The organism is Nocardia jejuensis NBRC 103114, from assembly GCF_001613145.1.
Taxonomy (GTDB): Bacteria; Actinomycetota; Actinomycetes; order Mycobacteriales; family Mycobacteriaceae; genus Nocardia; species Nocardia jejuensis.
The window spans coordinates 1-57,671 of sequence record NZ_BDBU01000034.1; the positions used below are offsets into that span (position 1 = coordinate 1).

Annotated in this window: 44 protein-coding genes (1 of these 44 running past the window's edge); 22 read left to right on the forward strand and 22 right to left on the reverse strand. The window is 68.3% G+C overall.

Annotated elements, in window-relative coordinates:
• Both NJ1_RS25835 and mqo read right to left on the reverse strand, forming a co-directional pair.
• A partial coding sequence (locus NJ1_RS25835; RefSeq protein WP_067699068.1) for a GNAT family N-acetyltransferase occupies nucleotides 1-449 on the reverse strand: 449 nt, incomplete at its 3' end.
• Nucleotides 450-467: 18 nt separating this feature from the next.
• A complete protein-coding gene (gene mqo / locus NJ1_RS25840; protein WP_245717584.1) occupies nucleotides 468-1,991 on the reverse strand; it encodes a malate dehydrogenase (quinone) in 1,524 nt (507 codons plus the stop codon).
• A 174-nt stretch (nucleotides 1,992-2,165) separates the two neighbouring features.
• Here mqo and NJ1_RS25845 point away from each other — a divergent pair, with 174 nt between their 5' ends.
• Nucleotides 2,166-3,212, forward strand: a complete 1,047-nt coding sequence (locus tag NJ1_RS25845) for an alpha/beta hydrolase (RefSeq protein WP_067698917.1) — start codon at nucleotides 2,166-2,168, stop codon at nucleotides 3,210-3,212.
• Here the strand turns inward: NJ1_RS25845 and NJ1_RS25850 are convergent.
• The 3 genes from NJ1_RS25850 to map form a co-directional block, all read right to left on the reverse strand.
• Nucleotides 3,192-3,755, reverse strand: a complete 564-nt coding sequence (locus tag NJ1_RS25850; RefSeq protein ID WP_067698919.1) for a hypothetical protein — start codon at nucleotides 3,753-3,755, stop codon at nucleotides 3,192-3,194. The genes NJ1_RS25845 and NJ1_RS25850 overlap by 21 nt on opposite strands.
• Nucleotides 3,756-3,819: 64 nt before the next feature.
• Nucleotides 3,820-5,379, reverse strand: coding sequence for a cobyric acid synthase (locus tag NJ1_RS25855; protein ID WP_067698921.1), 1,560 nt, complete (start codon nucleotides 5,377-5,379; stop codon nucleotides 3,820-3,822).
• Nucleotides 5,380-5,476: 97 nt separating this feature from the next.
• Nucleotides 5,477-6,340: a type I methionyl aminopeptidase gene (gene map / locus NJ1_RS25860; RefSeq protein WP_067698922.1), complete on the reverse strand. Its 864-nt coding sequence runs from the start codon at nucleotides 6,338-6,340 to the stop codon at nucleotides 5,477-5,479.
• A 143-nt stretch (nucleotides 6,341-6,483) separates the two neighbouring features.
• Between map and NJ1_RS25865 the strand changes: the two genes are divergently transcribed.
• The 3 genes from NJ1_RS25865 to NJ1_RS25875 all read left to right on the forward strand — a co-directional run bounded on the left by NJ1_RS25865 (nucleotide 6,484) and on the right by NJ1_RS25875 (nucleotide 10,637).
• The gene (locus tag NJ1_RS25865) at nucleotides 6,484-7,497 is read left to right on the forward strand and encodes an LLM class flavin-dependent oxidoreductase (RefSeq protein WP_067698924.1); all 1,014 of its coding nucleotides are present in this window, start codon (nucleotides 6,484-6,486) and stop codon (nucleotides 7,495-7,497) included.
• A 292-nt stretch (nucleotides 7,498-7,789) separates the two neighbouring features.
• Complete coding sequence (locus NJ1_RS25870; RefSeq protein WP_067698926.1) at nucleotides 7,790-8,722, forward strand: family 2A encapsulin nanocompartment shell protein; 933 nt, start codon at nucleotides 7,790-7,792, stop codon at nucleotides 8,720-8,722.
• The gene (locus NJ1_RS25875; RefSeq protein WP_084478826.1) at nucleotides 8,694-10,637 is read left to right on the forward strand and encodes a family 2A encapsulin nanocompartment cargo protein cysteine desulfurase; all 1,944 of its coding nucleotides are present in this window, start codon (nucleotides 8,694-8,696) and stop codon (nucleotides 10,635-10,637) included. Before NJ1_RS25870 ends, NJ1_RS25875 begins: the two co-directional genes overlap by 29 nt.
• Nucleotides 10,638-10,802: 165 nt before the next feature.
• Here NJ1_RS25875 and NJ1_RS25880 read toward each other — a convergent pair whose 3' ends face one another.
• Nucleotides 10,803-11,510, reverse strand: coding sequence for a GntR family transcriptional regulator (locus NJ1_RS25880; RefSeq protein ID WP_067699074.1), 708 nt, complete (start codon nucleotides 11,508-11,510; stop codon nucleotides 10,803-10,805).
• A 172-nt stretch (nucleotides 11,511-11,682) separates the two neighbouring features.
• Between NJ1_RS25880 and NJ1_RS25885 the strand changes: the two genes are divergently transcribed.
• From NJ1_RS25885 to mraY, 7 genes are all read left to right on the forward strand, one after another.
• On the forward strand, nucleotides 11,683-12,798 hold the full coding sequence (locus tag NJ1_RS25885) for a TIGR03364 family FAD-dependent oxidoreductase (protein ID WP_067698928.1): 1,116 nt from the start codon (nucleotides 11,683-11,685) through the stop codon (nucleotides 12,796-12,798).
• A 69-nt stretch (nucleotides 12,799-12,867) separates the two neighbouring features.
• Complete coding sequence (locus NJ1_RS25890; protein WP_084478827.1) at nucleotides 12,868-13,554, forward strand: phosphonatase-like hydrolase; 687 nt, start codon at nucleotides 12,868-12,870, stop codon at nucleotides 13,552-13,554.
• Between the two features lie 89 nt (nucleotides 13,555-13,643).
• Nucleotides 13,644-14,711 (forward strand): 2-aminoethylphosphonate ABC transporter substrate-binding protein, encoded by a 1,068-nt coding sequence (locus NJ1_RS25895; RefSeq protein WP_084478829.1) that lies wholly within the window; start codon nucleotides 13,644-13,646, stop codon nucleotides 14,709-14,711.
• A 26-nt stretch (nucleotides 14,712-14,737) separates the two neighbouring features.
• Nucleotides 14,738-15,922 carry an ABC transporter ATP-binding protein gene (locus NJ1_RS25900; RefSeq protein ID WP_067698930.1) on the forward strand — a complete coding sequence of 395 codons (1,185 nt, stop codon included), beginning with the start codon at nucleotides 14,738-14,740 and terminating at the stop codon, nucleotides 15,920-15,922.
• Between the two features lie 163 nt (nucleotides 15,923-16,085).
• A complete protein-coding gene (locus tag NJ1_RS25905) occupies nucleotides 16,086-16,982 on the forward strand; it encodes a 2-aminoethylphosphonate ABC transporter permease subunit (RefSeq protein WP_067698932.1) in 897 nt (298 codons plus the stop codon).
• Between the two features lie 3 nt (nucleotides 16,983-16,985).
• Nucleotides 16,986-17,783 carry an ABC transporter permease gene (locus NJ1_RS25910; RefSeq protein WP_067698934.1) on the forward strand — a complete coding sequence of 266 codons (798 nt, stop codon included), beginning with the start codon at nucleotides 16,986-16,988 and terminating at the stop codon, nucleotides 17,781-17,783.
• A 275-nt stretch (nucleotides 17,784-18,058) separates the two neighbouring features.
• The gene (gene mraY / locus NJ1_RS25915; RefSeq protein WP_067698936.1) at nucleotides 18,059-19,132 is read left to right on the forward strand and encodes a phospho-N-acetylmuramoyl-pentapeptide-transferase; all 1,074 of its coding nucleotides are present in this window, start codon (nucleotides 18,059-18,061) and stop codon (nucleotides 19,130-19,132) included.
• Nucleotides 19,133-19,191: 59 nt separating this feature from the next.
• Here the strand turns inward: mraY and NJ1_RS25920 are convergent, their stop codons facing one another.
• Both NJ1_RS25920 and NJ1_RS25925 read right to left on the reverse strand, forming a co-directional pair.
• Complete coding sequence (locus NJ1_RS25920) at nucleotides 19,192-19,521, reverse strand: hypothetical protein (RefSeq protein WP_067698938.1); 330 nt, start codon at nucleotides 19,519-19,521, stop codon at nucleotides 19,192-19,194.
• Between the two features lie 324 nt (nucleotides 19,522-19,845).
• On the reverse strand, nucleotides 19,846-20,205 hold the full coding sequence (locus NJ1_RS25925) for a DUF4254 domain-containing protein (RefSeq protein WP_067699081.1): 360 nt from the start codon (nucleotides 20,203-20,205) through the stop codon (nucleotides 19,846-19,848).
• A gap of 274 nt (nucleotides 20,206-20,479) precedes the next feature.
• On the opposite strand from NJ1_RS25925, the gene NJ1_RS25930 reads away from it, so the two are divergent.
• The 8 genes from NJ1_RS25930 to NJ1_RS25965 all read left to right on the forward strand — a co-directional run bounded on the left by NJ1_RS25930 (nucleotide 20,480) and on the right by NJ1_RS25965 (nucleotide 39,822).
• The gene (locus NJ1_RS25930; protein WP_067698940.1) at nucleotides 20,480-21,352 is read left to right on the forward strand and encodes a helix-turn-helix domain-containing protein; all 873 of its coding nucleotides are present in this window, start codon (nucleotides 20,480-20,482) and stop codon (nucleotides 21,350-21,352) included.
• 146 nt (nucleotides 21,353-21,498) lie between these two features.
• Nucleotides 21,499-21,984: an AMP-binding protein gene (locus tag NJ1_RS25935; protein ID WP_067698942.1), complete on the forward strand. Its 486-nt coding sequence runs from the start codon at nucleotides 21,499-21,501 to the stop codon at nucleotides 21,982-21,984.
• Nucleotides 21,985-22,019: 35 nt separating this feature from the next.
• The gene (locus tag NJ1_RS40670; RefSeq protein ID WP_067698944.1) at nucleotides 22,020-36,029 is read left to right on the forward strand and encodes a non-ribosomal peptide synthetase; all 14,010 of its coding nucleotides are present in this window, start codon (nucleotides 22,020-22,022) and stop codon (nucleotides 36,027-36,029) included.
• Nucleotides 36,026-37,108, forward strand: a complete 1,083-nt coding sequence (locus tag NJ1_RS25945) for an ATP-binding cassette domain-containing protein (protein WP_281202160.1) — start codon at nucleotides 36,026-36,028, stop codon at nucleotides 37,106-37,108. The genes NJ1_RS40670 and NJ1_RS25945 overlap by 4 nt, the downstream gene beginning before the upstream one ends.
• Nucleotides 37,105-37,938, forward strand: a complete 834-nt coding sequence (locus NJ1_RS25950; RefSeq protein WP_067698946.1) for an ABC-2 transporter permease — start codon at nucleotides 37,105-37,107, stop codon at nucleotides 37,936-37,938. Before NJ1_RS25945 ends, NJ1_RS25950 begins: the two co-directional genes overlap by 4 nt.
• A 1-nt stretch (nucleotide 37,939) precedes the next feature.
• On the forward strand, nucleotides 37,940-38,761 hold the full coding sequence (locus NJ1_RS25955; protein ID WP_067698948.1) for an ABC transporter permease: 822 nt from the start codon (nucleotides 37,940-37,942) through the stop codon (nucleotides 38,759-38,761).
• A 79-nt stretch (nucleotides 38,762-38,840) separates the two neighbouring features.
• The gene (locus tag NJ1_RS25960) at nucleotides 38,841-39,353 is read left to right on the forward strand and encodes a peroxynitrite isomerase (protein ID WP_067698950.1); all 513 of its coding nucleotides are present in this window, start codon (nucleotides 38,841-38,843) and stop codon (nucleotides 39,351-39,353) included.
• Nucleotides 39,354-39,624: 271 nt separating this feature from the next.
• Entirely contained in the window at nucleotides 39,625-39,822 is a 198-nt protein-coding gene (locus tag NJ1_RS25965) for a hypothetical protein (RefSeq protein ID WP_067698952.1), read from the forward strand.
• A 15-nt stretch (nucleotides 39,823-39,837) separates the two neighbouring features.
• On the opposite strand, the gene NJ1_RS25970 is transcribed toward NJ1_RS25965, so the two are convergent.
• The 3 genes from NJ1_RS25970 to ispG all read right to left on the reverse strand — a co-directional run bounded on the left by NJ1_RS25970 (nucleotide 39,838) and on the right by ispG (nucleotide 43,838).
• Nucleotides 39,838-41,625 (reverse strand): penicillin-binding transpeptidase domain-containing protein, encoded by a 1,788-nt coding sequence (locus NJ1_RS25970; protein WP_067698955.1) that lies wholly within the window; start codon nucleotides 41,623-41,625, stop codon nucleotides 39,838-39,840.
• A 126-nt stretch (nucleotides 41,626-41,751) separates the two neighbouring features.
• Complete coding sequence (locus NJ1_RS25975) at nucleotides 41,752-42,615, reverse strand: GNAT family N-acetyltransferase (protein WP_245717585.1); 864 nt, start codon at nucleotides 42,613-42,615, stop codon at nucleotides 41,752-41,754.
• Nucleotides 42,616-42,704: 89 nt separating this feature from the next.
• Complete coding sequence (gene ispG, locus NJ1_RS25980; protein ID WP_422615781.1) at nucleotides 42,705-43,838, reverse strand: flavodoxin-dependent (E)-4-hydroxy-3-methylbut-2-enyl-diphosphate synthase; 1,134 nt, start codon at nucleotides 43,836-43,838, stop codon at nucleotides 42,705-42,707.
• A 206-nt stretch (nucleotides 43,839-44,044) separates the two neighbouring features.
• Here ispG and NJ1_RS25985 point away from each other — a divergent pair, with 206 nt between their 5' ends.
• The gene (locus NJ1_RS25985; protein WP_245717586.1) at nucleotides 44,045-44,731 is read left to right on the forward strand and encodes an endonuclease V; all 687 of its coding nucleotides are present in this window, start codon (nucleotides 44,045-44,047) and stop codon (nucleotides 44,729-44,731) included.
• Here NJ1_RS25985 and NJ1_RS25990 read toward each other — a convergent pair.
• The 3 genes from NJ1_RS25990 to dxr form a co-directional block, all read right to left on the reverse strand.
• Nucleotides 44,728-46,398, reverse strand: a complete 1,671-nt coding sequence (locus NJ1_RS25990; protein WP_245717587.1) for a TerD family protein — start codon at nucleotides 46,396-46,398, stop codon at nucleotides 44,728-44,730. The two genes, NJ1_RS25985 and NJ1_RS25990, sit on opposite strands and share 4 nt — an antisense overlap.
• Before the next feature lie 226 nt (nucleotides 46,399-46,624).
• A complete protein-coding gene (locus tag NJ1_RS25995; protein WP_067698961.1) occupies nucleotides 46,625-47,827 on the reverse strand; it encodes a M50 family metallopeptidase in 1,203 nt (400 codons plus the stop codon).
• 22 nt (nucleotides 47,828-47,849) lie between these two features.
• Nucleotides 47,850-48,998 carry a 1-deoxy-D-xylulose-5-phosphate reductoisomerase gene (gene dxr, locus NJ1_RS26000; RefSeq protein ID WP_067698963.1) on the reverse strand — a complete coding sequence of 383 codons (1,149 nt, stop codon included), beginning with the start codon at nucleotides 48,996-48,998 and terminating at the stop codon, nucleotides 47,850-47,852.
• 119 nt (nucleotides 48,999-49,117) lie between these two features.
• Between dxr and NJ1_RS26005 the strand changes: the two genes are divergently transcribed.
• Nucleotides 49,118-49,381, forward strand: coding sequence for a DUF2631 domain-containing protein (locus NJ1_RS26005; protein WP_067698965.1), 264 nt, complete (start codon nucleotides 49,118-49,120; stop codon nucleotides 49,379-49,381).
• 133 nt (nucleotides 49,382-49,514) lie between these two features.
• On the opposite strand, the gene NJ1_RS26010 is transcribed toward NJ1_RS26005, so the two are convergent.
• From NJ1_RS26010 to NJ1_RS26025, 5 genes are all read right to left on the reverse strand, one after another.
• A complete protein-coding gene (locus NJ1_RS26010; RefSeq protein ID WP_067698967.1) occupies nucleotides 49,515-50,171 on the reverse strand; it encodes a DUF8020 domain-containing protein in 657 nt (218 codons plus the stop codon).
• Between the two features lie 267 nt (nucleotides 50,172-50,438).
• Nucleotides 50,439-51,179 (reverse strand): DUF8020 domain-containing protein, encoded by a 741-nt coding sequence (locus NJ1_RS26015; RefSeq protein ID WP_067698969.1) that lies wholly within the window; start codon nucleotides 51,177-51,179, stop codon nucleotides 50,439-50,441.
• A gap of 294 nt (nucleotides 51,180-51,473) precedes the next feature.
• Nucleotides 51,474-52,445, reverse strand: a complete 972-nt coding sequence (locus NJ1_RS26020) for a cytochrome c oxidase assembly protein (RefSeq protein ID WP_067698970.1) — start codon at nucleotides 52,443-52,445, stop codon at nucleotides 51,474-51,476.
• 69 nt (nucleotides 52,446-52,514) lie between these two features.
• Nucleotides 52,515-52,688, reverse strand: coding sequence for a hypothetical protein (locus NJ1_RS39800; RefSeq protein WP_169813207.1), 174 nt, complete (start codon nucleotides 52,686-52,688; stop codon nucleotides 52,515-52,517).
• 63 nt (nucleotides 52,689-52,751) lie between these two features.
• The gene (locus NJ1_RS26025) at nucleotides 52,752-53,921 is read right to left on the reverse strand and encodes a PucR family transcriptional regulator (protein ID WP_084478840.1); all 1,170 of its coding nucleotides are present in this window, start codon (nucleotides 53,919-53,921) and stop codon (nucleotides 52,752-52,754) included.
• A 142-nt stretch (nucleotides 53,922-54,063) separates the two neighbouring features.
• On the opposite strand from NJ1_RS26025, the gene NJ1_RS26030 reads away from it, so the two are divergent.
• Complete coding sequence (locus tag NJ1_RS26030) at nucleotides 54,064-55,608, forward strand: acyl-CoA synthetase (protein WP_067698974.1); 1,545 nt, start codon at nucleotides 54,064-54,066, stop codon at nucleotides 55,606-55,608.
• A gap of 214 nt (nucleotides 55,609-55,822) precedes the next feature.
• Here NJ1_RS26030 and NJ1_RS26035 read toward each other — a convergent pair whose 3' ends face one another.
• The 3 genes from NJ1_RS26035 to NJ1_RS26045 form a co-directional block, all read right to left on the reverse strand.
• Nucleotides 55,823-56,401, reverse strand: coding sequence for a TetR/AcrR family transcriptional regulator (locus NJ1_RS26035; RefSeq protein WP_067698977.1), 579 nt, complete (start codon nucleotides 56,399-56,401; stop codon nucleotides 55,823-55,825).
• Between the two features lie 22 nt (nucleotides 56,402-56,423).
• Nucleotides 56,424-57,542: an agmatine deiminase family protein gene (locus NJ1_RS26040; RefSeq protein WP_067698979.1), complete on the reverse strand. Its 1,119-nt coding sequence runs from the start codon at nucleotides 57,540-57,542 to the stop codon at nucleotides 56,424-56,426.
• Nucleotides 57,543-57,654: 112 nt separating this feature from the next.
• On the reverse strand, nucleotides 57,655-57,671 hold the end of the coding sequence (locus NJ1_RS26045) for a low temperature requirement protein A (RefSeq protein ID WP_169813209.1). It continues 1,129 nt past the right edge of the window; only the last 17 of its 1,146 coding nucleotides appear in the window; its start codon lies beyond the right edge, outside the window — the gene reads right to left on this strand; the stop codon is at nucleotides 57,655-57,657.

A 57,671-nucleotide genomic window follows, 5' to 3' on the forward strand; every position in this document is an offset into this window, starting at 1 on the left:
TAGCCCCGGCGCATGGGCAGGTGCGGGATGCCGTCCTCGACGTACTCTTCGCCGTCGATCTTGAAGCCGTGCTTGGTGTACATGTCGACCAGGTAGGTCTGGGCATTGAGCCGGACGGTGGCCGAACCGGCCTCGGCCAGGGCCGCCTGCAGTACACGGGTGGTGTAGCCGTGGCCCCGCGCGGGCGGGGAGGTGCACAGCCGGCCGATCCGGAAGGACTTGACGCCGTCGTCGTGCTCCTCGAGCAGACGCAGGGTGCAGATGACCTCGCCCTCGTCATCGAGCCAGAAATGCCGGGTCTCCGGTCCGAGATCCAGTCCGTCGAGTTCCGGGTAGGCGCACTTCTGCTCGACGACGAACACTTCGACTCGAAGCTTCAACAGCCTGTAAAGCGTCGCGGTGTCCAGATCTTGGGCCCACGACCGTTTGAGAGCAACCGTTGACATCATCGAGTCTTGCTATCACACCTAGGCGTGAGAAGCGACCCCGGAGTGCTTGGGCGTGTTCGCGTTCTCCAGGTGAAGGGCCTTGTTCGACCAGTCCCACACCTCTTTGAACAGGGCCTGATTCTCGGAGAGCTTGACGCCCAGGGACGGCACCATCTCCTTGAATTTCGGCTCCCACGAAGCGTATTCGCGCGGGAAGCACTTCTTCAGCAGGTCGAGCATGGCGCTCACACCGGTGGACGCGCCCGGAGACGCGCCGAGCAGACCGGCGATGGTGCCGTCCTCGGCCGCGACGACCGCGGTGCCCAGTTCCAGTACGCCGCCCGCGCCCTTGCGCCGGATGATCTGCACGCGCTGACCGGCGATGATCAGCTCCCAGTCCTTGCCCTCGGCACGGGGGATGAACTCCTCCATGGAGTCCACGCGACCGGCCTGGGACTTGGCGAGCTCCGAGACCAGGTACTTGACCAGGCCCATCTCGGTGACGCCGACGCCCAGCATGGAGAACAGGTTGTTCGGCTTGACCGACTTGAACAGATCGGTGTTCTTGCCGTCCTTGAGGAACTTCGGCGTCCAGCCGGCGTACGGGCCGAACAGCAGGCCCTTGTTGCCGTTGATGACGCGAGTGTCCAAGTGCGGCACCGACATCGGCGGCGCGCCGACCGACGCCTGGCCGTACACCTTGGCGTCGTGCTGGTCGATCAGGTCCTGGTTGGTGGAGCGCAGGAACAGGCCCGACACCGGGAACCCGCCGAATCCGGCGATCTCCTTGATGCCCGCCTTCTGCAGCAGCGGCAGTGCGCCGCCGCCCGCGCCGACGAACACGAACTTGGCATTGAGCACGCGGGTCTTGCCCGAGCGCAGGTTGCGCACCTTGACCAGCCAGGAGCCGTCCGACTGCTTGGACAGGTTCTTGACCTCGTGGCCGAACGCGATGTTCGCGCCCGACTTGCCGAGGTAGGCCAGCAGCTCCTTGGTGAGCTCGCCGAAGTCGACGTCGGTGCCGATGTCGCTCCAGTTCAGGGCGACCGGATCGGAGAAGTCACGGCCCTTGGCCATCAGCGGTAGTCGCCGGGTGAACTCGTCCTCGTCGGCGATGAACTCCATGCCCTCGAACAGCGGATGCCGCGACAGCGCCTCGTGGCGCTTGCGCAGGTATTCGACGCCGTCCGCGCCGTGGGTGAAGCTCACGTGCGGAATCGGGTTGATGAAGTTGGACGGGTCGGCCAGCACGCCGTTCTCGACCGCGTAGGACCAGAACTGGCGCGAGACCTGGAAGCGCTCGTTGATGTCGATGGCCTTGGCGATCTCCACCGAGCCGTCGGCGTTCTGCGGCGTGTAGTTCAGCTCGCAGAGCGCCGAGTGCCCGGTACCCGCGTTGTTCCACGGGTCGGAGCTTTCGGCGGCGGCCGCTTCGAGTCGCTCGAAGAGCGTGATCGACCAGTCCGGCTGCACCTGTCGGAGCAGAGCGCCCAGGGTGGCACTCATGATGCCGGCACCGATGAGGACTACATCGGTCTTTTCAATCGTGGCAGCGTTCGGCACGGTGTTGATCGACTTCCTTGTCTTATCTACGGCAACCCAGCAGCGGTCAGGTTACCCGTCGTTCACCTAAGACCGATTGTGCCCCTGGACACGCGGAATTCCCGCAACGAAAGGCCCGAATGTGAGAGATACCTCCAAGCTGTGTTCTGAGACCAGGAGGTTTATCTTTGGCTGGTGACCTCTGATACGTCATCCGCAGCCGGTACGCCCGCATCGACCTCCGTCACCGAGGAGTGGCAGCCCGATGTACTGGGCTCCGACTACCGGCAACTGACCATCCCGCTCGGTCCGGACCCCGACGGCGAGGGTGAGGTGGTCGCCACCGTGGTCCGCTACACACCCGCGGACGCGCCGGTCGCCACCCGGGCCGTGCTGTTCGTGCACGGGTTCACCGACTACTTCTTCCAGGAGCACCTGGCCCAGCACCTGGCCGCGCAGGGGTACGCCTTCTACGCGCTGGACCTGCGCAAGTGCGGCCGTTCCACCCGGCCGGGGCAGACTCCGCACTTCGTGAGCGATCTGGCGCTCTACGACGCGGAGTTGAACCGGGCGCTGCGCGTCATGCGCGAGGAGACCGGCCTGCCGGTGGTGGTGATGGGGCATTCGACCGGCGGGCTGGTGACCTCGCTGTGGTTGCACCGGCTCAATGCCGCGGGAGGCGCTGCGGCACAGGGCATTACCGGCCTGGTGCTGAACAGCCCGTGGTTCGATCTGCAGGGGCCGTCGTACTACCGGACCGTCGGCACGCCGGTGCTCGAGGGACTGGGCCGGCTGCGCGCCTTCGCGTCGCTGCCGCTGGGCAAGATCACCACGTACGGAGACAGCCTGCACCGCACCGCATCCGGCGAATGGGATTACAACCTGGATTGGAAACCGCTGTCGGGCTTCCCCGTTCACGCCGGTTGGCTGCGCGCCATCCGACGCGGGCACCGGCGGTTGCATCAGGGCCTGGACATCGGGGTGCCCGCGCTGATCCTGCGCTCCAAGGTGACCAAGTTCATGGGCAAGTACGGCCCGGCCGCCGACGTGGCCGACGTGGTGCTGGACGTGCGGCAGATTCAGCGCTGGGCGGGCTGCCTGGGCGAGCGGACCAATATCGTGCCGATCGAGGGCGCGCGGCACGATGTGTTCTTGTCCTCGGAAAAGCCGCGCAGCCAGGCCTTCAGCGAGCTGGACTCCTGGCTGCGGTGGCTGGCGAACTCACCAGAAGCTGGTGCGTAGCACGATCTCGGTGGCGAGTTCGTGGCCGGCTTCCCCGGCCACGTTCCCGACATCCACCGGCACCAGCCGGAACTCGCCGTAGACGAAGCGGCTCGAGGGTTCCGCGACCGCGCGCGGGAAACGCTTGGTGGCCAGCAGGGTGGTGGGAATCTCCACCGGCGGGCAGGTCGCGTCCGCGACCGCACCGTCCGGACCTGCGGCGGCCGGGTGTCCGCCACCGGCGACGACCAGGCTCATGAAGCGGCCGAAACCGCGCGCGGCGAGCTGCCAGGCGAGGTCGGCGCCGACACCGCAGCCGACCAGATTGGCCCACGGCACCTTCAACTCGTCGAGGATGGCGAACACGGTCGCCGTGTCGAGACCATCCGCCCATTCGATGGCGATGGTGTGCAGGTCCGAGGTCTGCAAACGGGTGCAGACCTCGTCGTATACGTCGGCCGGGTCGCCCGCATCGGGGAGCAGGAGGACGTGGTGCCGGGACTCGGGTCCTCCGGTTCGCACGGTCCAGATGCGGTCACCGACCGTGATCCGCCGAGATTCCATACGATCACGCTACATGGCACGACCGAGTCCCGAACGCGTCTCGGGTGAACTTATGTGACGGTCGTCACTTGCCGACGGTGAGAGTGGGCCGGCCGGCCGGGGCCCCCTCGGTGATGAGGCGTTCGAGCGCGGGGATATCCAGGTGCTCCGCCATCAGATCCGCGAGCAGATCCAGCTGGGCGTCGCGCACCCGCGCCACCGAAACATCCTCGGCGACAACGAAGCCGGGGTGGCCCGCGGCGGCGGCCACCTCGCGCAGCCAGGCGCGGCGGAATTCGTCCGATTCCAGCGCTCCGTGCAGGTGCGTGCCCCAGATCGCGCCGCGCACACTGCCTTCGGGCGCGCCGTCGAGTTCGAGCCAGGGGCGGTCGCCGGCGGCGCGCACCCGGCCGTGATGAATCTCGTAGCCGTGCACCGGGATACCGCTCGACGGCGCGTCGGGTGCGTAGGTGTGCCCCGCGGCGCGGCGCAGGATCTTCGGATCGTCGAATTCGATCTCCAGGTCGAGCAGGCCCAGGCCCGCGACCGTGCCCGCGCCGGATTCGACGCGGTCCTCGATGGTGCGGGCGAGCATCTGGTAGCCGCCGCAGATGCCCAGAATCGGGCCGCCCGCCGCGGCGCGGGCGATCAGGGCGTCCGCGATACCGGTGCGGCGCAGCCACTCCAGATCGCCGACGGTGGACTTGCTGCCCGGCAGCACCACCAGGTCGGCTCCGGCCAGGCGGGAGGGTTCCTCGACCCAGCGCACCGAGAGGCCGGGCTCGCACGCGAGCGCCTCGACATCGGTGGAGTTGGAGATGCGCGGCAGGCGCACGGCCGCGACGCTGAGCCACTGTCCGCCCAGCGGCGGGCGCGGTCGGCCGACGGGAGCGTCCGCGACGGTGCCGAGGGAGTCCTCGGCGTCGATCCACAGATCCGGCGCGAACGGGATGACGCCGAGGGTGGGGCGGCCGGTGAGGTCATACAGCTGATCCAGGCCCGGCTTCAGCAGATCGACATCGCCCCGGAACTTGTTGACGAGGAAGCCCGAGATGAGTTGCTGGTCTTCGGGTTCCAGGATCGCGACGGTGCCGAACAGGTGCGCCAGCACGCCGCCGCGGTCGATGTCCCCGACGATCAGCACCGGCAGGTCCGCCGCGCGGGCCAGGCCCATGTTCGCCAGATCCGTTGCCCGCAGGTTGATTTCGGCGGGCGATCCGGCGCCCTCACAGATCACCACGTCGAACTCGGCGCGCAGCGAGGCCAATTCCTCGGCGACGACCCCGCGCAGCTGCTGCCGATGCTTGAAGTAATCCTTGGCGCCGACGGTGTCGACGGCCTTGCCGCGCACCACCAGTTGCGAGCGCCGATCGCTGCCGGGTTTGAGCAGGATCGGGTTGAACCGCACGCTCGGCTCCAGACCGCAGGCCCGCGCCTGCAGCGCCTGCGCGCGGCCGATCTCGCCGCCGTCGAGGGTGACGACGGAGTTGTTCGACATGTTCTGAGCCTTGAACGGGGCGACTTTCACGCCTCGGCGCGCGAGCATGCGGCACAACCCCGCGACCACGACGCTCTTACCCGCGTCGGAGGTCGTGCCCGCGATCAGCAGGGCGCCCTTCACCGCGGCTCCGTCCGGGACGCGCATCGGGGCGCACGTGTCGTCGTCCCTTGGGCGCCACCCTGCGGCGCGCCCTGCCCCGGACCGGGAGCAGGGCACGAAATCAGCTGCCGGCGAGCGATTCTCACGGGAGGGTGAGGATTTCCGACCCGGTCTCGTTGACCACGAGGGTGTGCTCGAACTGCGCGGTCCACTTGCGGTCCTTGGTGACCACGGTCCAGCCGTCCGGCCAGATCTCGTAGTCGATGCCACCGAGGTTGATCATCGGCTCGATGGTGAAGGTCATGCCGGTCTCGATGACCGACTCCACGGCCGGCTGGTCGTAGTGCAGGATCACCAGGCCGCTGTGGAAGGTGGGTCCGACGCCGTGGCCGGTGAAGTCGCGGACCACGCCGTAGCCGAAGCGGTTGGCGTAGGACTCGATGACGCGGCCGATCACATTGAGGGCGCGCCCCGGCTTCACGGCCTTGATGGCGCGGGCGGTGGCCTCCTCGGTGCGCTCGACCAGCAGGCGCACCTCCTCGTCGGGGGTACCGGAGAAGTAGGTCTTGTTGGTGTCGCCGTGCACGCCGTTGATGTAGGCGGTGACGTCGATATTGACGATGTCACCGTCCTCGATCACGGTCGAGTCCGGGATGCCGTGGCAGATGACCTCGTTCAGCGAGGTGCAGCAGGACTTGGGAAAGCCCTTGTAGCCCAGCGTGGACGGGTACGCGCCGTTGTCGACGAGGTACTCGTGCACGATGCGGTCGAGCTCGTCGGTGGTGACGCCGGGGGCGACGGCCTTGCCCGCCTCCTCGAGGGCCTGGGCGGCGAGCGTGCTGGCCAGTCGCATCTTCTCGATGGTCTCGGGCGTCTGCACCCAGGGCTCATGCCCCTCGTTGGCGGTCTTCTTCCACACGTACTCCGGGCGCTCGATCGATTTCGGCACCTCGCGAATGGGCGATTGCGTGCCGGGAACGAGAGGTTTACGGGTGCGCACTGACATGGGACCAAGACTATCCGCCCGAGCCGGACTGCTCGCGGCCAGCGTGTGAGCGACCGGCGTGTAGCCGTGGAATGTTTCCGGACCACGGTCCGTTTAAGCGATAGGTTGACTTGGAAACAAATTTTTCGGGAGAGGAATACACCGTGGAGCTGGGACTCACGACATTCGCCGAGGTGCACCCGGTCGGCGGTACCGGGCCGACTCCCACGGCGGCCGAGCGGTTGCGTCAGGTCGTGCGGGAGGCCGAGGTCACCGAGCAGGCCGGCCTGGACGTGTACGGCGTCGGCGAGCACCATCGCAAGGATTTCGCCGCCTCCTCCCCCGCCGTGGTCCTCGCGGCCATCGCCGCGCGCACCGAACGGATTCAGCTCACCAGTGCGGTCACCGTGTTGAGCTCCGATGATCCGGTCCGCGTCTTCCAGGACTTCGCCACGCTCGACGGACTGTCCGACGGACGCGCCGAGCTGATGGCGGGCCGGGGCTCCTTCACCGAGTCGTTCCCCCTGTTCGGTTACGACCTCGCCGATTACGACGCGCTGTTCGAGGAGAAGCTGGCGCTGCTGTTGAAGATTCGCGACGAGGGGCCGGTCACCTGGAACGGCAGGTTCCGCGCGCCGTTGAAGGACGCGATCGTCTATCCCCGCACCGAGGGCAGGCCGCTGCCGGTCTGGATCGCGGTGGGCGGCAGCCCTGAATCCGTGGTCCGCGCGGGACTTCTGGGGCTCCCCCTGGCCATCGCGATCATCGGCGGACAGCCCGCGCGATTCAAGCCGCTGGTGGAGCTGTATCACCGGGCGCTGGCCGAGGGCGGCAACGAGCCGCAGCCGGTCGCGGTGCACGCGCACGGCTACGTCGCGGACACCGACGAGGACGCCGTCGCGGATTTCTACGCTCCGTACGCGGCCGCCATGAGCGGGATCGGCCGCGAGCGCGGCTGGGGCGCGATGACCCGAGAGCAGTTCAACGCCCTTCGCTCCCAGAGTGGTTCGCTGTTCGTCGGCACCCCGGACTACGTGGCGAGCAAGATCGCCGACGTCCGTGACACCCTCGGGCTGGACCGCTTCATGCTGCACACCAGCGTCGGCACGCTGCCGCACGAGAAGGTTCTGGACAATATCCGGCTGCTCGGGGAGAAAGTCGCCCCGCAGGTTCGCTGACATGAATCCATCGGTACCGCCGCGCATTTCGCGGCGGTACCGATGACTTTTACGGAATCTCCCCGTAACGCGTGAGCCCCCGCCGAGACCGCGAATTAACCTCGCGGCGCATCGGCGCGTAACCGTGCTGCCTGACGATGACCTTGTTCCAACGATCGAGAGGAATGGTGCCGCTTCGGAATTTCCGCGGCGCGCAATATCATTCGCGACGGTCGCGCGGACAATCCGAACGGCGCTTGTTAGCATGGCGCCGCACAGGTAACGGTCGATTTGCCAATCCCAAGGTGGTTCGATGACAAGTACTGTTCCACAACCGGTTGCGCTGGGTGATGAAGCCGCGAGGACACTCGCGAACGCGACCAAGTCCGTTCCGCAGATGGAGTCGATCACTCCTCGCTGGCTCGTCCATCTCATGAACTGGATCCCCGTCGAGGCGGGCATCTACCGTCGTAACCAGGTAACCCACGAGAACACCGTGGATATCAAGTGCGACAACTACGATGAGTCTCCGCTGCCCGAGACGTTCATCGACTACCAGAAGAAGCCGCGCGAGTACCGGCTCAAGGCCGTGCACACGATCCTCGACGTGCACACCCGGGTGTCGGATCTGTACTCGAGCCCGCACGATCAGATAGCCCAGCAGTTGCGGCTCACCATCGAGGCGATCAAGGAACACCAAGAGGGCGAGCTGATCAACAGCCCCGACTATGGCCTGATCGCGAATGTCGCACCCAAGCAGAAGATTTCCACGATCGCCGGGCCGCCCACCCCCGATGATCTGGACAATATGATCGCGAAGGTCTGGAAGGAACCCGGATTCTTTCTGACTCATCCGGAGGGGATCGCGGCCTTCGGCCGGGAATGCACGCGGCGCGGTGTGCCGCCGCCGACGGTCAGCCTGTTCGGCTCGCAATTTTTGACCTGGCGCGGAATTCCGATCATTCCGTCGGACAAGGTGCCGGTCGAGAAGGGCAAGACCAAGTTCCTGTTGATCCGGACCGGAGAGTCGCGCCAGGGCGTGATCGGCCTGTACCAACCCGGGCTCGCCGGGGAACAGGGCCCGGGGCTGTCGGTGAAGTTCATGGGTATCGACCGCAGCGCGATCGCCTCGTACCTGGTGTCGCTGTATTGCTCGCTGGCGATCCTGACCGACGACGCGGTGGCACTGCTCGAGGGAGCCGAGGTGGACAAGTTCCATGACTACACACCGACCTACCGGAAGTGAGCCGCCGGCCTCCCCGATCCCGGCCGAGACGACCGTGCTGAACCTGCCCGACGAGGCGACGATCAATCGCCTCGCGGGCGCGTTCTTCGCGGCGCTGCCGTCGGGGATGCCCGGGGTCGCGGCGCTCGGGGTCGCGGCACCGAGTTCACCTGCGGGGCTGCCCGATACGTTCCCGTCTGCACTGGGTTCGGTGCCGACGGGTTCGGTGCCGGTGGGTTCGGTGCCGACCAGCTCCGTGCCGACAAGTTCCGTGCCGACAAGGTCTGTGCCGACCAGCTCCGTGCCGACAAGGTCTGTGCCGACAAGTTCGGTGCCGACCGGGTCCGCCCCGCAGAGTTCGTCGGCACCGGGTGCGGTGTCGGCGCCGCGGAGTTCCGCGCCCCAGGGTGCGGTACCGCCGGGCGGCCCGACACCGGACGTGACGGTACCGGCCTGGGGTGCGGACGTGCCCATGTCGACCCCGTCGGGTCCGCCGCCGACCTCCACGGTGCGCAACGCGGACATCCACACCGACCCCTTCCTGGTCGGGCTGCCCTCGTTGGAACAGGTGCTCTCGCCGCCACGAGACGCCGGACCGCCCGCGGTCGGCGCGCCCGAGTTCTACTTCCTCGAGCGCCCGCAAGCCCCTGCGGCACCGGTGAATTCGCAGTTCTACTTCCTGGACGCGGTGCGCCATCGAGCGCCGGACCGGCATCCGCCCTTCGACGTGCACGCCGTGCGCAACGACTTCCCGATTCTGAGCGAACGGGTGAACGGGCATCCGCTGGTCTGGTTCGACAACGCCGCGACCACGCAGAAGCCGCGATCGGTCATCGAGCGGATCGCGTACTTCTACGAGCACGAGAACTCCAATATCCACCGGGCCGCACACGAATTGGCCGCGCGCTCCACCGATGCGTACGAACGTGCGCGCGATGCGGTGACGCGGTTCATCGGCGCGTCCTCGGCGCAGGAGATCGTCTTCGTACGCGGGGCCACCGAGGGGATCAACCTGATCGCACAGACCTGGGGGCGCAAGCACATTCGCGAGGGTGACGAGATCCTGATCTCGCACCTGGAGCATCACGCGAACATCGTGCCCTGGCAGATGCTGTGCGCCGAGACCGGCGCGCTGCTGAAGGTCATCCCGGTGGACGATCGCGGGCAGTTGCTGATGGACGAGTACACCCGGCTGCTCTCCGATCGCACGAAACTCGTGTCGGTGACTCAGGTCTCGAACGCCCTGGGCACCATCACCCCCGTGCACGAGATCGTGGCGCAGGCACATCGCGCCGGGGCGATCGCCCTGATCGACGGGGCTCAGTCGGTTCCGCACACCGCCGTCGACGTGCGGTCCATCGGGGCCGACTTCTTCGTGTTCTCGGGCCACAAGCTGTTCGGCCCCACCGGAATCGGCGTGGTGTACGGCAACGCCGAGGTGCTGCGTGACATGCCGCCGTGGCAGGGCGGCGGGAACATGATCAGCGACGTCACGCTGGAGCGCTCGCTGTTCCAACCGCCCCCGGGTCGTTTCGAAGCGGGCACCGGGAATATCGCGGACGCGGTCGGCCTGGGCGCTGCGATCGACTACGTCGAGCGGCTGGGTATGGACAACATCTCGCGGTACGAACACGGCCTGCTCGAATACGCCACCCCCCGGCTGGCCGCGATACCCGGGGTCAGACTGGTCGGAACGGCGGCCGACAAGGCCAGTGTGCTGTCCTTCGTCATGGACGGCTACGAACCCCTCGAGGTCGGAAAAGCGTTGAACGAGAAGGGCATCGCGGTCCGCGCCGGTCATCACTGCGCACAGCCGATCCTGCGCCGCCTCGGTCTCGAGGCGACGGTCCGCCCCTCCTTCGCGTTCTACAACACCTGTGAGGAGATCGACCGCATGATCAGTGAACTGGAACGGCTGGCTCGCGCGGTGCGCTAGGTTCCGGCGGTGCGCCGTGCCCGCACCGGTCCGTCCAGGAATTCAGCTCTCCCGCAGCATTTCTCGCGCCCGCCACGACCCGTGGCGGGCGCGTTCCGGGTCAGGGCCATCGATATCATCGCCACGGCCCTCGGCAGTCACCGATCAGCCCGGCCGGCGGCCGGATCAGTCGCGCAGGGTGGCCTGGAAGGCGATGCGATCGCCCCGGTAGAGGGAGCGGACGCGTTCGATGGGGGTGCCGTCGGCGTCGACGCTGCGGCGGTGCAGCAGGAGCATGGGCAGGGCCGTGGTGCATTCCAGGAGGGCGGCTTCGCGCGGGGAGGCCAGGACGGTTTCCACGCGTTCGGTGGCGGAGGCGTACCAGACGCCTCGGGCTCGGGTGGCGGCGTAGAGGGAGGTGCGGGGGTCGTAGGTCTCGCGCAGGAAGGCGAAGCGGTCGATGGGCATGAAGGTGCTCTCGAGCCCGATGCGCTCGCCGTCCGCGAGCAGGATGCGTTCGAGGTGCATGACCAGGGTGCCGGGTTCCAGGGACAGGTCCTGGGCGGTGTCGGGATCGGCGGGGATGTCGGACCAGTCGACCAGGAGACGGCCGGGGATACGGCCGTATTTCAGAGCGCCCTCGGTATAGGAGCGCAGGGACATGGGCTGGACCATTTTCGGGCGTGAGACCACGGTGCCCCGGCCCTGCCGGCGAATGCGGCCCTCCACCAGCAGTTCCCGGACCGCTTGACGCACGGTCTCGCGGGCCACGCCGCAGCGCAGGGCCAGATCGCGTTCCGAGGGCAGCGGATCGCCCTCGGAGAGTTCGCTCAGCAGCGATTCGAGTTCCGTGCGCACCCGGTACGACTTGGGAATTCTGGCGGAATCCGTTATCGCGCTGGACATTTCCTCTGTCGTTCGGCCGTCCGCCTGCTGCTCGCCCACCCCGGCAACCTCCGTAGCGTCCATGCCCCCAGCGTACACAGAATTGGTCTATACCAATTGTTAACCTGGCGTTTGCACACGAAACACTCCTAGGTCTAGACCATTGGTCACGATGAGTCCCATGCGATTGGTCATCATCGGCGGAGGACTCCTCGGCACAGCCCACGCCCTAGCCGCCATCGGACGCGGCCACGAAGTCGTTCAGCTCGAGCGCGAGGTCGAGGCGCGCGGCGCGACCGTGCGCAACTTCGGTCTGGTGTGGGTGTCGGGGCGCAGCGCGAGCGAAATGGCGATCACGCTGCGCTCGCGGCAACTGTGGGAGGAGATCGGCGGCAAGGTTCCGGGCGTCGGCTTCCGCGCCGCGGGATCGATCACGCTGGTGCGCAGCGAGGCCGAACTGGCCGTCGCCGAGGCCGCCGCCGCGAGCGATTCGGCCGCCGAACGGGGATTCGAACTGCTCGACGTCGAGCAGGTCCGTGCGATCAATCCCGCGGTGCGCGGTAAATTCCTCGCCGGACTGCACTGTTCGACCGATGCCGCCGTGGAATCGCGCCAGGCGCTGCCCGCGCTGCGCCGGTACATGGAGGCCAGCGAGCGCTACACCTTCTTCGGCGGCACCGAGGCGCGCACCGTCACCGGTGGCACCGTGGTGGACGATCGCGGCCGCCGCCACGAGGGCGATCTCGTCCTGGTCTGCCCGGGCGCCGCGCACACCGGACTGACCCGTGAACTCGTCGGCGACATCCCGGTGCGCCGGGTGCGCCTGCAGATGATGCAGACCGCGCCGCTGGGCGAATCGCTCACCACCGCGATCGCCGACGGCGACAGCTTCCGCTACTACCCGGCCTTCGCGGGTGAGGAACTGGATCGCCTCAATCGTGAAGAGGCACAACCCTTCACCGCCGCACGGCACAAGATGCAGTTGCTGTGCGTGCAACGCCTGCACGGCGGGCTCACCATCGGCGACACCCACGAATACGACGAGCCGTTCAACTTCGACGTGGACGAGGCGCCGTACGAGCACCTCACCTCCGTCGCGGAGGAACTGCTCGGCCGCAAGCTGCCGCAGGTGGTGCGGCGCTGGGCGGGGGTCTACAGCCAGTCCATCGATCCGGGCGCGATCGTGACCCGCGCCCGGGCGTCGGACACCGTCTGGGTCGTCACCGGTCCCGGTGGGCGCGGCATGACGCTGGGGCCCGCGCTCGGGGAGGAAACCGCCGATCTGCTCGGCCTCTGAGTTTCCGCGGATCCGGCTTCCGCAGCCCTGACCTCCACGTTTCCCAGTCTTCGACCAAAAGGAATCCCTGTGTCCGACAAGCAGATCGATCTCGCGGTACTCGATATGGCCGGCACCACCGTCGTGGACGACGGCCTGGTGGTCCAGGCCTTCGAGCGGGCCGCCACGGCCGCCGGAATCCCTGTCGAGGGACCCGAGCGCGAGGCCGCCCGGCAGTACGTGATCGACACCATGGGCCAGTCCAAGATCGTCGTGTTCCGGGCGTTGCTGGGCGACGAGAGCAAGGCGCAGCAGGCCAACGACGCCTTCGAGGCCGCCTACGCCGAGCTCGCCGATGCCGGGGTGTCGCCGATTCCCGGTGCCGCCGAGGCGATCACGGCGCTGCGCGCGGCCGGGATCAAGGTGGCGCTGACCACCGGATTCAGCCGCGCCACCCAGGACAAGCTGCTGACCGCGCTGGGCTGGAACGAGATCGCCGACCTGACCCTCGCACCGTCCGACGCCGGCCGCGGCCGTCCCTACCCGGACATGGTGCTCACCGCGCTGCTGCGCCTGGGCATCGACGCCGTGGATCGCGTTGCGGTGCTCGGTGACACGGCCAGCGATATCGCCACCGGACTGGCCGCGGGCGCACGCATCGCCGCGGGCACGCTGACCGGCGCACACGACGAGGACCAGCTGCGGGCCGCCGGGGCGACCCACGTGGTGCCGTCGGTGACCGAGTTCGCACAGCTGCTGCTGGCCGAACGCGGCTAGAGAATTCCGGAGCCTCGCCGCCGGGGTTCCGGATACACCCCCCACCCCTTCGATCGACCCTCTCCCACGAACTGAAAGTTGTAGTCACCGTGCGTAATACGAAAAACCGCCTCGCACGCAATATCGCCCGCACCGCACTCGTTCTCACCTCGGCCACCGCGGTCGTCCTCAGCCTGACCGCCTGCGGCGGCACCGGCAGCGACTCGAGCGACGGCAAGACGGTCACCGTCTACTCCGCCGACGGTGTCGGTGACTGGTACAAGACCCAGTTCGCGAAGTTCAAGGATCAGACCGGCATCTCGGTCAACCTGGTCGAGGCCGGCTCCGGCGAGGTCGTCAACCGGGTCGACAAGGAGCAGGCCAACCCGCAGGCCGACGTGATCGTCACGCTCCCGCCGTTCATGCAGAAGGCCGACAAGACGGGGCTGCTGCAGGCCAGCGGCGTCGACACCGCCGCGTTCCCGGCCTCGGAGAAGGACGCGGGCGGCAAGTGGGTCACGCTGGCGGGCAACTACCTCTGCTTCATCGCCAACCCGAGCGTCGAGGCCCCCAAGCTGACCTGGGACGATCTGCTGAAGCCGGAGTACAAGGGCAAGATCCAGTACTCCACCCCCGGTCAGGCCGGTGACGGCACCGCGGTGCTGATCCTGCTGCAGCAGCTCTACGGCAAGCAGGGCGCGCTGGACTACCTGACCAAGCTGCAGTCCAACAATGTCGGCCCGTCCTCCTCCACCGGCAAGCTGCAGGCCAAGGTCGACAAGGGCGAGATCCTCGTCGCCAACGGCGATATCCAGATGAACCTGGCCACCATCAAGGAGAAGGGGTCCAAGTTCAGCGTCTTCTTCCCCGCCGCCGCCGATGGCAAGCAGAGCACCGTCGCACTGCCGTACCTGATGGGCCTGGCCAAGGGCGCTCCGCATTCGGACGCCGGCAAGAAGCTGATGGACTACCTGCTCTCGGCTGACGCGCAGAAGACCCTGACCGATGCCAATGCCGTCTCCGCGCGCACCGATCTGAAGGACAGCCCGGCCGCCGCCGGCGCGGTCTCCCCGGCCTCGCTGGTCAAGAACGTCGATGTGCTGCACCCGGATTGGAACAAGGTGCTCGAGGACCTCGACGCCGATGTCGCGGCCTACACGAAGGCCACCGGCAGCTAATTTCACCGCCTCAGGGAGCAGCAACCATGTCCTCCGCGTTGACGACATCCTCGGTGGCGACCACCTCCGCCATCGAACCGGCCATCGTGTTCGATCGGGTCGGTGTCACCTACGGCCACGGCCGTAAAACCACTGTCGCACTGGCCGATTTCAACCTGCGCGTCGCCGCGGGGGAAACGGTTGCCCTGCTCGGACCCAGCGGTTCCGGCAAGTCCACCGCACTCAAGGCCCTGGCCGGATTCGTCCGGCCGACCTCGGGTGCGGTGCGACTGGCCGGCCGCGACGTCACCGACCTCTCCCCCGCCAAGCGCGGGATCGGCGTCGTCGTGCAGTCGTACGCGCTGTTCCCGCACATGCGGGTGCACGACAACGTGGCCTTCGGGCTCAAGGCACATCGTGTGCCGCGCAACGAGATCGGGAATCGGGTGACCGAGGCCCTGGAGATGGTCGGGATGGGCGCGTACGCCCAGCGCCTCCCGCGCGAGCTGTCCGGTGGACAGCAGCAGCGGGTCGCGATCGCGCGGGCGCTGGCGATCCGGCCGAACGTCCTGCTGCTGGACGAACCACTCGCCGCGCTGGACGCGCAATTGCGCCAGACCATGCTCGGGGAGCTACAGCAGCTTCGAAAAGCACTGCCGGACACGGCAATGCTGTATGTGACGCACGATCAGGCCGAGGCGCTGGCGCTCGCCGACCGGATCGCGGTCATGCGGGACGCGCGGCTGGTCGATATCGATACCGCCCGGAAGCTGTGGCAGCAACCGTCCTCGGATTTCACCGCCGCGTTCATCGGCGGCGCGAATCTGTTGCCCGCCACCGTGAAACACGTATCGGGCACGGCGGCACTGGTGACCGTCGGCGAGCACACGTTGCGGGCCGAGGCCCCGCGTCCGGGCGTGGGACGCCCGGACTGGGTGCCCGATGCCGACGCGCAGCTGTGTGTACGACCGCACACCGTACAGATCGCGGCTCTGACCGAGCGGGACGTGCTGCGCGGCACCGTGGTTTCCACTGTGTGGAAGGGTGCGACCACCCGCGTGCAACTGACGGTGCAGGGCCTGCCCGTCGAGGTCACCGCCGATGTCCCCGGGCACAGCGAGCTGACGGTCGACGATACGGTCGGCGTGCGGTTCCCGGACCCGGCCGGTGTGCTCATCCCGCCCGCCGCCGGAACACCTTCCGCCGCAGACGAATCCGAGGTGCGGGCATGAGGGGCGCAGCGCTGCCACACCGCCGCACCGGCGACCGTGAGCCCGACCGGACCGCCGCCGCCCGGATCGAACCCGCACCACGACCCGCCACGCGCCCGGTCCCGCGGACCACATGGTCCGAACTCTTCACCCGCGTGAACGCGGCACGAGATCGGAGTCGCTCGTGACCGCGCTGCTGCAAACCCCCTCCGCGCCCGCGACTCCGGAGCCCGGCTCACCACGACAGTCCTGGAAGCCGATGCTGTGGACGCTGCCGCCGGTGCTGGTGGTGCTGACCATCGCCGTCTACCCGATCGTGCGGGTGCTCGCCGAATCCACCCGCACCAAGCAGGGTGGGCGCGGCACGAGCACCTGGGCCGGTGTGCTCGGCGAGGAATCCTTCCGGAACGCGCTGTGGCGCACCGTATCCATCGCGGTGTTCTCCACGGCGGGATGTCTGGTGCTGGGCACCTTCCTGGCGATCGTGCTCGCGTTCGTGCCGTTTCCCGGCTCGCAGCTGGTCGGCCGCCTCATCGACACCGTGCTGACGCTGCCGTCGTTCCTGGTGACGCTGGCGTTCACGTTTCTGTACGGCACCGCGGGCGCGGTGAACGCGCTGATCACACAGATCACCGGATCCACGGAACCGGCGCTGAACTTCCTGTCCACACCGTGGGGCGTGATCCTGGCCGAGATCACCTTCTTCACCCCGTTCGTGGTGCGGCCGCTGCTGGCGGCGTTCGCCCAGCTGCCGCGCGAGCAACTCGACGTGGCCTCCAGTCTCGGCGCGTCCCCGTGGCGGGTGCTGCGCTCGGTGCTGTTGCCCGAGGCGTGGCCCGCCCTGGCCGCCGGCGGGAGTCTCGTACTCCTGTTGACGCTCAACGAGTTCGGCATCGTCCTGTTCACCGGGGCCAAGGGCGTGATCACCCTGCCCGCGCTCATCTACACCCGCGGCATCGTCACCTTCGATCTGCCCGGTGCGGCGGTGCTGGCCAGCATTCAGATCCTGCTGTCGCTGAGCTTGTACGTCGTCTATCGCCTGGTCTTCGCCCGTCTGATCAGTGCCCGGAAGGAGGGCTGAGCCATGCTGGTGTGGACACGCAACGGCCGCATCGCGGTCATCGCCGTCTTCGCCCTGGTGGTCGCGATCGTCTTCGTGGCCCCGATCGCCACCGTCGTGGCCGCCGCCCTCGCGGGCAGCTGGACCGGCCCGCTCCCTTCGGATCTCGGCTTCGCCAACTTCAGCGACGCGCTCTCCGGGCAGGAGGCCGCGAGCCTGTCGGTGAGCCTGCAAACCGCGCTCATGGCCGGCGGTATCGCGCTGGTCCTGGGCACCTGGGCGGCGCTGGCCTCGCGCGAGGCGCCGCAATGGCTGCGCCGGGTCACCGACGCGGTGTTCCATGTGCCCGTCGCGGTCCCGTCCGTCGCCATCGGGCTGGGCGTGCTCATCGCCTTCAACGAGCGCCCACTGCTGCTGGGCGGCACCAAGTGGATAGTCGTCGTCGCGCACACCGTCCTGGTCCTGGCCTACGCCTTCAGCGGTGTCTGCGCAGCCTTGGACCGCCTGGATCCGGGCTATCAGCAGGCCGCCGAATCCCTGGGCGCGGGCCCCTTCCGAGTCCTCACCCGCATCACCCTCCCGCTGCTGCTGCCCGCCCTCGGCTCGGCGGCGGGCCTGGCCGTGGCCCTGTCCATGGGCGAACTCGGCGCCACGGTCATGGTCTACCCCGCCACCTGGAAAACCCTGCCCGTCAGCATTTTCGCCGCCACCGACCGCGGCGAGGTCTTCGACGCCGCGGCCAGCACCACCCTCCTGGTGCTGGTAACCCTGCTGGCCCTGATCCTGCTGGGCCGCCTCCGAGGCCGCGCCGCCCTCCGCTGACCCCCGGCCCCGCTGACCGCGGATGAGGGGCGCGGGCAACGGAAACCGACCCGCCACCGACCCTTCGGTGGCGGGTCGTCCGCGTTCGGGCGGAGTGTTCGAGGTGCGGCACACGGTGCGGGGCGTTACGGTTCGGCGGGGCGGAGAGGGATGTCTCACGGCGGGGGTTGTGGGAGGTGCTCTGGGAGTGGGGTTTTGGTTAGCATCTGAGCGGCACCGTGGATGGCGCGTGTGAGACTGTGGCCGGATCGGGCGCGGCGGGACTTGGGGGAACCATGAGACAGATCATGTTTTCGGCGATGATCGGGCTGGCGGTGTCGATCGTGCTGACGCCGGTGCTGATCAGGATCTTCAGCGCCCGCAAAGTGGGCCAGGAGATTCGCAGTGACGGACCTGCCAGTCATTTCGCCAAGCGGGGAACGCCCACCATGGGCGGCATCGCGATCATCGTGGGAATGTGGGCGGGCTACCTGGGTTCGCATCTGCTGGGGATCCGGTACGACGCCGAGGGGGTGACCGTATCGGGGCTGCTGGTGCTGGGACTGGCCACCGCGCTGGGCGGGGTGGGGTTCGTCGACGACTTCATCAAGCTGCGCAATCGGCGCAGTCTGGGCTTGAAGGCATCGGGAAAGTACGTGGGGCAGCTGGGGGCGGCGGTGATCTTCGGGGTGCTCGCCATGCGGTTCCCGGACGCCACCGGCCTGACACCCGGCAGCCGGCAGCTGTCGTTCGTGCGGGACAACGCGATCATGGCGATGTGGACCGGATTCTTCCTGCTGCTGGTGTGTTTCCTGGTGGTGGCCTGGTCCAATGCCGTGAACATCACCGACGGGCTGGACGGACTGGCCGCCGGATCGATGAGCATGGCGCTGGGCGCGTACGTGCTGATCACGTTCTGGCAGTTCATGCACGCGTGCTCGGTGCGGCCCAGCGCGGGCTGCTACAGCGTGCGCGATCCGCTCGATCTGGCCGTGGTCTGCGCGGCGGGCGTGGGGGCCTGCCTCGGATTCCTGTGGTGGAACGCGGCTCCCGCGAAGATCTACATGGGCGACACCGGCTCGCTGGCACTGGGCGGTCTGCTGGCGGGGCTGTCCGTCACCAGCCGGACCGAGATTCTGATGGCGGTCGTCGGCGCGCTGTACTGCGCGGAGATCCTGTCGGTGGTGCTGCAGATCGCGGTGTACCGGACCACCCACAACCGCCTGTTCAAGATGGCGCCGTTCCACCATCACTTCGAGCTCGGCGGCTGGGCGGAAACCACCGTGGTGATTCGCTTCTGGCTGCTGGCGGGTCTGTCGGCGGCGGCGGGGCTGATGCTGTTCTACGGCGAGCACCTCTCGGCCCGCTGAACGAGAGGTGGGCCGGTACCGAAATCGGCACCGGCCCAACTCTTTTCCCCGGGGAGGGATCAGCCCGGGGAATCCAGGCCCGCGGTCGCCGCCAGCAGCGCGCGGGAGCAGGATTGGTCGGACTCGGCGATCACGCCCGCCGCGAGCAGGTACGCCGCGGCCATCCGCACCGCGAGATCACCGAGACCGCCGAGCGTTTCGGTGAGTTCCCGCGCCTTCGACTCGAAGCCACGTCGTAGCTGCAGCGCCGAATCGAAGCCGCCGAAGCCGCTCAGCGTCTGGATGCTCGCCGAACGCTGGAGCTGTGGATCGAGCGTGTCCGCGAACCGCAGGAAAGTGGCCGCACATGCTCGTGCCGCGTCCGTTTCCATCCGAAAGCTGTCCCCCATGGCCGAACTCCGTCCATCGAATGCGCACTATCGGCTACACATCATCTACACCGCAATATCGCAAATGATGTATCAAGCATCAAGGAAAGAGATTGTCTCGCACGGGGAAATACGACAATCGCGTCGGGAAACCGTGACGGGCGTGCCGCGCCAGTCGACCACGCGGCACGCCGGGCGGGGCGCCCCGTTGCGCCCGCCGTCTCGAGGCGGGCGACGTCGCACGGCGCGAGTGGAGCTATTGGTCCGATAGCACTTCTCGGGTGACGTCACCGCGGGCGACAATGGTTCTGCGGCAATGCATCAATTGTGTCAATGCATTCAGAATCATTGTTCTGGCAAACGACGCCGGCCACCGGCCACGTCGATTACGAGATCAGTGTAGCCGTCCACGAGTTCGGCCAGGTGGTACCAGTGTTTATGGGTGTTGTCACTGGCAGCCCCCTCATGATCGATGACCTGGTTCGCCTCCACCCAACTCCGTGCCATGCGGTCGACCACCGCACCCAGACTTTCGGTGTGCAGGGCCGCACCGTTACGGTGTTGTGGCAGTTCCTGCTCCACCCAATCATTGATATCGTCAACGATTTCGCCTCGGCGACAATCGAGTTCGGATATGAACATGGGATCGCGTACTTGCGCGCGCCGTTCGTGCAGCTCGGCCAGAGCGTGCGCCGAGCGCAGCAGAACTCGATCTTGGAATCGTCGCCCCTGGAAGGCACAGAGCAATTGGGGAGCCGTCGGCAGTACGCCGGCTATCGACATGGTCATCGCAACTCTCCGCACGCGCCCGACAACATCACTAATCGCACCAACATGATTGGTCTCCGGATTCAGCTATACCGCTCATCGGATCGGTTGTTCACGAATAGGCTAGCTGGATCATGCTCTTACAAATGCAAGAACGCAATACTGCGTTCTGGCAAGTGCGCCAAGGGATGCGCCAGGGGAAAGGGTTGACATGGCAGGCAAGCGCACCGTGCTTACCGTCCGTTTGCGGCGCCTCGCGGCGATGCTCCACGAGATGCGCGAGACGGCCAACCTCAGCAAAGAAGTGGTCAGCGCCAAGACGGGCATCAACGTCACCACGCTGTATCGCATCGAGACCGCTCAGGCCAGACCGCAACGCCGCACGCTGACCGCGATGCTGGACCTCTACAACATCACCGAACCCGCACGTTCAGATGCCTTGCAGCTCCTGGTGGATGCGCTCCGACCAGGCATGGCGCGCTCGTACGAGGACGCGGTGTCGGAGGTCTACGGCGCCTACATCAACTTCGAGGCCGAGGCGCTCTCGGCGCGGTTCTTCCAGGCCACCTTCATCCCCGGCCTGCTGCAGACCGAGGCGTACGCCAACGCGGTGTACGAAACCTCGATGCCGAAGATCTCCGAACAGGTTCGCGAGCAACGCATTCGGGCGCGCACCGAACGCGCGGGCGTGCTCACCAAGGACGATCCGCTGGAGCTGTGGGTGGTGCTGGACGAAGCGGTCATCAAGAGACTCGTCGGCGGGCCGGACGTCATGCGCGATCAGTTCAGCCGCCTGCTCGACGACACCAACAAGCGGAACGTGATCCTGCAGATCCTGCCCTTCGACGCCGGCGCGCATCCGGGCATGCTCGGCTCGTTCACACTGCTGGACTTCCCGGACCCGGCGGATCCGGAGCTCGTGTACGTGGAGGGCATCGCCACCGACGAGCTCATCGAGGGACATCCGGAGGTCCGGCGCTACGGGGTGATGTTCGATCAGTTGCGGGCCATGGCCCTGAGCCCCCGCGACTCGATCAACATGATCCAGCAGACCATGGAGGAGCTCGGCAACCGGCCGATTTGATCTCGAACCCACCCTAGGTGGGCATTACCTCACCCTCGGATCGGTGATCGACAGCACTGAGGTCGCTGTCGGATCGAACCTCGGGCGGCGACAGTGGATACATACCAACAACACCACGAAGTCGCAGTTCCGAGAGGATGATATCGATGTGCAAGCCGGTCGAAACGCCCGTCGCCACACTCGTTCAGTTCCGAGCGAGCTCGCTGTCCGCCGCCTCTCGGACCACACAGCCCGTCGCGGCCGCTCCGGTGCGCACCCCTGCCGCCACCTCCGCCGACTGCGAGCTCACCCACGAGGAGCTCGAGCGCTGGTCCAACCGTATGGCCCGGATGCTGCTGCGGCTCGGAGCCCGCCCCGGCGTCCGCATCGCGATCGAGGCGACCCCCCAGCTCGAGACCGTCGTGGCTCGGCTCGCCATCAGCAAGACCGGCGCCACCCTGGTGCCGTTCACTACCGAATCCAGCGCTGCCCGTGTGGATTTCGGTATCACCACCAAGGAAGGCCGGGATCGGTTCTCCGATCGGGGCCACTGGCTCGTACTGGACGACCGATCGACTCTGGTCCAGTACCTGACCGGCTCCGACGCCCCGCTCACCGAGGCTGAACTCCACACGACGCGGAAGGCTTCCTGACCCCCGTCGTCCCACCAGTCGCAGGATGTTTCAGTATGGTTTCCCGCTCCACCCTGCCCGAATCCGCTCCCGCCCTGCCCGCCGCGGCGTTCGCCCTCTCCGCCGCTCAGCGAGGCATCTGGTTCGCCCAGCACCTCGCGGGTGACACTCCGATCTCGATCGCCCAGTACGTCGAGCTGACCGGTGCGATCGACGCCGTGATGCTGGCCGACGCGGCACGGCAGGCCGGGCGGGAGTTCGGCACCGGATATCTCCGCCTGGTCGAAATCGACGAGCTGCCTTGGCAACTCGTCGACACCACCCTCGACGATCCGATCGCGACGGTCGATCTGCGCGCCTCTCCCGATCCGGACGCCGCCGCACAGGCCTGGATGCGGGCGGAGTACACCGCGCCCCTGGACATGACCCGCGACCGGCTCTGCACGATGACCATGCTGCGCCTGGGCGAGGACCGGTGGCTGTGGTACTCGCGGTTCCATCACATCCTGCTCGACGGAGTCGGCGCGCTCACCATGCTGCAGCGCACCGGAGAGATCTACAACGCGGTCCTCAACGGCCGCGAGATTCCGCCCGGCAAGGCCGAGCCGCTCGCCCGCATCGTGGAAGCCGATGCGACATACCGGGATTCGGACCGACTGGCGGCCGATCGGGAGTACTGGCGCACCCATCTGGAGGGTATGCCGGAACCGGTCTGCCTCGGCCGGCGCACCGGCGCGGTGGACGCGCATCCCCGCCTGCTCAGCGGCGCCCTCCCCGACGCGACCGCGACCCTGCTGGATGCTGTCACCGCCGAACTCTCGACCAGCGCCGCACCCGTGGTGGTCGCCGCGTTCGCCGCCTACCTCGGCGCCATGACCGGCAGCGGGGAGATCGTGCTGAGCCTGCCGGTGTCCAGCCGCACCACCGCCACGCTGCGACGTTCGGGCGGCATGGTGGCCAATGTGGTGCCGCTGCGCCTGCGACCCGAGCCCACCGCCTCGGTGAGCGACCTGATCCGCGCCGCGCAGGGCGAGCTGACCGCGGCGCTGCGCCGGCAGCGCTACCGGCAGGAGGACATCGTCCGCGACCTCGGCTGGGCCATGGACGAGGTCGCCGGATTCGGTCCGACGGTCAACCTCATGCTCGCCGACACCCGCATCCGGCTCGGCGGGGTGACCGGGCGGCTCAACGTGCTCACCTCCGGGCTCATCGACGATCTGTTCGTCAACGTGTACCCCGGCGTGGGCGGCGAGCAGACCCACATCGATTTCCAGGCGAACCCGAATCGCTACGGAGACAGCGAACTCCAGACCCTGCACGCCAGGTTCCTGGATTTCCTGCACCGGTTCCTGGCGGGCGGCGCGCATGCCACGCTGTCCTCGGTGGCGGCGTTGACTCCCGCCGAACGCGCGGAGCTGGTGCCCGCGCGCGGACGCGACGGAACCCGGCCTCGCACCCTGCCCGACATCCTTTCCGCCGGAGCCGAACTCGCGCCCGGCGCCATCGCCATGCGCGCGGACGGGACCGCGTTCACCTACCGCGAGCTCACCGAATACTGCAATCGCCTCGCCCGGGTGCTGATCGGTGCGGGAGCGGGACCCGAACGGACCGTGGCGATTTCGATCCCGCGCTCGGCGGAGTCGGTGCTCGCCATGTGGGCGGTCGCGCAGACCGGTGCGGCGTTCGTGCCCATCGATCCGGGCTATCCGACCGACCGCATCGAACACATGATGAGCGACAGCGGCGTGGTCGCCGGCATCACCGTGGCGCAGGCGCGGGGAGCGCTGCCCGATCGGGTGCGATGGCTGGTCCTGGACGACCCGGGCACCGAGAGCGCGCTCGCGGGGGCCGATCCGGCCCCGGTGACCGATGCCGATCGCACGGCTCCCGTGCTGATCGACCAGCTCGCCTACCTGATCTACACCTCCGGGTCCACCGGTCTGCCCAAGGGCGTGGCCGTGACCCATCGCGGCCTGGCCAACCTGGTCAGCGGCTCGGGTGCGGCGTTCGGCGTCGGCTCCGATGCCGTCATGGCCCACGCCGTGTCGCCGAGTTTCGACATCTCGGTGGAGGAACTGCTGGTGGCGTTCGCGGTCGGGGCCACGGTCGCGGTGGTCCCGCCCGCCGCCTACGCGGGTGAGGATCTCGCGCGCGTGCTGCGTGCGCTGGAGGTCACGCACCTGAACGTGACCCCGGTGGTGGCCGGATCGCTGGATCCGGACTCACTGCCGCGGCTGCGCACGGTCGTGGTCGGCGGCGACTCCTGTCCACCGGAACTGCCGGTGCGCTGGGCCGGGCGCTCGGTACTCAACGGCTACGGGCCCACCGAGACCACGGTGACCGCGACCCTGAGCGCGCCGCTGGCGCCGGGTGAGCCGATCACCATCGGCGGGCCCGCGCGCGGGGTCAGCGCCGTCGTGCTCGATCCCTGGCTGCGGCCGGTCCCCCCGGGTGTGACGGGTGAGCTCTATCTGGGCGGCGCGGGCGTCGCACGCGGGTATCACCAGCGGATCGGGTTGACCGCGCAGCGCTTCATCGCCAGCCCGTTCGCGGCGGGCGAGCGCATGTACCGCACAGGCGATCTGGTGCGGTGGCGGCGGCACGGCCGCAGGCTGGAACTGGAGTTCGCCGGGCGCGGGGACACCCAGGTGAAGGTGCGCGGGTTCCGGATCGAACTCGGCGAGGTGGATGCGGCCGTGGCGCGGCATCCCGGCGTCGAGATGGCGGTCACGGTGGGCGCGAGCACTCCGGCCGGAGCGACGGCCCTGGTGGCGTACGTGCTCGCGACCGACGGCTCGGTCGATCCGGAGGCGGTGAAAGCGACTGTCGCTCAGCATCTTCCGGGTCATATGGTGCCCTCGGTCGTGATGGTGCTCGATACGCTGCCGCTCACGCCCGCGGGCAAGGTGGATCGCCGGGCGCTGCCCGAACCGGAGTTCCAGGTGCGGACCGGCGCCGGGCGCGCACCGGCCACCGAGCACGAGGTGGTGCTCGCCGGAATCTTCCGGCAGGTGCTCGGCGTCGAATCGGTGGGAGCCGACGACAATTTCTTCGCCCTGGGCGGTGACAGCATCGTCGCCATTCAGCTCGTGGCGCGCGCCAAGACCGCGGGACTGGGCCTGCGAGCACGGGACGTGTTCGAACACAAGACGGTCGCGGGCCTGGCCGCCGTGGCCACCGAGGTCACCGCCCTCGAGGTGCGGGAGCTCCCCGGCGGCGCGATCGGCCCGATCGCGCTGACCCCGATAGTGCACGCCATGCTCGACACCGGGGACACCTGGTCGCGCTATGCCCAGGCGGTGCTGATCCCACTCCCCCGCGACGTCGACCGCTCCCGCCTCGAACCCGCACTGCAGGCCCTGCTGGACCGCCACGACCTGCTGCGCAGCACACTCGCGCGGACCGGTGCACGGACCACGGCGCCATCCGGCGGCAATGACGGCCCCTCCCCGGCAAGTACCGCCGAGAGCGTGAACAGCGCTGCGGAACAACCACTTTCGACAAGCAGCGACTCGGCGTCGGGCGCCGAGGCCGCCATCGGGCACACACGGGGCAGCACCTCGGCCCAGGATCTGCGGGACAACCCGATCGCGGGCGACGGATCCGGCGGCGACGCGATGCCCGGATGGTCCGCGCCTACGCCGGAGTGGGAGTGGCGGGTCGGCGAGCCCGGATCGGTGCTCGCGGGATCGCTCATCGACATCGTCGGCGCCGAGTCGAATTCCGATGGGGAGTTCGAGTTGCAGCGAGCCGCCGATCTGCTGGATCCGGTGCGCGGGGTCGTGGTGCGATGCGTGCTGATCGAGCGTCGTGACGCCGGGCCGCTGTTGTGGGTCGTGCTGCACCACCTGGTGACCGACGGGGTGTCGTGGCGGATTCTGCTGCCGGATCTCGCGACCGCGTGGGCGGGCGGAGCGCTGCCCGCGGTGGGGACGTCGTTCCGGCGATGGGCGCACGCACAGGCCGAGCAGGCCGGCGCGCGAGCGGCGGAACTGCCGCTGTGGCAGCGGATCTCGCGGACACCGGATCCACTGCTGGGTTCGCGCGCGCTGGATCCGGCGCGCGACACCGCGGACACCATGCACCAGGTGCAGACCGTCATCGACGCCGACATCACCTCGGCGGCACTGGAACTCGTTCCGGAGCGGTTCCACTGCGGCGTGGACGACGCGCTGCTGACCGCGCTCGCCATGGCGTCCAGCCGCTGGCGGGGCACCGGACACACCCTGCTCACGCTGGAAGGCCACGGCCGCGAGGAGGCGATCCTGCCGGGCGCGGACATCGCCCGGACAATCGGGTGGTTCACCAGCGTGTATCCGGTCGGACTGGACCTGAGCGGAATCGATCTCGAGGACGCGTTCCGCGGCGGCGCGGCGGCCGGTGCGGCGCTCAAGACCGTCAAGGAGCAGTTGCGGGCGATTCCGGACAAGGGTGTCGGGTTCGGCATGCTGCGCTATCTGGACGCCGCGACGGCCCCCGAGCTCGCCGATGCCCCGACTCCACAACTGAGCTTCAACTATCTCGGGCGCACCGGGGCCGGCACGGGCGGCGCCGATGCGGCCGAAACACCGTGGCTGCCCAAACGATTCGCCGCCACCAACCACGATCGCGCACCGCTCGCCGCCGTCATCGACATCAATGCCTTCCAGACCGATGCCGGACTCGAGGTGACCTGGGCATACGCCGCGCGACTGGTGAACGAGGCCCGGGTCCGCGAGTTCGCGACGCTGTGGACGCAAGCGCTCGCGGCGCTGGCCACCCACGCGCGCGGTGCGGACGCGGGCGGGCACACCCCCTCGGACTTCCCGCTGATCACCCTGCGCCAGCACGACATCGAGAGCTGGGAGCTCGACTACCCGGACCTCGCCGATGTGTGGCCGCTCTCGCCGCTGCAGTACGGGCTGCTGTTCCACGCCCGGTACGACACCGATACCTCCGACGGGTACACGGTGCAGACCCGGCTGAGCCTGGCGGGCCGGGTGGATGCGAGCCGCCTGCTCGCCAACGCGCAGGCGCTGCTGAGTCGGCACGACGTGTTGCGGGTCGCCTTCGTGGAGACATCGGACGGGCCACGGCAGATCGTCGTCGGCGATGCCGAATTGCCATGGCAGGAAACCGATCTCACCGCCATCGACGAACCCGCCGAACGTCAGCGGGAGCTCGAGCGCCTGATCAGCGTGGACGCGGGCACCCGGTTCGACCTCGCGCGCCCGCCGCTGGTGCGGTTCAGCCTGATCCGTACCGACGCCGAGGCGTACACGCTGCTCATGACCAATCACCATCTGGTGCTCGATGGTTGGTCCACGCCGCTGGTGGTGCGGGAACTGCTGGCCGGATATCTGGCCGCGGTCACCGGGCACGAACTGCCCGTCGCACCCGTGCACTCCTATCGTGAATTCCTGTCCTGGCTGGGTGATCAGGACGAGGCCGAGTCCATGGCCGTCTGGGCCGACGCGCTGGCCGGAGTCGATTCCCCGACGCGCGCGGTACCCAGCCTCGCCGGGATCAGCTCCACCGAATCCGGCATGGTCTCGGTCGATTTCGACTCCGAGTCGCTGGGCCGGCTGGAACGGACGGTCCGCACGGCGGGCGCGACGGTGAACACCGGCGTGCAGGCCGCGTGGGCGCTGCTGCTGGCCATGCTGACCGGCCGCACCGATGTGGTGTTCGGCGGCACAGTGTCCGGACGGCCGCCGCAGCTGACCGGTGTGGAGGACATGGTCGGGCTGTTCATCAACACGCTGCCGGTGCGGGTGCGGCTGAATCCGGCCGAACCGGTGGGTGAACTGCTTGCTCGCGTGCAGAGCGAGCAGTCCCGGCTGCTGGATCATCAGCACGTCGGACTGGCCGCGATCCACCGTGCGGTCGGGTTGCCGGAGCTGTTCGACACCCTCACCGTGTTCGAGTCCTACCCGATCGATCGCGAGACCCTGTCGCAGGCACTCGATATCGCGGGCATGCGGATCCTCGACGTGGAGGGAACGGACGCCACCCCGTATCCGCTGAACCTCATGGTGATTCCGCAGCGCGCCGCAGACGGAGCCGAAAGTCTGCGCATCACCATCAAATTCATGGCCGACGAGCTGCCCGAGGCCGGCGCGCGACGGCTGCTGGACCGCTTCGTGCACCTGCTCACCCAGATCGCGGAGCACCCCGATCACCGGGTCGCCCGGCTGCAGCACTGTGAGCCCGCCGAACGCCGGGTGCTGCTGCCGGTCCGGGGCGGCGACCCCGTCCCGCTGCGCACGCTGCCCGACATCCTGGCCGCCGGAGCACGGGTGAACCCGGATGCCATCGCCGTCAGCTCCGACACCCTGACCATGTCGTATCGCGATCTGGATGCCTGGTCCAACCGTTTCGCCCGGCTGCTGCTGCGCCGCGGCGTGCGCCGGGAGATGTTCGTGGTGCTCGCCCTGACCCGGTCGGTGGAATCGGTGGTGGCGGTGTGGGCGCTGGCCAAGACCGGTGCGGCCTTCCTGCCCCTGGACCCCAACTATCCGGTCGAGCGGATCGAGCACATCCTCTCCGATTCGCGCGCGCCGATCGGCGTGACGGTGTGCTCGGTGGGCGAAACCCTGCCCGGCACCATCGACTGGCTGCTGCTGGACGACCTCAACACCATTCGCCGCGTCATGACGGTGTCCGACGCACCGATCACCGACGCGGAGCGCGGCGGCCCGATCACGCTGGGTCAGGTCGCCTACCTGATCTACACCTCCGGCTCGACCGGCAAGCCCAAGGCCGTACTGCTGAGTCATCGCGGCCTCGCGAATCTCGCTGCCTCCCAGCAGTTCCTGCTCGATCTGGACGAGACCTCCAGCACCCTGCAGGTCGCCTCGCCCAGCTTCGACGCCTCGGTGCACGAACTGCTCATGGCGCACGGCGCGGGTGGGCGGCTGGTGCTCTCGCCGCCCGATGTGTACGGCGGCAGCGAACTCGAAGAGCTCATGCGCACCGAACGGGTGACCCACGCGGTGATCACGCCGTCGGTGCTGGCCACCATGAACCCGCACGGGCTCGCCGAACTGCGCTGCCTCTCGGTCGCCGGTGAGGCCGCCGGGGCCGAGCTGGTGGCCGCCTGGTCCGCCGGGCGGCGCATGGTGAACCTGTACGGCCCCACCGAATTCAGCGTCTGGGCGACCGGGCCGGGCGAACTGCGCGCGGGTGAGCTGATCACCATCGGCGCACCGATTCGCGGTGCGGCGGCCATGGTGCTGGACACCTGGCTGCGACCGGTGCCCCTGGGCGTGACCGGTGAGCTCTATCTGGCGGGACCGGCGCTGGCGCGCGGCTACTTCAACCGATTCGGTTTGACCGCAGCACGTTTCGTCACCAATCCGTACGGCGCACCCGGAACCCGCATGTACCGCACCGGCGATATGGTGCGCTGGGTCGAGGTCAAGGGACCCGATGGCGTTGTGCTGGAGCTGGAATACCAGGGCCGCAGCGACTTCCAGGTCAAGATCCGCGGGCTGCGCATCGAACTCGGCGAGATCGACGCGGTGCTCGCGGCGGACGAACAGGTCGAATACGCCGCCACCATCGGATGCCCCGGCCCCACGGGACAAACGGTGCTCGTGTCCTACGTGGTCGGGATGTCCGGGGAGCCGCTGGACACCGAGCTGCTGCGCACCCGCGTCGCGGCCTCGCTGCCCGGGTACATGGTGCCGAGCTACATTCTCGAACTCGACGAGGTGCCGCTCACACCGGTCGGCAAACTCGACCGCAATGCCCTGACCCCACCGGATTTCAGCAGTCTGCTGGAGCGGTACCTCGCACCGCGCACGCCGGTGGAGACGGCGGTGGCCGAGGTGTTCGCCGAGGTCCTCGGCGCCGAGCGGGTCAGCATCGACCGCTCCTTCTTCGAGCTCGGCGGCAACTCGCTCAGTGCCACCCGGGTGGTGGCGCGCGTCAATGCCGCGCTTGGCGCGACCGTCGCACTGCGCGATCTGTTCGACGCACCGACGGTCGCACAGCTCTCGGCCCGGGTGATTCCGGCCGGGGACACCGCCGGACGCACCGCACTCGCACCGCGAATCCGCCCGGACCGGGTCCCGCTCTCCCCCGCGCAGCAACGCATGTGGGTGCTCAACCGCCTCGACCCGACCTCGGCGGCCTACAACATCACCGTGGCGCTGCGCCTGACCGGCGAGCTGGATCCGCACGCGCTGCGCCTGGCCGTCGCGGATGTGGTCGCCCGGCACGAAACCCTGCGCACCATCTACCCGGCCGATGCGGACGGACCGCGCCAGGTGGTGGTGAGCGTGGACGCGGCAGCGCCGACCATGCGAGTGGTGGACTCGAACGACGGTGCGGCCCTGCGTGATCGGATCGAGGAACTGACCGGCGCCGGATTCGATCTCACTCGCGAAGCCCCGCTCCGTGTGGGCCTGATCCGGATCACCGGAGGAGACCCGGACGCTCGATTCGGTCCGCCCGGATGGGAGGGCGAGATCACCGCGTCCCGGCACGCCATCGTGCCGATGCCTCCCGAGAATGCCGGAGCCGCACCGTATTCGGACCGCCGCGCGGGAGCACCGGCCTGGTCGCCGGTGGAGTCGCCGAATCGGGAGCAGCCGGGAGCCCCCGCGCGGGGATCCATCGGCTGGCGACCGGCCGGACCGCCGAATCCACCGCGCGAGGGATCCCGCGGCTGGGCGCCCGCTGGACCCGTCGGCCGTCCGCCCATGGCACGGCCCGGCCCGGCACCGGCCGGCGGCGCACCCGCGAGATCGGGTGCGACCGCCGGGGCATCACCGGTCCGGCCGGATTCGATGCGGTCGGCCCGCGCCTCGGACGCACGGCCGAACGACGCGGCGGTCGTGCCGCATTCGCACGCACATCCCGAGGCCGGGGTCACGGGCCGGAAAGCGCGGGGGCACAGCGCGCCTGCGGTGCATGTCGTCGTGCTGGTGGTGCATCACATCAGCGCGGACGGGACGTCGATGGCGCCGCTGGCGACCGATCTCATGGCTGCGTATCTGGCTCGGCGAGGTGGGGACGCGCCGGAGCGGGAGCCGCTGCGGGTGCAGTACGCGGACTACTCGCTGTGGCAACGCGAGCTGCTCGGGGACGACAAGGACGCCGACTCCGTCGCGGCGCGGCAGATTCGGTACTGGACCGAGCGGCTCGCCGCGACGCCCGATGTGCTGGAACTCCCGACCGATCGGCCGCGACCGGCGGTGCAGAGCATGCGCAGCGCGGATCTGAAGTTCACCATCGACACCCAATTGCACAGTGCCCTCACCCGAGTGGCGACGGACACCGACACCAGCCTGTTCATGGTCGTGCACGCCGCCTTGGCGGTGCTGCTCTCGCGCTTGGCCGGCACCCCCGACGTCCTGATCGGCACCGCGATCGCGGGCCGGGGCGAGGCCGCGCTGGACGATCTGGTCGGGATGTTCGTCAATACGCTGGCGCTGCGCACACCGGTCGATCCGGGTGCTGACTTCCGCGAGTTCCTGGCAGCGGTGCGCACCTCGGATCTGGATGCCTTCGCACATGCGGACGTGCCGTTCGAGCGCCTGGTGCAGGTGCTCGATCCACCGCGCTCCACCGCGCACCATCCGCTGTTCCAGGTGTCGCTGTCGCTGCAGAACTTCAGCACGCCGAGTCTCGAATTCCCCGGTCTGCGAGTGGATGTCGAGCCGATCTCCCGCGATTCGGCGCAGTTCGACCTCACCTTCGACCTGCGCGATCCGGGAACGGAGAACGCCGGGCTGGAGGGCGTGCTGAGCTATGCGGTCGATCTGTTCGACCGGACCGGCGCGGCGCGGCTGCTGGCGCGGTGGCGGCGCGTGCTGCTGGCCGTCAGCGCCGATCCCGATGTCCGGATCTCCGATATCGATCTGCTGGACGAGGCCGAGCGCGCCGCACTGGTGCCGGTGCGCGGGGCGCGCGGTTCCGGGGTCACCACCCTGGCCGAGCTGCTGACCGCCACCGCGACGACGCGGCCGGATCATCCGGCCATCGTCGCGGATGGGCGCAGCATCAGCTACTGGGACCTGTACACCGACTCCGATCAGCTCGCCGAATTGCTGGCCGCCTCCGGCGCAGGGCCGGAAACCGTGGTGGCCCTTGCCCTTTCCCGGGGACCGGAGCTGCTGACCGCTCTGTGGGCGACCGCGAAGACCGGGGCCGCCTTCCTGCCCATCGATCCGCGTCTCCCGCTCGAGCGGATGGATCACATGCTCGCCGACTCCGCGGCGGTGCTGGGCATCACCACCTCCACGCACCGCCCGCTGCTGCCCGAGGGCACCCGCTGGCTGGTGCTGGATCAGCTCGACTCGGCCCAGGAGCTGGCGATGGGCCGCACCGGCACCCTCGCGCTGGACGATCACCTGTCCGGTGGAGTCGGGATCGGGCCGAATCCCGCCACCCGCCCGGAGAATCCGGCCTGGCTGATCTACACCTCGGGCTCGACCGGCACACCCAAGGGCGTGTCGGTATCGCATCGCGGCATCGCCGATCTCGTTGCGGCACAGCGTCATCAGCTCGGACTGAACCACACCTCACGGGTGCTGCAGGTCGCCTCACCGAGTTTCGACGCCTCCGCCTTCGAGGCGCTGATGGCATTCGGGGCGGGCGGCACCGCGATCGTGGCGCCGCCGGACGTGTTCGGCGGGGACTCCCTGGCCGAACTGATCGTCCGTGAGCAGGTCACCCATCTGGTGATCACCCCGTCCGCGCTCGCCACCATGGATCCCGAGGTGGTCACCAGCGTGCGGGTGCTGGCCGTCGCCGGGGAGGCCATCGGTCCGGAGCTGGTGGAGCGCTGGGCGCCCGGCCGGATGCTGGTGAACCTGTACGGGCCCACCGAATTCACCATCTGGGCGACCTGTTCCGAGCCGCTGCGGCCCGATCGCCCGGTCACCATCGGCCGGCCGATTCGCGGGGCCGCCACTCTCGTGCTGGACGACCGGCTGCGACCGGCGCCGATGGGCGTGGCCGGAGAACTGTATCTGGCCGGGCCCGCCCTGGCGCGCGGCTATCACGCCCGGCCCGGGCTCACCGCCGCCCGCTTCGTCGCCGATCCGTACGGCGCGGCGGGCGAACGGATGTACCGCACCGGCGATCTGGTCCGCTGGACCGGAACCCTGACCTCCCCACGCCTGGAATACCTGGGCCGCACCGACTTCCAGGTGAAGGTGCGCGGACAGCGCATCGAGCTCGGTGAGATCGACGCGGTGCTCGCCCAGGCCGAGGGCGTCGATTTCGCTGTCACCCTGGGTGTTTCCGGTCCGGGCGGCGCCACGGCATTGGCCGCCTATCTGCTGCCCGCGCCCGGCGCCGTGATCGATCTCGCGACCGTGCGCAACCACGCGGCCGACCGGCTGCCGGGGTACATGGTGCCCTCGGCGTTCGTGGTGCTGGAGGCCATCCCGCTCACCGCGGTGGGCAAGCTGGATCGAAAAGCGCTGCCGGAACCGGTGTTCGAGGCCGAGACCGAGTATCGCGCGCCCTCCACTCCGAGTGAGACCGCGCTCGCGGAGATCGTGGCCGAACTGCTCGGCCGCGAACGGGTCGGCGTGCACGACTCGTTCTTCGCGCTCGGCGGCGACAGCATTCTGGCCATCCAGCTGGTGTCCCGGGCACGACTGCGCGGGCTGGAACTGAGCCCCCTGCAGGTCTTCGAGCATCGCACCGTCGCCGCGCTCGCCGCACTCGCGGACAGCGCCGGTGCGGCCGTGGTGCTCGAGGAACTGCCCGGCGGCGGAGTGGGCGATCTGCCGCTCACCCCGATCATGCGGTGGATGACCGAACGCGGCGGGGACTTCGGCCGCTTCGCGCAGACCGCCGTTCTGGACCTGCCGCCCGGCATCACCCGCGCACAGGTCCTCGCCACCCTCACCGCCGTGGTGGACCGTCACGACGCCCTGCGCGCGTACCTGGTCCCCGCGAGCGGGAATCCGCAGCGGCCCGGCGACCCTCGTCCGAACCCCGGCGAGGTGCGTGAGCCGCGGTTGCACGTCCGCGCACCGGGCGAGGTGGATGTGGATGCCCTGCTGTACCGGATCGAGTTCGACACCGACGACACCCTCGAATTGCGCGAGTACGCGATCAGCGAGGTCGACTCGGCGCTCGAGCGGCTCGATCCGGCAGCCGGCACGGTCATGCAGCTGGTCTGGTTCGATCCGGCGGGCGGCTCGGCGGCCGGTCGCGGCGGCCGATTGATCCTGGTGGCCCACCACCTCGTGATAGACGGTGTGTCCTGGAGGATTTTGATCCCGGACCTGATCGCCGCCTGGGCCCAGGTCTCCGGGGGCGCCGAACCGGTGCTTCCCGAGACCGGCACGTCGCTGCGGCGGTGGGCGCACGCGCTGCACGACGAGGCGCACAGCCCGGCGCGAGTGGCCGAGCTCGAGCACTGGCGCGCGCTGGCGCAGGCGCCGGATCCGCTCGTCGGCGCGCGCGAACTCGACCCCGCGATCGACCGGGTCGGCGCGGTGCGCGCGGTGGACATCGAGCTTCCCGAACCGGTGACCACGGCGCTGCTGACCACCCTGCCCGCACTGTTCGACGGGACCGTCGAGGACGCACTGCTGGCGAGCCTGGCCCTGGCCGTGACCCATTGGCGGACACTGCGATTCCACTCCTGGAGCGATGCGGGCACGGGCACTGACCCGGTGCTGATCCGGCTCGAGGGGCACGGCAGACAGCAGGAGATCGTGCCCGGCGCGGATCTCTCGCGCACCATCGGCTGGTTCACCACGCTCTACCCGATGCGCCTGGATCTGCCCGAGCTCGAGGTGAGCGAGGCACTCGCGGGCGGCCCCGCCATGGGCGCGGCCATTCGCGCGGTCAAACACCAACTGCTCGCGGTTCCGGACCGGGGCATCGGATTCGGTCTGCTGCGGTACCTCAATGCCGACACCGCGGCCGAACTCTCCGGGCGCATCCCCGGCCGGATCGGCTTCAACTACCTCGGCCGCTACGCGACGGCGGACATTCCCGCGGGGCTGGAGGGGCTGGGCTGGCTGCCGACCGACAAGTTCGGCGACCTGCGCGCCACCGAACATCCGAGTGTTCCGGTGCAGGCCGAGATCGAGATCAACGCCGTCGTGGTCGGGGACCGCCTGCAGGCCACCTTCACCTATCCCGACACCCTGCTGCGCCGCGCGGAGGTCTCGGCGCTGGCACAGCTGTGGACCGAAGCACTCACGGCCGCAGCTGATTTCGCCTCCACCCCCGCCGCCCGAGAGGCCGCCGAGGATGAGGCGCGCTATCTGGCCGAGCAACGCGAAGCCGTCGAACTCGCTGCGATACAGGAGGATTCACCGCCCGGACTTGGCCTGGACGTGGTGCTGCCCATCCGTCCCGGCGGCGTGAAACCCGCCCTGTTCTGCATCCACCCGTCCTCGGGCATCGCCTGGACCTACCTCGGCCTCGCCGACGCCATGAAGCCGGGCCGCCCGATCTACGGCCTGCAGGCCCCGGATCTGTCCGGCGCCCCGCACGCGGTCAGCATCGACGATTTCGCCGAACGCTACGTCCGAGAGATCCGCCGCCTGCAACCCGACGGCCCGTATCACCTGCTGGGCTGGTCGTTCGGCGGGCTCATCGCACACGGCGTCGCCGCCAAGTTGGCGGCGGCGGGCGCGGAGGTCGGCACCCTCGCGCTGCTCGACGCGGACAGCACCGATATCGACGGCGGCGCCATCGAGAAACTCACCGCCGGTTCCTTCGTCGCGGCCTTCGGCTCGGTCTTCGGCATCCCCGATCTGCCGCCCGAGGCCACCGCCGAGCAGGCCGCCGGACTGATCCGCGAACGAATGGGCGGCGTGGAACTGGTGGACGCCGCCACCCTGGAACGCATGGCCGCCTCCTACAACGCCTCGGCTGATACCCGCACCGGCTATCAGCGCCCGGTATATCGCGGCGACGCACTGTATTTCAGTGCGACCGTGGATACCTCGGACATCTTCGGACCGGCGGGCTGGGCACCCTTCATCACCGGTGAGATCAGCAACCACGACCTCGAGGTCACCCACGACGAACTGACCGCTCCGCATGCGCTCGCGGTCATCGCACGAATCCTCGACGAACACCTGGGAGGGACACAGTGACCGCCAATACCGAAACAGTGAACACCGAACTCGCCGGCGGCGACCTGGTCGACGGCGTCGTCGTCGAGGGCGTCGAGAAGTCGTTCGGAGCCGTGAAAGCCTTGCGCGGCATCACCTTCAGGGCCGCGCACGGCGAGGTGCTCGGCATCCTGGGCCCCAACGGCGCGGGCAAGACCACCATGGTCAATGTGCTGTCCACCCTCATCGCGCCCGACAGCGGCCGAGCCGAGGTCGCCGGGCACGACGTGGTCACCGCGGCGGCCGACGTGCGCCGCAGCATCATGCTGACCGGTCAGTTCGCCGCCCTCGACGACGCGCTCAGCGGCTACGAGAACCTGGTCATGTTCGGCAGGCTCATGGGCCTGCGCAAACGCGCCGCGCGCGCCCGCGCCGACGAACTGATCACCGAATTCGATCTCACCGATGCCGCGACCCGGCGCGTGGGCACCTACTCCGGCGGTATGCGCCGTCGCATCGACATCGCCTGCGGCCTGGTGGTGCGACCCGAGGTGGTGTTCCTGGACGAACCCACCACCGGCCTGGATCCCCGTAGCCGCCAAGGAGTCTGGGATCTGGTCGCCGGATTCCGCAAGCACGGCATCACCACGTTGCTGACCACCCAGTACCTCGAAGAGGCCGACGCGCTGTGCGACCGCATCATCGTGATCGACCACGGCGTGGTCATCGCCGAGGGCACCGCCGACGAACTCAAGGCCCGCACCGGCGGCAGCTACTGCGAGATCGTCCCGATGCGCACGCAGGACCTCGACGCCATCGCCGACGCCCTGGGCGATCTCCTGCCCACCGCGAATCGTGAAGCGCTGAACGAGGATTCGGACAGCCTGGCCATACCCGCCCCCAGGGGCGCGAAAACGCTCGCCGAGGCGCTGCGCCGGCTCGACAGCGCCGGACTGGAATTGGTCGACATCGCGCTGCGACGGCCCTCGCTCGACGATGTCTTCCTGCAGCTCACCGGACACCGCGCCGAACCCGAGGGGGCGCCGGAAGAACTGTCGCCACTGGACATCAGCGTGCGACGCAGGCTCGCGGCGCCCACCGACGGAAAGGCTCGGCCATGACCGCCGCCACCGCCGACAATGCCGGCTGGCTCACCTCCGCCCGCGCCACCCCCGCCACGCTGCGGCAGTGGTGGGTGCTCACGGTGCGCCTCATCGTGCCCTCGATCACGACCGGCGAGATCCTCACGGCCATCGCCGCGCCCGCCACCTTCACGATCAGTTTCTACATCCCGCTCAATCGCATAATGTCCTTCGCCGGAACGGGATTCAGCAGCTACGCGCAATTCATGACACCCATCGTGATCCTGCAGGCGGCCGCGTTCACCGCCATCTCCGCGGCGTTCCGCGCCGCCACCGATATGGTCTCGGGCCTGGACCGCCGATTCGACGCCATGCCCATGCATCCGCTGGTTCCCACCGCGGCGCGCTTGTCCGCCAATGTGTTCCGGCTGGTGATCGGGCTCATCTCGGCGCTGATCTGCACGCATTTCATCGGGTTCCGCTTCGAGGGCCCGGCCTCGCACACCATCGGGTTCGTGCTGCTGGGCCTGCTGATCGGCATCGCCTTCAGCCTCGGCGCGGATGTCATCGGCACGGTGACCAAGAGCCCCGAGGCCACCACCCAGATGCTGGTGCTGCCGCCGCTGATCCTCGGCATGCTCTCCACCGGTCTGGCCCCGGCCACCCAATTCCCGCATTGGGTACAGCCTTTCGTGCGCAATCAGCCGGTCTCGCAGTTCGCGTACGGGCTGCGCGCCCTGGGCGGTGACTCGCTCGGCCACGCCGGCGAGGTCACCTGGGCGCTGATGACCCCGCCGCTGCTGTGGGCCGCCGCCATCATCGTGGTGTCGCTGTATTTCACCGTCCGGCTGAACATGAAGAGGTCGTGACATGGCCACCATCGAACGCACTGATCCGTCCGACACCCTCATGTTCAGCGAGTCCTCGGTCCCGGCGCTGTTGCGCCACACCTGGATTCAGACCCAGCGCCTGCTCGTGCGCTGGGTCCGCGACCCGATCACCCTGCTGGAAACCCTGATCGTCCCGTGCCTGCTGCTGCTCATGCTCGACATCGTGGTGGGCTCACCGATCGAGAAGTTCTCCGGGCACAGCGCCCTCTACGGCTCGGTGCCCATGGTGACCCTGGTGGGCGCGCTCTCGGGCACCGTCGCCTCGGGCGTCATGCTCGGGCGCGAACGCGATGCCGGACTGCTCGCCCGCCTCTGGGTGCTGCCCGTGCACCGCGCCTCCGGACTGGCGGCCCGGATCGTCGCGGAGGGGTGCCGGATCCTGGCGGGCACGATCATCATCATCTGCTTCGCCACGGCACTGGGCTTCCGATTCCGGCAGGGTCCGCTGGCCGCGTTCGCGATGCTGTGGATTCCGGTGCTGTTCGGCCTGGCGTTCGCGACCATGGTCACCGCCATCGCCGTGTTCACCGCCAAGTCCACCCTGGTGGAGGCCATCGCGATCCTGTCCTCGCTGCTGATGTTCTTCAGCACCGGTTTCGTTCCGCTGGGGGCGTACCCGGAGTGGATTCAGCCCGTGGTCCGGCATCAGCCCATGTCGGTCGCGGTCGACACCATGCGGGCGCTGGCCGAGGGCGGACCACTGGCCGGACCGCTGGCACAGACCCTGCTGTGGTCCTTCGGCGCGATCGCGGTGTTCGCGCTGCCCGCCGGATACGGCTATCGCCGGGCCAGTCGCCGCTGACTCGGGCGATCCAGGCCCCTGGCCGGAAATACCGGCCCCGGCGCGCGTCGTCCGACCACCGGGCGGCGCGAGTCGGATTATGCTGGCCGCCGTGCTCGAACCCCAGCCGACCATCGCACCCCATCCCGATATCGCTCACCTCGCTCCGCTGCTGGGTACCTGGCGCGGACGCGGGCAGGGTGAGTATCCGACCATCGAGTCGTTCGAATATCTGGAGGAGGTGCATTTCGGCCATGTCGGCCGGCCGTTCCTCACCTACCGCCAGCGCACCCGCTCGGTGGACGGCAGCCGGCCGATGCACAGCGAGACCGGATACCTGCGCGCGCTCGGCGAGAACCGCATCGAGCTGATCCTGGCGCATCCCACCGGGATCACCGAGATCTGCGAGGGCAAGCTCGTCGCCGAGGGCGATTCGCTGCGCATCGAGCTGGATTCGACCACGATCGGCCGCAGCAGCACCGCCAAGTCGGTGACCGCCCTGGGCCGCAGCCTCGCCGTCGACGGCGACACCCTCAGCTACACGGTCCGGATGGCCGCGGTGGATCAGCCGCTGCAGCACCATCTCGCCGCGACCATGCGGCGCGAGAACTGACCCGACTCACCGCTCGACCCGGCACGCGGTCCCCGCGCGCACGAAAACTCCGCGTGAAACGCAAATTAACTTCTGGCAGCCCATCCCAGATGTGACCTGCGGCACTTCCGTTCACAATGAGTGCTGCGTCACACTCGGGGGTTGCCCGAAACCGGAGGGTCGGTTTACCGTTTCTGTCTGTTGGCAAACACTCGGCCAACCCTCATGAGCACCGGATATCCGACAGACCGTTCGGGCGTCCCGACTCATCCCCTCAACAAGGGAGTAGGACATGAAGCGTTCGGCCCTTCTGCTACTCACCACCGCGGGCATGATCCTCGCCGGCGCGGGCGTCACCGAAATGCTCGGCGACGCAACCGAAGCGACGCCCTCGGCAACTCTGGCTCAACAGCGATTCGTCGCCCAGCCCGTCTCCGGAGAAATCCTGCACTCCTCCTGCGTTCTCGGCCCGGCTCCGGCAGATCGCTGACTCGACCCTCCCGGTTCAGTAACCCGCGGGTAGCGCCGTGACCATGTCACGCGTCACCGCCACCGCATTGTCGGAACTGCCGCCGCGCACCACCAGGGTCGCCCAGGCGAGGTCCCCGCGGTAGCCGATGAACCAGGAGTGCGAACCGCCGTCGACTTCGGCCTCACCCGTCTTGCCGTACACCTCGCCCTGATCGACGATGCGCTCGGCCGTACCGCCGAGCACCACCTTGCGCATCATCAGGCGCAGCCCGTCGATCACCGACGAGGACAACTCCGGCCGATCACCCGAGACCTGAGTGGGATGGCCCGAGATCAGATACGGCAGCGGCGCGGTCCCGTTCGCGACCGTCGATGCCACCAGAGCCAGGCCGAACGGGCTCACCAGCACCTTGCCCTGCCCGATGCCGTCCTCCGCGCGCTGCACCATGTCCTCGTCCTCGGGCACCGAGCCCGACACGGTCGGCAGACCGACCACCGAATAGTCCGGGCCCAGACCCATGGCCGCCGCCGCGGTCTTGAGATCCGAGCCGTCCAGCTCCGAGGCGATCTTCGCGAACGCGGTATTGCAGGAGCGCTCGTACGCGGTCGACATCGGCACATCGCCGACCGAGAAGAGGTTGTAGTTCGGAATCGTGCGCTCTCCGACGATGATCTGACTCGGGCACGGCACCACGGTGTCCGGCGTGGCCTGACCCCCGGTCATGGCGGCGGCCGCCGTCACCGTCTTGAAGGTCGAGCCGGGCGGGTACAGACCGGAGGCCGCGACCGGGCCGTCGGAATCGGCGGCCTCGTTCTGCGCGATGGCCAGGATCGCGCCGCTGGAGGGCTCCATCACCACCATCATGGCCTGCTCCTGACGCAGGTCCACCGCCCGCTGCGCGGCGATCTGCACATTACGGTCGATGCTCAGCGAGAACGACGGCGAAGTCTGGGGCGCGACCTCCTTCAGCACATCGGTGTCCGCACCGTTGGAGTTCACCGTGACCACGCTCCACCCGGCCTTGCCGTCCACCTCGTCGATGACCGTCTTGCGGATCTGAGTGAGCAGGTCCGGCGCGAACTTTCGATCGGTGGGGACCAGATCCCATTCCTTGGTGTACGTCACGCCGGGCAGATCGGCCAGCTCCGAGCCGAACTGACCGAACTCCCACTCGGTCAGCAGCGGGGCCACGTAGACGCCGTCGGACTTGCGCGCGGTGTCGAGAATCGATATGCCGGTCAGCTTCTCGTCGATCGATCGCAGTCCGGCCGCGAGCGTGTTCGCGGTGCCGAGGCGGTCGTGTGCGGCGGCCGGTGTGAAGACCACCCGGTAGACCGCGCCCGGAACCAGCACATCGGTGCCCGAACGCTCGTTCACCCGCGCGCGCGGCGCGGGCGTCGAACGCAGCTGCAGGGTCTGGGTATTGCCCAGTTGCGGATGGATGTCCGCGGAGGTCCAGCGCACTTCCCAGCGGCCCTCACTGCGGCCCATCTGCAACTGGCCGGAATAGGACCAGACCCGATCCTTGGGCATGTGCCACTCGTAGGTGTAGTCCACGACGGCCGTGTCGCCGGTGACGCGGGCGTCGCCGGTCTGCGCGATCAGTTTCTCGCCCTGAAGCAGGTCCCACGCCGAAGTCATTGCCGCGGCGGCCTTTTCGGGCTGGCTGGTGAGCGCGGCCGCGGCCTCGACGTCGTGGTCCCCGAAGGCGGTCACGAAGGCGTCGGCGGTCTGCGCCGGACCCTGCGGACCCGACGAGCATCCAACGGTGGCAACCGATATCGCGGCTGCGACGATCAAGGTGAGAACCCGTTTCGACATCGGCACAGATGCTAGAGCCAACTACCGGCAAATTATCGCGACACACGGCACCGGAGCGAATCCCGGTAGAACTCACAAGATTCGAGAGCCGAGCAGCAACTTCTCTGCCGGCCGACAGAGAAGCTGTCAGTCCAGCAGCACGGTCGCAAATGTTGCGATCTGTTCGAATCCGACCTTCTTGTACGCGCGCCGCGCGACCTCGTTGTAGCAGTTCACGTACAGACTCGCGGCGCGGCCGGAGGCCACCACCACATTGGCGACCGCGGCAGTGCCGGACGTCCCGTAGCCCTGACCGCGCCGATCCGGATGCACCCACACACCCTGGATCTGGCCGGTGCGCCGCGAGAGTGCGCCCACCTCGGCCTTGAAGACCACCTCACCGTCCTCGAAACGTGCCCAGGCCCGGCCGGATTCGATGAGACCGGCCACCCGGCGGCGATACCCCCGGCCACCGTCCCCGGCACGCGGATCCACCCCGATCTCCTCGGTGAACATGGCGACCGCGGCGACCAGGTATCGATCGATCTCCTCGGGACGGACCCGGCGCACCCGCAGATCCGGGGTCACCGCCGCGGTGCGCTCGAGCGCCAGCAGCGGCTGGTCCGCTCGCAGCTCCCGCGGTGGACCCCAGTGCTCGGCCAACAGGTCCCACAGGGGCAGCGCCAGCTCACGACGGCCGACCACCGACGAGCAGATGCGCGGCCCGCGCACGGCGCGATCGGCGAAGGCGCGCAGATCCGCGCGACTGCCTTTGAGGGGAACGAGATTCGCGCCGGAGAAGCACAGCGAATCCGCGGGACCGCCACGGCTCCACAGCTCGCCATAGGCGCCACGGCTGTCCAGCCCGAATTCCTGCAACCGGGCGGACACCATGCAACTCGCCACCGGGTCGGTGTCGAGAACTCGCAAAACCTGCGTCAAATCGCGGTTCGCGAGCTGACGGGCTCCGGACTGTTTGGTCCGGCGAGTCGGCTCCAGCACACTCCGCACGTTCACAGCCTGCCAGAAGTTGCGAGAACGTGCCGGATTATTGGCTGAGACGGTTGTCCGGCCCGGTCGGAACCGGTCGGCACCACCGATCAGCCCGCGCTGACAACCGGCGAACCGCTGCCGGCGGCCTCGCCCATCTCCTCGGCGATGCGCATGGCCTCCTCGATGAGGGTTTCCACGATCAGATGCTCGGGCACGGTCTTGATGACCTCGCCCTTGACGAAGATCTGGCCCTTGCCGTTACCGGAGGCGACGCCCAGATCAGCCTCGCGGGCCTCGCCGGGACCGTTCACGACGCAGCCCATGACGGCCACCCGCAGCGGCACCTCCATGCCCTCCAGACCGGCCGAGACAGCATTGGCGAGGGTGTAGACGTCGACCTGCGCGCGACCGCACGACGGGCAGGACACGATCTCCAGCTTGCGGGGACGCAGGTTCAGCGACTGCAGGATCTGGTCGCCGACCTTGATCTCCTCGGCCGGCGGAGCGGAGAGCGAGACGCGGATGGTGTCGCCGATGCCCTCGCTCAGCAGCGCGCCGAAGGCGACAGCCGACTTGATGGTGCCCTGGAAGGCGGGGCCGGCCTCGGTCACGCCCAGGTGCAGCGGGTAGTCCGACTGCGCGGCGAGCTGACGGTAGGCCTCGACCATGACGACCGGATCGTTGTGCTTGACCGAGATCTTGATATTGCCGAAGCCGTGATCCTCGAACAGGCTCGCCTCCCACAGCGCGGACTCCACCAGCGCCTCGGGGGTGGCCTTGCCGTACTTCTCGAGCATCCGCTTGTCGAGCGAACCGGCGTTGACGCCGATCCGGATCGGGATCCCCGCGGCGGCGGCGGCCTTGGCGACCTCGCCGACGCGGCCGTCGAATTCCTTGATATTGCCCGGATTCACGCGCACCGCGGCACATCCGGCGTCGATGGCCGCGAAGATGTAGCGGGGCTGGAAGTGGATATCGGCGATGACGGGGATCTTCGACTTCTTGGCGATGATGGCCAGCGCGTCGGCGTCCTCCTGGCGCGGGCATGCCACCCGCACGATGTCGCAGCCCGAGGCGGTCAGTTCCGCGATCTGCTGCAACGTTGCGTTCACGTCGTGGGTTTTGGTGGTGGTCATGGACTGGACCGAGATCGGGAACTCGCTGCCCACTCCGACCTTGCCCACCATGAGCTGGCGAGTTTTACGCCGGGGCGCGAGAACCGCCGCGGGCGCGGCCGGCATCCCCAAAGCGATAGCACTGCTCACGACTGGCTGCCTACTTTCGTCAAGTCCTCACACCTTCCGATCCCGAGCTTACCGACGCCCGGATACCGGCTGCCCTGTGACGGCGGCGACAACGGTACACATCCCGGGCGTCCGGTCCGGAACCGACCGGCGCCTACAACTGTTATTCGTCACCGATGCTGCGAAGGTTTACGGTTCGAAATGTGAAGGTAGCGAACAGCGAACCATGGCCTCGCAACCCCGAAGAGGCGATGGCACTTCAGGATCGGCTGCGTACCCGGGTGATCACCGCCAACCCCCGGCCACCACGGTTCCCGATCGTCGCCGGGCTGGACTCCGCCTACGACGAGCAGGGGAATGTCGCCGCGGCCGTGGTGGCGCTGGACGGTGAGAGCCTCGAGACGATCGAGACCGCTACCGCCCGGGGTACGACGAGTTTCCCGTATGTTCCCGGACTGTTGGCCTTCCGCGAGCTGCCGACCACCCTGTCCGCACTCGAAAATCTCACCGTCACACCGGATCTGCTGGTGTGCGATTCCCAGGGGCTGGCGCATCCGCGGCGCTTCGGGTTCGCCTGTCATATCGGCGTGGTGACCGGCGTGCCGACCATCGGTGTGGCGAAGAACGCGTGGGGTGAGTTCGAGACGCCGGGTCAGGAGCGCGGATCCTGGTCGGACATCGTGATCGACGGGGACGTGGTGGGACGCGCGTTGCGCACGCGCACGGCGGTCAAGCCGGTGTTCGTGTCGGTGGGCCACCTCATCGACATCGACACCGCGTGTGCACAGGTACTCGCGCTGACTTCGCAATTCCGGCAGCCCGAGACCACTCGCCGGGCAGATCGGCTCTGCAGGGAGCTGTTGAGCGACATCGGCGCGCACTCGGGCTAGATGCGCGCGCCCTTCTGCAGATTGCATGAGCGGCACAGGATCTGGAGATTGTCGACGCTGGTCGCGCCGCCGCGACTCCACGGGATGATGTGGTCGAACTCCAGGTACTGATCGTCGCTGCACTGCACGCATCTGCCGCCGTCCCGCTGCCAGACCCGGGATTTCACATCCTGCGCGATGGCCCGGGTGTCCCGGGTCCCCGGCGCCAGGACCAGCCGTTTGGCCACCCGCAGCGCACCCTCGAGGACGGCTGCGACGTATTCGGAATCGGGTACCCGATAGGTGCCGCCGCCGCGCGCGGTCGTCGCCTCGATGACCACGGTGTCGTACTCGTTGCGGATCGAGACCATGCGCGCCCAGGCCAGTTCGGTGCCCGCGCCGTTGCCCACGAAGCGCAGTTTCCGGCTGCTGCCGATCAGCCGGCCGCTGACGAATTTTGGTCCGCCGGCCAGGTACCTGATCTGGGTGGCGTTGACATCCAGGTACAGCAGCTCGTCGGCCTCCAGGTGCAGATCCGGACGCTCCACCCGGGGCAGGTCCCCGACCTTCACCTGAGTCAGCGAGCGCCCGCGCAGCATGCGCCGGCGCAGCTGATCGATGTGTGCGCGCGCCGCGCCGAGATCCACGGCCATCTGCAATTCCACGATCGCGCGCTCGAACTCGTCGAGTTCGTCGTGCTCCACCTCGCCGTCCGCGAACGCGAAGGCGACCACCCGTTCGAGGTACGCCACCGCGAGCGGGCGCAGCGCCTCGCGGCCGGTGACGTCACTGATCATGTGGAATCGCAACCGTTCCCACAGTTCGTCCCAGCGCGGACCGCGCGGCCCGTCGGACAGCAGCACCTGCCAGGCGTGCGCGCGCCAGGATTCCAGCAGCGAATTGACTTCGCTCTCACAGGCGCGGCAGGGCGGCGCGACGCCGAAGCGCGGCACCCGCTTGGGCTGACCGCACCGTGCGCACCTGTTCGGATCGTCGCCCGGCACCGCGGGCCGGTAGTCCTGGGTCCAGGCCGAGCCGTTCCACCAGCGCACGCGCGAGCCGTCACCGGCGGTGCTATACCAGCCCGCGATCCTCGACGAATCGGGTGCGGGGTACGACGGAGACGATGGCGCGGGCGGCTGGATCGGGGGCGAACTCGGCGGTGGGGCAGGTGCGGCAGCCGCGGGCTCGTCGTCCACCTCGACGCCGAATTCCTCTGCCAGACCCCGCAATCCGCTGTCCCAGCCCTGACCGACGGCGCGGAACTTCCACTCTCCGCGCCGCCGGTAGAACTCCCCCAGCACCATGGCGGTGACCGCCTCGGACCGCTGGAGCTGGTATTTGAGCAGGATTCCGTCCGCGTCCCAGATCGTCAGGGTCAGGCCCGCGACATCCTGGAACGAACCGGGCTCCACCGATCCGGCGATCACCACCCGGGTGATGTCGGATTCGATGGCGTCCAGCGCCAGTCGCACGGTCGCGCGCCCGGGGGCGGCGTCCTCCAATTCGACTGTCCCCGAGGGGTGCCGGGGCGCGTTGAAGAAGACGAAGTCGTCGTTGGACCGGATCTTGCCGGTGTCGGTCAGCAGCAGGGCCTGCGGATCGATCTCACGATCCGAGCCCCATTCCAACACCAGCGATACCGAGGGTGCGTCTACGGGCGCATTCGCTCCACGCGTCAATTCCACGCCGCAACACCATTCCTTCACGCAGAGACCTCGAGACATCCACTGCGTCAGGAAATTTGGGACACCGATCACCAACACCCGAGCCCAGCAACGACTCCTGCGCGAAACCCTACCGACGGACACCGACGGCAGCCGAGGGCTCGAACACGGTCAGGCACGGAATGTCATCGGGTGGGCCAGCACCGTCAGAGTGCCGGATCACAAAGTGGGAAAGGGCAACCGATCCTCAGGGGAAGAGCTTGACCGGATTCACGATGTCGGCGACCAGGGTCAAGATCATGTACGCGCCGCCGAGCACCACCACGACATAGGTGGCCGGCAGCAATTTCATGTAGTCGACCGGATTGCCCGGCGGCAGACCCTTGCGGCCCCGCAGCACATTGCGCAGCTTCTCGTACAGGACCACCGCGATATGACCGCCGTCCAGCGGCAGCAGCGGCAACAGGTTGAACGCGCCCAGGAAGAAGTTCAGGCTGGCCAGGGTGAGGATGAACATGCCCCACACCCCGTGCTCGGCGGTCTCGCCACCGATCTTGCTCGCGCCGTAGACGCTGACCGGGGTCTCCGGATCGCGCTCGTGGCCGGTGATGGCCTGCCACAGATCCACGACCTTGCTCGGCATCTTGGCCAGCGATTCCACGGTGCGCACCGCGATCTCACCGGTGAACGCGCCCGACGCGGGGATGGCGGAGAGCACGTTGTAGGTGACCGGACCGTAGTAGTCCTGACCGACGCCGACCTTGGAAACCGTCTTGGGCAGGCCGTTCTTCTCCGGGTAGACGACCGCCTGGTCCGGAGTGACCGGCAGCGTCAGCGTCTGGTCCTCACGCTCGATCGTGTAGGTGAAGGTGCCCGTCTGCTTCTCGGTCTGCTCGCGGAATTCCTTCCACGTCTTGATGGGCGTGCCGTTCACGGCGGTGACCAGATCTCCGCGCTGCAATCCCGCCCGCTGCGCCGGACCCGCACCGTCGCACGGCAGTGCCTTCTGATCCGGTCCCTGATTGGCGACACAGCTCATCGCGCCCAGCTGCGTCTCCGCGGGCTGATCGAAACGCGGCAGACCCCACACCACGGCGAGCAGCATGATCAGCAGGAAGCCGAGCGCGAAGTTCATCAGGATTCCGCCGAACATGACCAGCAGGCGCTTCCAGGTGGCCTGGCGGTACATGGCGCGGTCAAGCTCTTCGGGTTCCAGCTCGTCCAGGGCGGTCATGCCCGCGATATCGCAGAAACCGCCCAGCGGCAACGCTTTCAGACCGTATTCGGTCTCACCGCGCTGCCACGAGAACACCTTCGGGCCGAAGCCGACGAAGTAGCGCCGCACCTTCATCCCGGTGGCCTGCGCGGTCCACATGTGGCCGCATTCGTGCAGTGCGACCGACACGGTGATACCGAGGGCGAACAGAACGAAGCCGATCGCATACGCCATGCGGTGTCGAACCCTCCTGAATTCAGCCGCGCACGATCGTGCGCGCGGTTTCTCTAGCCCACGTATCGGCCGCGAGCACCTCGTCCAAAGTACTGGGTTCCGCCGCCCACCGGTCGGCGGACTCCACCGCGCGCTGCACGGTCCGCACGATGTCGGGGAACCGGATCAGTCCGTCGAGGAAGGCCTGCACCGCGATTTCGTTGGCGGCGTTGTAGACCGCGGTCACGCAGCCGCCCGCTTTTCCGGCCTGCCTGGCCAGCTCCACGGCGGGGAAGACCTCGTTGTCCACCGGCTCGAAAGTCCAGGTGGAGGCGGTGGAGAAGTCGCAGGCGGCGGCCACGCCGGGCACCCGATCGGGCCAGCCGAGCGCCAGGCCGATGGGCAGCCTCATATCCGGCGGGCTGGCCTGGGCGAGGGTCGAACCGTCGCGGAAGGTGACCATGGAATGCACGATGGACTGCGGGTGCACGGTCACATCGATGTCGTCGTACGGGACGCCGAAAAGCAGATGGGTTTCGATGAGCTCCAGGCCCTTGTTGACCAGCGAGGCCGAATTCAGGGTGTTCATCAGGCCCATGGACCAGGTCGGATGGGTCTTGGCCTCGGCCGGATTCACCGATTCGAGCATTTCGGCGGTCCAGCCGCGGAACGGTCCGCCCGAGGCCGTCAACACCAGTTTCGCGACCTCGTCCGCGCGCCCGCCGCGCAGGCACTGCGCCAGCGCCGAATGCTCGGAGTCCACCGGCACGATCTGACCGGGAGCCGCGGCGCGGGTCACCAGCGAGCCGCCCGCGACCAGGGATTCCTTGTTGGCCAGGGCAAGTCGGCGACCCGAGTGCAGGGTGGCCAGGGTCGGTTCCAGGCCCAGCGAGCCGACCAGCGCGTTGAGCACCACGTCCGCGTCGGTGCGCCGGACCAGTTCGGTCGCCGCATCCGGACCGGCCAGCGCCACACCGAGTTTCGCCGCCGTGGCCTCGTCGGCGATGGCGACGTTCCGGGTGCCGGTGGCCTCGATCTGCCGAGCCAGCAATTCGGGATTGCCGCCGCGCGCGGCCAATCCGACCACTTCGAAGCGGTCGGGGTTGGCGGCGATCACCTCCAGCGCCTGAGTACCGATCGAACCCGTGCTGCCCAGCAGCAGAACCTTCACAACGTCGGACACGCGCCCCATTCTCCCTGCCGCCCAAACCTCGGTCACACGCCGCCTCGCCGCCACCCTGCTGGCTACGACGCCCGGTCGTATGCCACCATATGGCTCAGTATTCGATTCGAGCCATATAAGGAGCGAAAGTGGCCACGGAACTGGACCAAGCCCACAGCGCCGGTATCGTCACCAAGGTTGACACCGCCGAGGTTCCGTCCGCCGCTTGGGGCTGGAGCGGCGAGTCCCGCCGTACCTTCCGCGCGGCCGGCTGGGTCGTCGTGGTGATCCTGCTGGCGATGACGATCGGCAACCACAAGGGCAAGGTCGAAGACATCTACCTGGTCGGGTTCGCCGCACTGCTGGCCTTCACGCTGGTGCGCGACTCGTTCCTGCAGCGCAAGCCGCGCTAGGAACACCCGCACGACAACCGGACCGGCCCGGCTCGAATGATCGAGCCGGGCCGGTCTTTTCGGTTCGCACCGCACACGGGAATCGGGCCGGGTCGTTTCCGACGACCCGGCCCGATATCGCGCTACCGCCCGATTACGCCGGGGCGTTGACGCGGCTGAAGAAGCCGATGCCGACGGCGATCGCGGCCGGAACACCGGTCAGCACGAGACCGGCGGCGGCGCCCAGCGGGATGCCGATGCCGGCGCCCGCGAGGCAGCCACCGATCCAGCCCGGGAGCAGCACCGGGGTGCCGAGGAACGCGCCCAGCGCGCAGCCGCCGATGCCGCCGACCAGGGTGCCGACGAGCGTGCCGATGGCGGTGATGATGCCGAACTGCGTCGCGGCCGCGGACACGGCGTCGTCGAAGTTGGTCTGGGACTCGCTGGTCACCTCGTGCAGCAGCGGGGCCGGGTGGGCGGCGGCCGGATCCATGTTCGGGGTCAGGGTCGCGGTGTTGCCGTCGATCGCGGCGGCGATCGGGAAGGCCAGTCCGTCCTTGACGAAGCTCAGTGGGAAGGCGGTGACCAGGCCGCCCTGACCGTCACGCACCTGGAACTGATCACCCTCGGTGGTCAGCGAGCCGATGTCGGTCTTCAGCACCACCGAGGCGCCTTCGATCTTGCTGTCCCAGTGGATCTCCGACGCGCCTGCGGCCGGAGCCGGAGCCAGGTCCGCGTAGGACGTACCGGCGGAGACACCGAGCGCGGCGATGACCAAGGCCGAGGTGGCGGCGAACTTCTTGAAACGCATACTTCTCGTCGCTTTCTGCAGCGGGCGCTTCCCTGGCTCGGGAGCGAGGTCCTCATCGAGCACCCGTCAATAGAGTCGTTCCTGAATGTTGCCTAAATGTTGCCTAACTGTGGCATGGTCGAGTCATAGCGCATGATTTCGTTACAGTTCATGTTCAAACGGTCTGATTCGACCGCCAAAAGCAAACTTGCAGCTTCAACGAAGAATCCGCCCCCGGCTCCGGAGAGCTGGGGGCGGATTCTTCGGGTGAGTGCGTGCGACAGCCGATTACTGGCCGAAGTTCGGATCGTTGACGCGCTGCACGAAACCGATGCCGACGATGATCGCTGCCGGGATTCCGGTCAGCACCAGACCCGCGGCGGCACCCAGCGGGATGCCGATACCGGCGCCCGCGAGGCAACCCAGCACCGGGCCCAGGCCCGCGGCTTCCAGCACCGGGAAGCTCAGGGTCGCGCCGCCGATGACGCCGATCGCGCAACCCGCGACACCGCCCACGATGGTGCCGACCAGGGTGCCGATAGCGGTGATGATGCCGAACTGGGTGGCGGCCGCGGAGACGGCGTCATCGAAGTTCGTCTGCTTATCGCTGGTCACCTGGTGCAGCGGCAGGTTCGACGGATGCGCCGCGGCGCGGTCGGTGCTCGGGGTCAGCACGGCGCGCAGGCCCTCGACGGAGACGTTGATCGGGTACTCGAGATCGTCCAGGGAGTAGGCCAGCGGGAACGCGGTCACGACATTGCCCGCGTCGTCGCGCACCTGCAGCTGATCGTCCGCTGTGGTGAGCGAACCGGCGTCGGTGTCCAGGACGACGGAGTCGCCTTCGATTCCGGCTTTCCAGTGGATGGACGGAAGCACCTGTCCGACACCCTGATTGACGCCATCGATGAGAGCGGGCAGAACGGGCACCGGCGCAGGGGCCGGAGCGGGCTCGGCGTGGACGGTACCGGCAGCGATACCGAGTGCCGCGATAACGAGTGCCGAAGTAGCGGCAGCCTTGCTGAACATCATGGTCCTGACCTTCTTGCGCGCGGTGGGCCTCCGAAGCGGGAGGTTGGGGCTGTTCTTGCGCCCAGGTCAAGTGTCCAGCAAATCGTTACTGAACAGTAGCTTAGAACCTGTTAAGAGAACGTTAATGGACGTGATCCACGCAATACCCACCCCAATTACCAAGCTGGTAACCAACTTTCGACCCGCAACAGACCGCAATAGCGGACCGTTAACTGCGTCACATATAGCGAGAAGCTCTGATTTCCGTGACCTGGGCCATAGCGCGACAGCCGTGCGACCGACTCTCGTCCCGGCTCAGCGGTGGAAGCGGTCGCGCAATTGCGGGTCGTTCTCCCACCAGAGGCCCGATGCCACCTCCCGGGAACGCGATTCGTGCGAGGGTGCACCAGCGACCACCGTCTCGGCCGATGCCGTGGCATCGAGCTCGGCGTCGAGGGCGAATGCCCTGCGCCGTTCGTCCCGGGCGAAAGCGCGCATGACCACCAGGGCGTAGGTGAGTCCGAGCAGATCGCCCAGCAGCCAGAACACCCCCGCTCCGATCGTCTGATCCATGCGCGTGGACGGTCCCCAGGCGCGGCCCAGCGACCCGTAGTAGTCCGCGGCCACCAGCGGGCCGAGCCACAGCACGATGCCGAGCACCCCGTCCGCCAGGGATTCGGCGATGGTGATCAGCAGCGAGATGCCCTGGGTGAAGCGGCGCGGAACCGGGTCCACCTGCAATCGCGAGTAGAAGTACAGGAAACCGATGAGCACGAGCAGGATTCGGGTCGCGGCGTCGATCGCGCCGTGCCTCAGGACCGCCTCGTACCAGGGCGTGAGGAACAGCAGCCAGGGCACGGCGAGGATGAGCAGGGACGGAACCGCGGGATAGGTGAGCAGGCGCGCGGGGCGGCTGGAGAGCGCCGTGTCCAGGCGGGCGCGGCCGGCAGATCCGAGGGCCGCGCGCAACACGGTCAGCGGCATGCCCGCCGCAAGGGCGAACGGCACGAGATACAGCAGCAGCAGAGTCTGCAGTGCCCGGACCCAGAACAGGGTGTCGGAATAGACCCCGAGCACGCCGACCCCGGTGAGCAGCCAGACGCCCAGTCCGCCGAGGCCGAAACAGACTGCCCTGCCCCGCGAAAGCGACGCACCCCGGCGGCGGGCGATCCGCCGACAGCCCGCGTACGCGGCCAGCGCCATGACGGTGATCACTATCGACGCCGTGTCCCACCGCCAGGCCGCGACCACACCGGACAGTTGCAAAGGGGTCTCGACCTCGGGCACGCGGACCAGTATGCGCGCGCTTGCTGTGAGTCCCGCCGGACCGGAACCGGCCCGGCCGGGTGTGCGAAGTTACTCGGCGGCGGGCTCGTCCGGCGCGGGCTGCTTCGGGGCCTGGGGACGCACGCGGATCACGCCGCTGTCGAGGTCGAGTTCGACGCGGGGACGGTGCGACTGGCCGTCGCTGTCCTCGCCGCTCTCGTCTTGCAGTTTCTGTCCGGGGAAAAGCTCACCGATGACGCCCATGAGTTCACGATAACCGCCGCGCCGGTCGTGCGCCGTGACGCGCGGGCACCCGGTGCCCGGCGCTCATCGATCGTCCCGGGCCGTTCCCTTCGCGGCCTCGGCACGGCGGCGCTGGATCGCCCACCAGACCCGCACGGCGATGTGCGGCGCACGCAGGTCGGCGCCGGTGAGTTCCGCGAAACGGGTGAGCCGATAGCGGACCGTATTCGGATGCACGACAAGGTGTTCGGCGGTGGCCTCGATCCGCATGCCGGTGTCGAGATAGCGTTCGACGGTATCGATGACGACCCGGGCGGACTCCCCCGATCCGAGCGGGTCCAGGTATCGGCGGGTCAGTTCCGCGCCCAGATCCGGGTCGACGGCCACCGCCGGAAGCACGCCAAGGCGATCCAGATCCGCGACGCCGGTCAGGCCGAACAGGTGTGCCGTGGCGAGCATCCGCCCGGCCAGGCGAAACGAACGCGGCAGCGCTTCCAGTCCGGCAGCGGGACCTACCGCCAAAACGCCCTCCAGACCGGGCCGCGGAAACGCGGAGACGAACGCGGCGAGATCGCCGTCGATCGTGGCCGAGAGCCCGCGCACCCGCCCCACGCCCAGCAGTCGGCGGATCTCGGCCGCGGCGCTCTCGTCCTGCGCGCGAGCGCGCACGGCCAGGTACTCGGCATCGGGATCGAGCCCGTAATGCTGCGCCCGCCTTCCGATCTCGGCCGGACCGAGCGTGCCCAGCAGCAATCCGCGCGCGAAATCGGCGCGCATCTGCTGGTCGTGCAGGGCCATATCGATCTCGACGTCCCGGTGTCCGCCGGAGTAGGCCATGGTGGCCTGATCCACGACGTCGAGCAGTTCGTGGGTGATCTCGAGCAGCGTGCGGTCCGAGATGCGCGCCGCGCGGGCGACGGTTGTGAGTTCGGACAGTGTTTCACGGACCGCGATCCGCCAGCCACTCTGCACATCCGAGAGCGAAACACCTTGGCGGGCACGGGTTTCCCCATATTCACGCAGCGCGCGCACGTCTTCGGGGCTCATCGCGCCGACACTGAGCGCGGCGAGCAAGCGGCTCACCAGATTCTCGGTGGGTCCGGTCAGGGTCGCGAGCGGGAGGGTGGCGTAGACCGGGATCTCCGCCTGGGCGCGGGTCACGATCCTCTCCGTCACCTGCCGACTTCGGTTCTGCGCACGGTCGATCAACCGCCGCGTTGCCGCTGATTTGGCCGGATCCGGGGAAGTGCTCATCTCCCCCGCAGCCTACGTCCGGAGTTTGGAGAAACCAACAAGTATTGCCGGTCATAGTTCGACCCGATCTCCATGGCCCACGTCACACTCCCCCGGCGATACTCGGGGTTCGACCATCGGCGTCCGACGAAGGATCCACCCCATGTACCTCACCCAGGGCCTGCACCGGGCCGCGCAGCAGCACCCCGACGGCATCATGACGATCTGCGGAGACCGCGTCCGCACCAACCGGGAGGTGCGCGAGCGGGTCGCCCGATTGGCCGGGGCCCTGCGCGAGGTCGGGGTCGGGGACGGGGATCGGGTCGCGATCCTGTCGCTCAATTCCGACCGCTACCACGAATATCTGCTGGCGGTGCCGTGGGCGAACGCGGTACTCAACCCGGTCAATATCCGGTGGAGTCCGGCCGAAATCGGTTATTCGCTGCGGGATTCGGGCACCGAGGTGCTGCTGGTGGACGATGCGTTCGCCGCCATGCTGCCCGCGATCCGCGAGCACCACGCGGGGTTACGGACCGTAATCCATTGCGGGGACGGCGCATTGCCCGAGGGGGCGCTCGGCTACGAGAACCTCGTCGCCGCGGCCGAGCCGATCGAGGACGCGCGTCGCGGCGGTGAGGACCTGGCGGGGGTGTTCTACACCGGCGGCACCACCGGCTTCCCCAAGGGCGTCATGCTGAGCCACCTCAACCTGGGCACCTCGGCGATGGGCGGCGTCGCGTCCGGGTTCCTGTTCCAGCCGGGCGGCACCTTCCTGCACTGTGCGCCGATGTTCCATCTCGCCGATTTCGCGGGCTGGTACGGGCAGCTGCTGATCGGCGGGACGCACGTGATGATTCCGGCATTCGACCCGGTGGCGACGCTGACCGCGATCCAGCGGCACCGCGTGAACTCCACCCTGCTGGTGCCGGTGATGATCCAGATGCTGGTCGATCATCCCGCGGTGGCGGATTTCGATCTCTCCAGCATCGAGGCCGTGATGTACGGCGCCTCACCGATTTCCGAGGCCGTGCTCGCACGAGCGATGAAGGTCTTCCCGGCCGCCGGATTCACCCAGGCGTACGGCATGACCGAGCTCGCGCCCATCGCGACCATGCTCGGCCCCGAGGACCACCGCGCCGGACGGTTGCGCTCGGCCGGAAAAGCTGTGTCGCACAGCGAGGTTCGAATCGTCGACACGGACGGGACGGAGGTCGCGCGCGGGACGGTCGGCGAGATCACGGTGCGCGGCGGTCACGTCATGCTCGGCTATTGGAATCGGCCGCAGGACACCGCCGAGGCCGTGCGCGACGGCTGGATGCACACGGGCGACGGCGGATTCATGGACGAGCAGGGCTACGTCTACATCGTGGACCGGCTCAAGGACATGATCGTGAGCGGCGGGGAGAACGTCTACTCCGCCGAGGTCGAGAACGCGGTCGCCGGACATCCGGCGGTGGCCGCGTGCGCGGTGATCGGTGTGCCGGACGAGGAATGGGGCGAACGCGTGCACGCCGTGGTCATCTGCGCGCCGGGCGCCACGCTCACGATCGAGGAACTTCGCGAACACGCCAAGACCCTGATCGCCGGCTACAAGGCCCCGCGCTCGCTCGAGATCGTGGACGCCCTACCGGTTTCCGGCACCGGCAAGATCCTCAAGCGGGACCTGCGCGACCAGTACTGGAATTCCACCGGGCGACAGGTGAACTGAGCGCTCACCCGGAATATCCCGCGGCGCAATCACCCTCACCGCTCCGACTGACTCGCACGCCGCGTGCAGCTCGCTCTGCTTGCCGAGTTCGGCGACTTCAGCTGCGCCGCGCGCGGCTCAGTCACCCCTGCCGCGTGCGGCTCAGTCACCCTTGCCGCGTGCGGCTCGATCAGCCACGCGCGTGCGGCTCGATCACTCACGCCGCGTGCGGCTCTCATTCCCCCTTGCCGAGTTCGGCGACCAGCGCCCCGGTCAGCAGTTGCCGTGCCCGGACCAGGGTGATCGAGCCGCTGTGCCAGCGTTCGCTGAGCCCTTCGACCAGCGCGGTGAGGCGTTCGGCGGCATCGGCCGGTGCGACGTCCGCACCGACGCTGCCCGCGGATTGTCCTTCGCGGATGAGGGTTTCGACGTCGGCGACCCAGGCGCGGGTGGTGACGTCGATCGGTTCGCGCAGGTCGTGCGTGAACACGGCGCTGGCGCGCAGCTCACCCCACGCGATGCTGTTGCCGCGCACCTCGTCGGTGTCCTGCAGTTCGAGCAGCAGTATCTGTTCGAGCTGGGTGCGGGCGTCGGCATCGGTGAAGGCGTGGTCGGTGTAGCGCAGGGCCCGATTGTTGATGTGCGCCAGGGCGGCGTGCAGCACGCCGGAGCGATCCTTGAAGTGGTAGTAGATGAGAGCGGTGGACACCCCGGCCTCGGCGGCGAGCTTCTCCACGCGTAGCCCCCGGACTCCGTCCTGGGCGATGACGCGCACTGCGGCTTCCAGTATCTGGGTCTGACGATCTGACGACACGAAACCTCACTCTATGGGGGTTCTAGCCGGCGGGCTGCTGCTGGGTGGTGCAGTGGATGCCGCCACCGCCCGCGGCGATGCCGTCGATGTCGATCTGCACGATCTCCCGGCCCGGGAATAGGCGCGCGAGGGTGTCGTGAGTGGCGGAATCGGTATCGGCGTCACCGAATTCGGGGGCGATGACCGCACCGTTGCAGACGTAGAAGTTGATGTAGCCGGCCGCGAAATCGTCGTCGGCGAACTTCTCACGGACCGTGGACGGACCCTCGAGCACCTCGACACGCAGCGGACGCCCCTGGACGTCGGTGGCCGCGCGCAGGATGTCCAGGTGACGGCGGGTGACGTCGTAGTCGAAGGAGCTCTCGTCGTTGTCGAGTCCGGCGACCACCACGCCGGGGGCGGCGAAGCGCGCGTAGAAGTCGGTGTGGCCGTCGGTGATGTCCTCACCGGCGATGCCCGGTAGCCAGATCACCTTCCGGATGCCGAGCAGGTATTCCAGTTCCGCCTCGACATCGGGCTTCTTCCAGCCCGGATTGCGATTGTTGTTGAGCACGCAGCTCTCGGTGATGATCGCGGTGCCCTCGCCGTCGACCTCGATGCCGCCGCCCTCGAGCACGAGGTCGGTGCGCAGGGTCTCCACGCCCGCGCGGCCGGTGACGAAGGAGGCCACCTTCGCATCGCGGCGGTGCTCCTGCTTGTCGCCCCAGCCGTTGAAGTTGAAGTCGACCCCGGCCATCGCGCCGTTGCCCGTCACGAAGACCGGTCCGGTGTCGCGCATCCAGAGGTCGTCGATGTCGGTGACGACGAGTTCCACTGCGGGACCGACCATTGCGCGTGCCATATCGAGTTCGCCGGGACGCACGAGCATCGAGACCGGTTCGAAGCGGGCGATGGTGTTGGCGATGAGCGCCAGGTTGGCGCGCACCTCGGGCAGTAGCTTCGCGCCCCAGATGCGCTCGCTCGCGGCGAAGGCCATCCAGGTGCGCGCGTGCGGTCGACCCTCGTCCGGCATCAGCCAGGTGCGACCGTCGTGGCCGCTCTCGCCGGGCCTCTCGAAGGGGGATGTTTCCTCGTCGCATGCGGCCAGCAGCAAGCCGCCGACCGCGCTGAGACCTGCCTGTATGAATCCACGACGTCGCATCGCGCGGCTCCTTTTCTCTGAGTGTTGTCCCCCGAACCATATCCTTGACTGAAATTTCAGTCAAGAATGGAGAGCCGGACGCGCCGGAACGAATTCCGTACGCGGGGGCTGGTCAGGCGCGGGAGGGGA

Coding starts and splice junctions, on each gene's coding strand:
- NJ1_RS25850 (WP_067698919.1), bottom strand. CDS start 3,755: ATGGAATCTCGGCGGATCACGGTCGGTGACCGCATCTGGACCGTGCGA.
- NJ1_RS25855 (WP_067698921.1), bottom strand. CDS start 5,379: ATGCGCGTCCCGGACGGAGCCGCGGTGAAGGGCGCCCTGCTGATCGCG.
- map (WP_067698922.1), bottom strand. CDS start 6,340: ATGTCAGTGCGCACCCGTAAACCTCTCGTTCCCGGCACGCAATCGCCC.
- NJ1_RS25870 (WP_067698926.1), top strand. CDS start 7,790: ATGACAAGTACTGTTCCACAACCGGTTGCGCTGGGTGATGAAGCCGCG.
- NJ1_RS25875 (WP_084478826.1), top strand. CDS start 8,694: ATGACTACACACCGACCTACCGGAAGTGAGCCGCCGGCCTCCCCGATC.
- NJ1_RS25885 (WP_067698928.1), top strand. CDS start 11,683: ATGCGATTGGTCATCATCGGCGGAGGACTCCTCGGCACAGCCCACGCC.
- NJ1_RS25900 (WP_067698930.1), top strand. CDS start 14,738: ATGTCCTCCGCGTTGACGACATCCTCGGTGGCGACCACCTCCGCCATC.
- NJ1_RS25910 (WP_067698934.1), top strand. CDS start 16,986: ATGCTGGTGTGGACACGCAACGGCCGCATCGCGGTCATCGCCGTCTTC.
- mraY (WP_067698936.1), top strand. CDS start 18,059: ATGAGACAGATCATGTTTTCGGCGATGATCGGGCTGGCGGTGTCGATC.
- NJ1_RS25920 (WP_067698938.1), bottom strand. CDS start 19,521: ATGGGGGACAGCTTTCGGATGGAAACGGACGCGGCACGAGCATGTGCG.
- NJ1_RS25930 (WP_067698940.1), top strand. CDS start 20,480: ATGGCAGGCAAGCGCACCGTGCTTACCGTCCGTTTGCGGCGCCTCGCG.
- NJ1_RS25935 (WP_067698942.1), top strand. CDS start 21,499: ATGTGCAAGCCGGTCGAAACGCCCGTCGCCACACTCGTTCAGTTCCGA.
- NJ1_RS40670 (WP_067698944.1), top strand. CDS start 22,020: ATGGTTTCCCGCTCCACCCTGCCCGAATCCGCTCCCGCCCTGCCCGCC.
- NJ1_RS25950 (WP_067698946.1), top strand. CDS start 37,105: ATGACCGCCGCCACCGCCGACAATGCCGGCTGGCTCACCTCCGCCCGC.
- NJ1_RS25955 (WP_067698948.1), top strand. CDS start 37,940: ATGGCCACCATCGAACGCACTGATCCGTCCGACACCCTCATGTTCAGC.
- NJ1_RS25960 (WP_067698950.1), top strand. CDS start 38,841: ATGCTGGCCGCCGTGCTCGAACCCCAGCCGACCATCGCACCCCATCCC.
- NJ1_RS25965 (WP_067698952.1), top strand. CDS start 39,625: ATGAAGCGTTCGGCCCTTCTGCTACTCACCACCGCGGGCATGATCCTC.
- NJ1_RS25970 (WP_067698955.1), bottom strand. CDS start 41,625: ATGTCGAAACGGGTTCTCACCTTGATCGTCGCAGCCGCGATATCGGTT.
- ispG (WP_422615781.1), bottom strand. CDS start 43,838: ATGCCGGCCGCGCCCGCGGCGGTTCTCGCGCCCCGGCGTAAAACTCGC.
- NJ1_RS25995 (WP_067698961.1), bottom strand. CDS start 47,827: ATGGCGTATGCGATCGGCTTCGTTCTGTTCGCCCTCGGTATCACCGTG.
- dxr (WP_067698963.1), bottom strand. CDS start 48,998: ATGGGGCGCGTGTCCGACGTTGTGAAGGTTCTGCTGCTGGGCAGCACG.
- NJ1_RS26010 (WP_067698967.1), bottom strand. CDS start 50,171: ATGCGTTTCAAGAAGTTCGCCGCCACCTCGGCCTTGGTCATCGCCGCG.
- NJ1_RS26015 (WP_067698969.1), bottom strand. CDS start 51,179: ATGATGTTCAGCAAGGCTGCCGCTACTTCGGCACTCGTTATCGCGGCA.
- NJ1_RS39800 (WP_169813207.1), bottom strand. CDS start 52,688: ATGGGCGTCATCGGTGAGCTTTTCCCCGGACAGAAACTGCAAGACGAG.
- NJ1_RS26025 (WP_084478840.1), bottom strand. CDS start 53,921: ATGAGCACTTCCCCGGATCCGGCCAAATCAGCGGCAACGCGGCGGTTG.
- NJ1_RS26030 (WP_067698974.1), top strand. CDS start 54,064: ATGTACCTCACCCAGGGCCTGCACCGGGCCGCGCAGCAGCACCCCGAC.
- NJ1_RS26040 (WP_067698979.1), bottom strand. CDS start 57,542: ATGCGACGTCGTGGATTCATACAGGCAGGTCTCAGCGCGGTCGGCGGC.